General features: G+C 73.2%; 49 protein-coding genes, 1 rRNA gene and 2 pseudogenes (1 of these 52 only partly in view). 37 read left to right on the forward strand and 15 right to left on the reverse strand.

Annotated elements, in window-relative coordinates; translation table 11 throughout:
* The 3 genes and pseudogenes from rrf to AB0F82_RS31735 all read left to right on the forward strand — a co-directional run.
* A 5S ribosomal RNA gene (gene rrf / locus AB0F82_RS31725) occupies positions 1-91 on the forward strand; the annotation flags it as partial.
* A 222-nt stretch (positions 92-313) separates the two neighbouring features.
* Positions 314-1,564: pseudogene (locus AB0F82_RS38770) on the forward strand (hypothetical protein); the annotation flags it as partial.
* A 96-nt stretch (positions 1,565-1,660) separates the two neighbouring features.
* Positions 1,661-2,497 (forward strand): hypothetical protein, encoded by an 837-nt coding sequence (locus AB0F82_RS31735; RefSeq protein ID WP_362633796.1) that lies wholly within the window; start codon positions 1,661-1,663, stop codon positions 2,495-2,497.
* A 115-nt stretch (positions 2,498-2,612) separates the two neighbouring features.
* Here the strand turns inward: AB0F82_RS31735 and AB0F82_RS31740 are convergent, their stop codons facing one another.
* Complete coding sequence (locus tag AB0F82_RS31740) at positions 2,613-3,884, reverse strand: DUF1015 domain-containing protein (protein WP_356815062.1); 1,272 nt, start codon at positions 3,882-3,884, stop codon at positions 2,613-2,615.
* 87 nt (positions 3,885-3,971) lie between these two features.
* Between AB0F82_RS31740 and AB0F82_RS31745 the strand changes: the two genes are divergently transcribed.
* The 4 genes from AB0F82_RS31745 (at position 3,972) to AB0F82_RS31760 (ending at position 8,065) form a co-directional block, all read left to right on the forward strand.
* A complete protein-coding gene (locus AB0F82_RS31745; protein ID WP_362633700.1) occupies positions 3,972-5,063 on the forward strand; it encodes an HAD-IIA family hydrolase in 1,092 nt (363 codons plus the stop codon).
* A gap of 73 nt (positions 5,064-5,136) precedes the next feature.
* Complete coding sequence (locus AB0F82_RS31750; protein WP_356815064.1) at positions 5,137-6,195, forward strand: FecCD family ABC transporter permease; 1,059 nt, start codon at positions 5,137-5,139, stop codon at positions 6,193-6,195.
* The gene (locus AB0F82_RS31755) at positions 6,192-7,238 is read left to right on the forward strand and encodes a FecCD family ABC transporter permease (RefSeq protein ID WP_362633703.1); all 1,047 of its coding nucleotides are present in this window, start codon (positions 6,192-6,194) and stop codon (positions 7,236-7,238) included. The genes AB0F82_RS31750 and AB0F82_RS31755 overlap by 4 nt, the downstream gene beginning before the upstream one ends.
* Positions 7,235-8,065 carry an ABC transporter ATP-binding protein gene (locus AB0F82_RS31760; RefSeq protein WP_362633706.1) on the forward strand — a complete coding sequence of 277 codons (831 nt, stop codon included), beginning with the start codon at positions 7,235-7,237 and terminating at the stop codon, positions 8,063-8,065. The genes AB0F82_RS31755 and AB0F82_RS31760 overlap by 4 nt, the downstream gene beginning before the upstream one ends.
* Before the next feature lie 26 nt (positions 8,066-8,091).
* Here the strand turns inward: AB0F82_RS31760 and AB0F82_RS31765 are convergent, their stop codons facing one another.
* Positions 8,092-8,439: an SCP2 sterol-binding domain-containing protein gene (locus AB0F82_RS31765; RefSeq protein ID WP_356815067.1), complete on the reverse strand. Its 348-nt coding sequence runs from the start codon at positions 8,437-8,439 to the stop codon at positions 8,092-8,094.
* Between the two features lie 65 nt (positions 8,440-8,504).
* Here AB0F82_RS31765 and AB0F82_RS31770 point away from each other — a divergent pair, with 65 nt between their 5' ends.
* The 5 genes from AB0F82_RS31770 to AB0F82_RS31790 all read left to right on the forward strand — a co-directional run bounded on the left by AB0F82_RS31770 (position 8,505) and on the right by AB0F82_RS31790 (position 13,832).
* Positions 8,505-8,810 carry a hypothetical protein gene (locus tag AB0F82_RS31770; protein ID WP_362633709.1) on the forward strand — a complete coding sequence of 102 codons (306 nt, stop codon included), beginning with the start codon at positions 8,505-8,507 and terminating at the stop codon, positions 8,808-8,810.
* Between the two features lie 7 nt (positions 8,811-8,817).
* Positions 8,818-9,633 carry a TlyA family RNA methyltransferase gene (locus AB0F82_RS31775; protein WP_356815069.1) on the forward strand — a complete coding sequence of 272 codons (816 nt, stop codon included), beginning with the start codon at positions 8,818-8,820 and terminating at the stop codon, positions 9,631-9,633.
* Positions 9,630-10,538, forward strand: a complete 909-nt coding sequence (locus AB0F82_RS31780) for an NAD kinase (RefSeq protein WP_356815070.1) — start codon at positions 9,630-9,632, stop codon at positions 10,536-10,538. Before AB0F82_RS31775 ends, AB0F82_RS31780 begins: the two co-directional genes overlap by 4 nt.
* Positions 10,539-10,739: 201 nt before the next feature.
* Positions 10,740-12,464, forward strand: a complete 1,725-nt coding sequence (gene recN / locus AB0F82_RS31785) for a DNA repair protein RecN (RefSeq protein ID WP_356815077.1) — start codon at positions 10,740-10,742, stop codon at positions 12,462-12,464.
* A gap of 252 nt (positions 12,465-12,716) precedes the next feature.
* Positions 12,717-13,832 carry a glycosyltransferase family 4 protein gene (locus AB0F82_RS31790; RefSeq protein ID WP_362633713.1) on the forward strand — a complete coding sequence of 372 codons (1,116 nt, stop codon included), beginning with the start codon at positions 12,717-12,719 and terminating at the stop codon, positions 13,830-13,832.
* A gap of 396 nt (positions 13,833-14,228) precedes the next feature.
* Here AB0F82_RS31790 and AB0F82_RS31795 read toward each other — a convergent pair whose 3' ends face one another.
* The 3 genes from AB0F82_RS31795 to AB0F82_RS31805 form a co-directional block, all read right to left on the reverse strand.
* Entirely contained in the window at positions 14,229-15,848 is a 1,620-nt protein-coding gene (locus AB0F82_RS31795) for a PucR family transcriptional regulator (protein WP_362633715.1), read from the reverse strand.
* A gap of 22 nt (positions 15,849-15,870) precedes the next feature.
* Entirely contained in the window at positions 15,871-17,253 is a 1,383-nt protein-coding gene (locus tag AB0F82_RS31800) for an FAD-binding oxidoreductase (protein WP_356815073.1), read from the reverse strand.
* 159 nt (positions 17,254-17,412) lie between these two features.
* A complete protein-coding gene (locus AB0F82_RS31805) occupies positions 17,413-19,242 on the reverse strand; it encodes a glycoside hydrolase family 15 protein (RefSeq protein WP_356815078.1) in 1,830 nt (609 codons plus the stop codon).
* Between the two features lie 444 nt (positions 19,243-19,686).
* On the opposite strand from AB0F82_RS31805, the gene AB0F82_RS31810 reads away from it, so the two are divergent.
* The 14 genes from AB0F82_RS31810 to AB0F82_RS31875 all read left to right on the forward strand — a co-directional run bounded on the left by AB0F82_RS31810 (position 19,687) and on the right by AB0F82_RS31875 (position 35,583).
* Positions 19,687-21,339 (forward strand): CTP synthase, encoded by a 1,653-nt coding sequence (locus tag AB0F82_RS31810; protein WP_356815074.1) that lies wholly within the window; start codon positions 19,687-19,689, stop codon positions 21,337-21,339.
* Between the two features lie 76 nt (positions 21,340-21,415).
* Entirely contained in the window at positions 21,416-22,057 is a 642-nt protein-coding gene (locus AB0F82_RS31815) for an NUDIX hydrolase (RefSeq protein ID WP_362633720.1), read from the forward strand.
* A 441-nt stretch (positions 22,058-22,498) separates the two neighbouring features.
* Positions 22,499-24,475: a tetratricopeptide repeat protein gene (locus tag AB0F82_RS31820; RefSeq protein WP_436842210.1), complete on the forward strand. Its 1,977-nt coding sequence runs from the start codon at positions 22,499-22,501 to the stop codon at positions 24,473-24,475.
* 153 nt (positions 24,476-24,628) lie between these two features.
* On the forward strand, positions 24,629-25,744 hold the full coding sequence (gene ald, locus AB0F82_RS31825) for an alanine dehydrogenase (RefSeq protein WP_266598142.1): 1,116 nt from the start codon (positions 24,629-24,631) through the stop codon (positions 25,742-25,744).
* Between the two features lie 449 nt (positions 25,745-26,193).
* The gene (locus AB0F82_RS31830; RefSeq protein ID WP_225884681.1) at positions 26,194-27,231 is read left to right on the forward strand and encodes a ParA family protein; all 1,038 of its coding nucleotides are present in this window, start codon (positions 26,194-26,196) and stop codon (positions 27,229-27,231) included.
* Entirely contained in the window at positions 27,228-27,755 is a 528-nt protein-coding gene (locus AB0F82_RS31835) for a hypothetical protein (protein ID WP_362633724.1), read from the forward strand. Before AB0F82_RS31830 ends, AB0F82_RS31835 begins: the two co-directional genes overlap by 4 nt.
* A 468-nt stretch (positions 27,756-28,223) precedes the next feature.
* Entirely contained in the window at positions 28,224-29,258 is a 1,035-nt protein-coding gene (locus tag AB0F82_RS31840) for a segregation and condensation protein A (RefSeq protein WP_362633727.1), read from the forward strand.
* On the forward strand, positions 29,255-29,887 hold the full coding sequence (gene scpB / locus AB0F82_RS31845; RefSeq protein WP_356814160.1) for an SMC-Scp complex subunit ScpB: 633 nt from the start codon (positions 29,255-29,257) through the stop codon (positions 29,885-29,887). Before AB0F82_RS31840 ends, scpB begins: the two co-directional genes overlap by 4 nt.
* A complete protein-coding gene (locus AB0F82_RS31850) occupies positions 29,887-31,254 on the forward strand; it encodes a pseudouridine synthase (RefSeq protein WP_362633731.1) in 1,368 nt (455 codons plus the stop codon). Before scpB ends, AB0F82_RS31850 begins: the two co-directional genes overlap by 1 nt.
* Positions 31,255-31,383: 129 nt before the next feature.
* Positions 31,384-31,995 carry a nicotinamide riboside transporter PnuC gene (gene pnuC, locus AB0F82_RS31855; protein ID WP_362633733.1) on the forward strand — a complete coding sequence of 204 codons (612 nt, stop codon included), beginning with the start codon at positions 31,384-31,386 and terminating at the stop codon, positions 31,993-31,995.
* Positions 31,992-33,071 carry an AAA family ATPase gene (locus AB0F82_RS31860; RefSeq protein ID WP_362633736.1) on the forward strand — a complete coding sequence of 360 codons (1,080 nt, stop codon included), beginning with the start codon at positions 31,992-31,994 and terminating at the stop codon, positions 33,069-33,071. The genes pnuC and AB0F82_RS31860 overlap by 4 nt, the downstream gene beginning before the upstream one ends.
* Positions 33,068-33,808: an NUDIX hydrolase gene (locus AB0F82_RS31865; protein WP_362633739.1), complete on the forward strand. Its 741-nt coding sequence runs from the start codon at positions 33,068-33,070 to the stop codon at positions 33,806-33,808. Before AB0F82_RS31860 ends, AB0F82_RS31865 begins: the two co-directional genes overlap by 4 nt.
* Positions 33,805-34,815, forward strand: a complete 1,011-nt coding sequence (locus AB0F82_RS31870; protein WP_362633742.1) for an ADP-ribosylglycohydrolase family protein — start codon at positions 33,805-33,807, stop codon at positions 34,813-34,815. Before AB0F82_RS31865 ends, AB0F82_RS31870 begins: the two co-directional genes overlap by 4 nt.
* A 3-nt stretch (positions 34,816-34,818) precedes the next feature.
* Positions 34,819-35,583 (forward strand): nucleotidyltransferase domain-containing protein, encoded by a 765-nt coding sequence (locus tag AB0F82_RS31875; protein WP_362633744.1) that lies wholly within the window; start codon positions 34,819-34,821, stop codon positions 35,581-35,583.
* Here AB0F82_RS31875 and AB0F82_RS31880 read toward each other — a convergent pair.
* The 3 genes from AB0F82_RS31880 to AB0F82_RS31890 form a co-directional block, all read right to left on the reverse strand.
* On the reverse strand, positions 35,572-36,252 hold the full coding sequence (locus tag AB0F82_RS31880; RefSeq protein WP_362633746.1) for a nucleotidyltransferase domain-containing protein: 681 nt from the start codon (positions 36,250-36,252) through the stop codon (positions 35,572-35,574). The genes AB0F82_RS31875 and AB0F82_RS31880 overlap by 12 nt on opposite strands.
* 88 nt (positions 36,253-36,340) lie before the next feature.
* Entirely contained in the window at positions 36,341-36,823 is a 483-nt protein-coding gene (locus AB0F82_RS31885; RefSeq protein WP_356814170.1) for a Rieske (2Fe-2S) protein, read from the reverse strand.
* An 82-nt stretch (positions 36,824-36,905) separates the two neighbouring features.
* The gene (locus AB0F82_RS31890) at positions 36,906-37,247 is read right to left on the reverse strand and encodes a DUF952 domain-containing protein (RefSeq protein WP_362633750.1); all 342 of its coding nucleotides are present in this window, start codon (positions 37,245-37,247) and stop codon (positions 36,906-36,908) included.
* 184 nt (positions 37,248-37,431) lie between these two features.
* Between AB0F82_RS31890 and AB0F82_RS31895 the strand changes: the two genes are divergently transcribed.
* From AB0F82_RS31895 to der, 4 genes are all read left to right on the forward strand, one after another.
* Positions 37,432-38,520 (forward strand): prephenate dehydrogenase, encoded by a 1,089-nt coding sequence (locus AB0F82_RS31895; protein WP_356814173.1) that lies wholly within the window; start codon positions 37,432-37,434, stop codon positions 38,518-38,520.
* A 186-nt stretch (positions 38,521-38,706) separates the two neighbouring features.
* Entirely contained in the window at positions 38,707-39,414 is a 708-nt protein-coding gene (gene cmk / locus AB0F82_RS31900) for a (d)CMP kinase (protein ID WP_362633754.1), read from the forward strand.
* Complete coding sequence (locus AB0F82_RS31905; RefSeq protein ID WP_390080177.1) at positions 39,369-40,058, forward strand: lysophospholipid acyltransferase family protein; 690 nt, start codon at positions 39,369-39,371, stop codon at positions 40,056-40,058. The genes cmk and AB0F82_RS31905 overlap by 46 nt, the downstream gene beginning before the upstream one ends.
* A 76-nt stretch (positions 40,059-40,134) precedes the next feature.
* A complete protein-coding gene (gene der, locus AB0F82_RS31910) occupies positions 40,135-41,598 on the forward strand; it encodes a ribosome biogenesis GTPase Der (RefSeq protein ID WP_362633756.1) in 1,464 nt (487 codons plus the stop codon).
* A 13-nt stretch (positions 41,599-41,611) separates the two neighbouring features.
* On the opposite strand, the gene AB0F82_RS31915 is transcribed toward der, so the two are convergent.
* The gene (locus tag AB0F82_RS31915; RefSeq protein WP_362633759.1) at positions 41,612-42,019 is read right to left on the reverse strand and encodes a hypothetical protein; all 408 of its coding nucleotides are present in this window, start codon (positions 42,017-42,019) and stop codon (positions 41,612-41,614) included.
* A gap of 208 nt (positions 42,020-42,227) precedes the next feature.
* Complete coding sequence (locus AB0F82_RS31920; RefSeq protein ID WP_362633762.1) at positions 42,228-43,040, reverse strand: hypothetical protein; 813 nt, start codon at positions 43,038-43,040, stop codon at positions 42,228-42,230.
* Positions 43,041-43,334: 294 nt separating this feature from the next.
* Between AB0F82_RS31920 and AB0F82_RS38775 the strand changes: the two are divergent.
* Both AB0F82_RS38775 and AB0F82_RS31930 read left to right on the forward strand, forming a co-directional pair.
* Positions 43,335-43,919, forward strand: a pseudogene (locus tag AB0F82_RS38775) (transglycosylase family protein); the annotation flags it as partial.
* Between the two features lie 453 nt (positions 43,920-44,372).
* Positions 44,373-45,353 (forward strand): helix-turn-helix transcriptional regulator, encoded by a 981-nt coding sequence (locus AB0F82_RS31930; RefSeq protein ID WP_362633767.1) that lies wholly within the window; start codon positions 44,373-44,375, stop codon positions 45,351-45,353.
* 282 nt (positions 45,354-45,635) lie between these two features.
* Here the strand turns inward: AB0F82_RS31930 and AB0F82_RS31935 are convergent, their stop codons facing one another.
* Both AB0F82_RS31935 and AB0F82_RS31940 read right to left on the reverse strand, forming a co-directional pair.
* Entirely contained in the window at positions 45,636-46,703 is a 1,068-nt protein-coding gene (locus AB0F82_RS31935) for a phosphatase PAP2 family protein (RefSeq protein ID WP_362633770.1), read from the reverse strand.
* A gap of 238 nt (positions 46,704-46,941) precedes the next feature.
* Entirely contained in the window at positions 46,942-48,057 is a 1,116-nt protein-coding gene (locus tag AB0F82_RS31940) for a glycosyltransferase family 39 protein (RefSeq protein WP_436842211.1), read from the reverse strand.
* Between the two features lie 281 nt (positions 48,058-48,338).
* Here AB0F82_RS31940 and AB0F82_RS31945 point away from each other — a divergent pair, with 281 nt between their 5' ends.
* Positions 48,339-50,027, forward strand: a complete 1,689-nt coding sequence (locus AB0F82_RS31945; RefSeq protein ID WP_362633774.1) for an MFS transporter — start codon at positions 48,339-48,341, stop codon at positions 50,025-50,027.
* Between the two features lie 265 nt (positions 50,028-50,292).
* A complete protein-coding gene (locus tag AB0F82_RS31950; RefSeq protein ID WP_362633777.1) occupies positions 50,293-51,462 on the forward strand; it encodes an acyl-CoA dehydrogenase family protein in 1,170 nt (389 codons plus the stop codon).
* 9 nt (positions 51,463-51,471) lie between these two features.
* Here AB0F82_RS31950 and AB0F82_RS31955 read toward each other — a convergent pair whose 3' ends face one another.
* Positions 51,472-51,921, reverse strand: coding sequence for a cell division protein SepF (locus AB0F82_RS31955; protein WP_356814188.1), 450 nt, complete (start codon positions 51,919-51,921; stop codon positions 51,472-51,474).
* 286 nt (positions 51,922-52,207) lie between these two features.
* Here AB0F82_RS31955 and AB0F82_RS31960 point away from each other — a divergent pair, with 286 nt between their 5' ends.
* The 3 genes from AB0F82_RS31960 (at position 52,208) to AB0F82_RS31970 (ending at position 56,011) form a co-directional block, all read left to right on the forward strand.
* Positions 52,208-53,599 carry a DUF5685 family protein gene (locus AB0F82_RS31960; RefSeq protein WP_362633781.1) on the forward strand — a complete coding sequence of 464 codons (1,392 nt, stop codon included), beginning with the start codon at positions 52,208-52,210 and terminating at the stop codon, positions 53,597-53,599.
* Between the two features lie 949 nt (positions 53,600-54,548).
* Positions 54,549-55,433: a S1 family peptidase gene (locus tag AB0F82_RS31965; protein ID WP_356814190.1), complete on the forward strand. Its 885-nt coding sequence runs from the start codon at positions 54,549-54,551 to the stop codon at positions 55,431-55,433.
* 98 nt (positions 55,434-55,531) lie between these two features.
* Positions 55,532-56,011, forward strand: a complete 480-nt coding sequence (locus AB0F82_RS31970; RefSeq protein ID WP_362633784.1) for a hypothetical protein — start codon at positions 55,532-55,534, stop codon at positions 56,009-56,011.
* A gap of 45 nt (positions 56,012-56,056) precedes the next feature.
* Here the strand turns inward: AB0F82_RS31970 and AB0F82_RS31975 are convergent, their stop codons facing one another.
* Entirely contained in the window at positions 56,057-56,953 is an 897-nt protein-coding gene (locus AB0F82_RS31975) for a DUF4231 domain-containing protein (protein WP_356814192.1), read from the reverse strand.
* Positions 56,954-57,028: 75 nt separating this feature from the next.
* Positions 57,029-57,189, reverse strand: the 3' portion of a protein-coding gene (fxsT, locus tag AB0F82_RS31980) for an FxSxx-COOH system tetratricopeptide repeat protein (RefSeq protein WP_362633788.1). The gene runs 3,838 nt beyond the window's last position; only the last 161 of its 3,999 coding nucleotides appear in the window; the start codon falls outside the window, past its right edge; its stop codon occupies positions 57,029-57,031.

Here is a 57,189-nt window from a genome sequence, read left to right on the forward strand (position 1 = left end):
GCCCGGTTACATTCCGAACCCGGAAGCTAAGCCTTTCAGCGCCGATGGTACTGCAGGGGGGACCCTGTGGGAGAGTAGGACGCCGCCGAACAATCTTTCAAAGGACCCTTGGTCCAGCGTTCAACGCTGGACCAAGGGTCCTTTTTGTTTTTCACCTCTTTACGCCGAAGCGCGGCCATGGGTTGGTTGCGCGAGAATGACTAGCGGTACCCCGAAGACAGGAGTCACACCCATGTCCAACTCTCCCGACGATCGTCCGGAGCGCGAGCCTCGGCGCAACGACGGCGGTGACAGGGGCGGCTACCGCGGGGGCCGTGACGACCGTGGCGGCGACCGTCCCCCGTTCCGTCGCGACGATCGTGGCGGCAGGCCGGCCGGCGGTAGCAGTAGCGGTAGTGGCGGCGGTGGCTACCGTCGCGACGACCGTGGTGGGCGTCCCTCCGGCGCTGGTGGTGGCGGCGGTTTCCGCCGTGACGACCGTCGTGACGACCGTGGTGGCGACCGTCCGTCGTACCCGCGTCGTGACGACCGCGGCGGTGACCGTCCCTCCTACCCGCGTCGTGACGACCGTGGCGGTGACCGACCGTCCTACCCGCGTCGTGACGACCGTGGCGGCGACCGTCCCAGCTTCCCGCGTCGTGACGACCGGGGTGAGCGTCCTTCGTACCCGCGTCGCGATGACGAGCGCGGTGGGTTCCGTGGCGGCCGCGACGACCGTGGCGGTGACCGTCCGTCCTACCCGCGTCGTGACGACCGTGGCGGCGACCGTCCCAGCTTCCCGCGTCGTGACGACCGGGGTGAGCGTCCCTCGTACCCGCGTCGCGATGACGAGCGCGGTGGGTTCCGTGGCGGCCGCGACGACCGTGGCGGCGACCGTCCGTCCTACCCCCGTCGTGACGACCGTGGCGGCGACCGTCCCTCCTACCCCCGTCGCGACGACCGGGGCGACCGTCCCTCCTACCCGCGTCGTGACGACCGGGGTGAGCGTCCCTCGTACCCGCGTCGCGATGACGAGCGCGGTGGGTTCCGTGGCGGCCGCGACGACCGTGGCGGCGACCGTCCGTCCTACCCCCGTCGTGACGACCGTGGCGGCGACCGTCCCTCCTACCCCCGTCGCGACGACCGGGGCGAGCGTCCTTCGTACCCGCGTCGCGATGACGAGCGCGGTGGGTTCCGTGGCGGCCGCGACGACCGCGGCGGTGACCGTCCCTCCTACCCCCGTCGCGACGACCGTGGTGGTGACCGTCCCGCCTTCCGCCGTGACGACCGCGGCGGTGACCGTCCGTCCTACCCGCGTCGTGACGACCGTGGCGGCGACCGTCCCAGCTTCCCGCGTCGCGACGACCGCGGCGAGCGTCCCTCGTACCCCCGTCGCGATGACGAGCGCGGTGGGTTCCGTGGCGGCCGTGACGACCGCGGCGGCGACCGTCCGTCCTACCCGCGTCGTGACGACCGTGGCGGCGACCGTCCCTCGTACCCCCGTCGCGACGACCGGGGTGGCGACCGAGGAGGCTTCCGTGGCGGCCGCGACGATCGCGGTGGCTACCGTGGTCGGGATGACCGTGGCGGCGACCGCGGTTACCGTTCGGACCGCGACCGTGACCCGGTCAAGCGGCTGCCGATCGACGAGGACGTCACCGGCCTGGAGATCGACGCCGACGTGCGTCAGGAGCTGCTGAGCCTGCCCAAGGGCCTGGCCGAAGAGGTCTCCAAGAACCTCGTCATGGTCGCCCGGCTGATCGACGAGGACCCCGAGCAGGCGTACGCGTACTCGCGCATCGCCCTGCGTCTGGCCTCCCGCGTGGCCGCCGTCCGTGAGGCCGCCGGCTTCGCCGCCTACGCCACGCAGAAGTACAGCGAGGCCCTCGCCGAGTTCCGTGCCGCCAAGCGCATGACCGGCTCGGTCGAACTGTGGCCCGTCATGGCCGATTGCGAGCGCGGCCTCGGCCGCCCCGAGCGTGCGCTGGCCATGGCCGGTGAGCCCGAGGTGCAGAAGCTCGACAAGGCCGGCCAGGTCGAGATGCGACTGGTCGCGGCCGGTGCCCGACGGGACCAGGGGCAGCTCGAAGCCGCCATCGTGACCCTGCAGAGCCCCGAGCTGGCGTCCAACGCCGTCCAGCCGTGGACCGCGCGCCTGCGGTACGCCTACGCCGACGCCCTGCTGGCGGCCGGTCGTGAGGACGAGGCCCGCGAGTGGTTCGGCAAGGCCCTCGAAGCGGACAAGGACGGGGCCACCGACGCCTCGGACCGTCTCGCCGAGCTCGACGGCGTCGAGTTCGTCGACGCCGCGATCGACGCGGCCGACGACGAGGACCAGGACGGGACCGAGAACCTCGTCGACGACGAGGACGACGAGGACGACGACGAGGACGCGGCGGAGATCGCCGCGGCCGAGCGCGCCACCGACGTCGCCGAGTACTACGACGAGGACGACGAGGAGTACGAGCCGCTGGAGCAGTCCGCGGCCGACTCCGATGTCCGGGGCGACAAGGCCTGAGCCACGTCGCAGTGACGTCGGACTGAAGAAGTCGGACTGAAGAAGAAGGGCGGTACCCCGGTCGGGGTACCGCCCTTCTTCGTGTCCGGGGTCGGGGCCAGTGGGCCCGGAGGGTTCAGCCCAGTCCGCGCAGGACCAGGCCGGTGGCCGGCTTCGGTCCGAAGGACGTGGACTTCCGCGGCATGGTGACCCCCTGGCGGGCGAGGTCGCGTACGACCTCCTCGCGCACGGGGTGCAGCAGGACGGCGGTCCCCCCGTGGCGTTCGGCCATCTCCACGGTGGACGCTGCGTCGTGGATGTACGTGATCTGGTCCGGGGCGTCCGGGACGCGCCAGAGCGCGTCGAGCAGCGTCGCGTGCAGCACGGTGGCGTCCAGCCGGCGCCAGGCCTCGGGGCGGTCGTGGCGGACCGTGCGGTCGAGGAGGGCCAGGTCGGGATCGGTGACCAGGTGGAAGGTGCCGTCGCCGGCGAGGAGGAAGGCGTTGCCGCGTTCCGCCGCGTCCGAGAGGGCGTCCAGGGCCAGCGGAAGGGGCCCGTCGACGGGGCGGACCCGGAAGTGACCGGCGACGGCCGCCAGCGCGTCGGCGACCGGGAGGCGGCGCAGCATCCGGTGGATGGCGCGGACCTGGAGCGGGTAGCGGGCGGTGTCCACGAGGAGCACCAGGCCGAAGTCCCACGCGGTGGGTGAGCCGTGCTCCTCCTGCAGACGCAGGTACGTCGCCCAGCGGTGGTGGCCGTCGGCGATGAGGGCCTGGCGGTGGCTGAGGTCCGCCGTGACGGTGGCGAGTTCGGCCGGGTCGGTGATGGCCCAGAGCCGGTGCTGGAAGCCGTCCTCGGTGGTGGTCGACAGCAGGGGGGCGCGCTGGGCGGTCCGCTCGACGACCGCCGCCGCACCCGCGCCGGGGTCGTCGCCGCGGTAGGTGAGGAGGAGGGGTTCGAGGTTGGCGGAGGTGGCCCGCATCAGGCCCGCCCGGTCGGTCACCACGTCCGGCATGACGTCCTCGTGGGGGAGGACGATGCCCGCGTCGGCGGTGGACAGGGCCAGGGCGCCGATGACGCCGCGCTGGAGCAGGCCCGCCCTGCGCTGCTCGTACACGTACAGCGCGGGCTCCGGGTCGGCGGACAGGATGCCCTCGGCGAGCCAGTCCCGCAGGGTGCGTGCGGCCTGTTCGTTGCGCGCGGCCGGGGTGCCGGCCTGGGGGAGGATCAGGCGGACGATGTTGTGCGGGTCGGCGGATTCGAGGTGGTCGACTCCGTCGGGACGCACGACCACGTCGTACGGCGGCGAGGTGACGGCGGCCAGGCTGCCGACACGCTCGGGGACGTAGCGCAGGCCATGGAACGGGATCAGGCGCAGTCCGTGCTCCGCGGTGCCAGAAATGGTCATTGGTGCATGGTAAGTCGCGTCTCGCCATGCGGGATGATCGGGGCAGTAGGGAATCGGACAAGATCGATCACAGAGGGAGCGGCCAGAATGACCCGGCAGATCAGGACCAGTCCCGCGGCGTGTGACCAGAGTCTGCACCAGGCGTACGACACCGCTCTCCTGGACCTGGACGGGGTGGTGTACGCGGGCGGGCGGGCCATCGGCCACGCCGTGGAGTCCCTCGCGGCGGCCCGTGCCGACGGCATGCACCTCGCGTACGTCACGAACAACGCGCTGCGGACCCCCGAGGCCGTCGCCGAGCATCTGGGCGAACTGGGCATCCCGACGGAGGCGGCCGAGGTGATCACCTCGGCGCAGGCGGTGGCCCGGCTGATCGCGGAGCAGGTGGAGCCGGGGTCCAAGGTGCTGGTGATCGGCGGGGAGGGGCTGCGGGTCGCGCTGCGCGAACGCGGGCTCGTGCCGGTCGAGTCCGCCGACGAGGAGGGCCTCGCGGCCGTCGTGCAGGGCTACGGCGGGCCGGACCTGGCATGGGGCCGGTTCGCGGAGGCCGCGTACGCGATCAACCGGGGCGTGCCGTGGTACGCGTCGAACACCGACCTGACGATCCCCGGGGCGCGGGGCATCGCGCCGGGCAACGGGGCCGCGGTGGAGGTCGTACGGATCGCCACGGGCGCGGACCCGCAGGTGGCGGGCAAGCCGCTGCCGCCGATGCACCGGGAGACGGTGCTGCGGACCGGGGCGAAGCGGCCGCTGGTCGTCGGGGACCGGCTGGACACCGACATCGAGGGCGCCTTCAACGGGGAGGTGGACTCGCTGCTGGTGCTGACCGGGGTGACCGACGCGGAGCAGCTGCTGCGTGCCGAGCCCCGGCACCGGCCGACCTACGTGGACCGGGACCTGCGCGGGCTGCTGTCCGGGCAGCCGGAGGTGGTGCCGGCCGCGGAGGGGTTCCGCTGCGGCGGGTGGACGGCGGTCGCGTTGAACAACGGTGTGCTCGAACTGAGCGAGGACGGCGAGGGCGGCGAGGGCGGCGAGGGGGCCGCGGGGGGCACCGGGGGCGGGTCGGACCGGGACCCGATGGACGGTCTGCGGGCGCTGTGCGCGGCGGCCTGGACGGCGGCCGCGGAGGGTGCGTGCACGCTGGATCCGGCGAAGGCGCTGGCCAGGCTGGGTCTTTAGGGCCGCCTGCGCCGGATGCCCCCGGGGACCTCCGGGGTCCGTCGGGGGCGCAGGCTAGGCTAACCTAACCTGCGTGTTGGTTGAGAGTCCTCCTGAATCCGGACCGAGCGCGGCGCCACCGCCCGACGCCGTCGCCCGCCCACGCCATGCCGCGCGTGCCGCCGGCCTGGCCGGCGCCCTCGTGGTGCTCGCCCTGATCGCGGTGGTGAGCATCGCCGTGGGCGCCAAGCAGATGCCCCTGGACGAGGTCTGGCACGGCCTCTTCCACTACTCGGGGACCACCTCGGACGTGGTCGTGCGGGACCTCCGGGTCCCGCGCACCCTCCTCGGGCTGATGGTCGGGCTCGGACTCGGCCTGTCCGGGGCGGTGATGCAGGCGCTGGCCCGCAACCCGCTGGCCGAGCCCGGCATCCTCGGTGTCAACGCCGGCGCCGCGGCGGCCGTGGTCTCCGCGATCAGCTTCTTCGGCGCGAGCTCGCTGAGCGAGTTCGTGTGGTGGGCCTTCCTCGGTGCCGCCGTCGTCTCGGTCGTCGTGTACGTGCTCGGCGGCAGCCGCAGCGCCACGCCGGTGCGCCTCGCGCTCGCCGGTACGGCGGCCAGCGCGGCCCTCGTCGGCTACATCAACGCAGTGCAGCTGATGGACAGCAAGGCGCTGGACAAGCTGCGCTTCTGGACGGTGGGCTCGCTGGCCTCGGCCAACATGGACACCGTCCGGCAGGTCGCCCCGTTCCTGCTGGTCGGCGCGGTGCTAGCGCTGACGCTCGGCCGGCCGCTCAACGCGATGGCCATGGGCGACGACACGGCCCGGGCGCTGGGCGCGAACCTGACGCGGACCCGGGTCGGCGCGATGCTCGCCATCACCCTGCTCTGCGGTGCGGCGACCGCCGCCTGCGGGCCCATCGTCTTCATCGGCCTGATGATCCCGCACCTCGTGCGCGTGTTCACGGGACCGGACATGCGCTGGGTGCTCGCGTATTCGGCCGTCCTGTCGCCCGTCCTGCTGCTCGGCGCGGACGTAGTCGGCAGGGTCGTCACCCGGCCGGCCGAGCTGCAGGTCGGCATCGTCACCGCGCTCATCGGCGGGCCCGTGTTCATCTACCTCGTCCGGCGCAAGAGGATGGCCCAGCTGTGACCGTGACCGCCAAAGCCCGTCCCGTGCGGCTGCCGGGCGGGGTGTCGCTGCGGATCGAGCGGCGCGCCCTGGCCGTGGGCGTCCTGCTCGTCCTCGCCGCCTTCGCCATGGCCGTCCTGCTCATCGGTACCGGTGACTTCGACATCGCGCCGTGGGACGTCGTACAGACCCTGCTCGGCAACGGCACCCCCGCCAACGACTTCATCGTCAACGACCTGCGGCTGCCCCGGGTGCTGGTCGCCCTGCTGGTCGGCGCCGCCCTCGGGATGGCCGGAGCCGTCTTCCAGTCGGTGACCCGCAACCCGCTCGGCTCGCCCGACCTGCTCGGCTTCTCGTACGGGTCCGCGGTCGGCGCCCTCGTCGTCATCATCCTGCTGAACGGCTCGGCGACCGAGGTCGCCGTCGGCGCGCTGCTCGGCGGCCTGCTGGCCGGCACCGCCGTCTACCTGCTGGCGTACAAGCGGGGCATCCACGGCTACCGGCTGGTCCTGGTGGGCATCGGCGCCTCCGCGATGCTGGTGGCCGTCATCCAGTACCTGATCACCAAGGCCCAGCTGGTGGAGGCCTCACGGGCGATGGTCTGGCTGACCGGCTCGCTGGCCGGCCGGGACTGGGCACAGGTGTGGCCGCTGATGGTGACCTGCGCGGTGCTCTTCCCGCTGGTGCTGGGGCAGAGCCGGGCCCTGCGGATGATCGAGATGGGCGACGACGCCGCGTACGCGGTGGGGGTACCGGTGGAGCGCACCCGGCTGCTGCTGATGCTGGCCGCCATCCTGCTCACCACGGCGGCGAGCGCCGCGGCCGGGCCGATCAGCTTCGTCGCGCTGGCCGCGCCGCAGCTGGCGCGGCGGCTGACCCGCTCGCCCGGCGCCAACCTGCTGTCCGGCGCCCTCATGGGCTCGGTGGTGCTGCTGCTCTCGGACTGGGCCTCGCAGCGGGCCTTCGGCGCGGACCAGCTGCCGGTGGGCGTGGTGACCGGGCTGGTCGGCGGTGTCTATCTGCTCTGGCTGCTCGTCACCGAGCGCAAGGCAGGACGTATATGAACCTCAGGAGTGCGCAAGTGCAGCGGTTGACCGCGGAGAACGTGACCCTCGGCTACGACCAGCGGGTCATCGCCGAGAACCTGTCGGTGGAGATCCCCGACAACTCCTTCACGGTGATCGTCGGCCCCAACGCCTGCGGCAAGTCCACGCTGCTGCGGGCCCTGTCGCGGATGCTGAAGCCGTCCGGGGGACGGGTGCTGCTGGACGGGCAGGCCATCGGGTCCATGCCCGCGAAGAAGGTCGCCAAGACGCTGGGCCTGCTCCCGCAGTCCTCGATCGCGCCCGACGGCATCACGGTGGCCGACCTCGTCTCGCGCGGCCGGTACCCGCACCAGGGGCTGCTGCGGCAGTGGTCGGCCGAGGACGAGCGGATCGTCAAGGAGTCGATGGCCTCGACCGGGGTCGCCGAGCTCGCCGACCGGGCCGTGGACGAGCTGTCGGGCGGGCAGCGGCAGCGCGTGTGGATCGCGATGGCCCTGGCCCAGCAGACGCCGCTGCTGCTGCTCGACGAGCCGACGACGTACCTGGACATCCAGCACCAGATCGACGTGCTGGACCTGTGCGCCGAACTGCACGAGACCCGGGACCGCACGCTCGTCGCCGTGCTGCACGACCTCAATCACGCCGCCCGCTACGCCACGCACCTGATCGCCATGCGGGGCGGGAAGGTCATCGCCGAGGGGGCGCCGCAGGAGGTGGTCACCGCGGAGCTCGTGGAGAAGGTGTTCGGGCTGCGCTGCCAGATCATCGACGACCCGGAGACGGGGACGCCGCTCGTGATCCCTGCGGCGCGCAAGGCCCGTACGGCCGCCGTGCCCGCCGGCTAGCCCGGCGGGCACGGCACGGGCGGGCGTCAGAGCAGGCTCTTCAGCCTCAGCAGGTCGCGGATGCCGGCCTCCAGCCTGACCCGGCCGGAGGCCCAGGCCTTCGCGAACTTCAGCTCGCCCGCGACCAGCGCGAGCAGGTCGTCGCCGGTCATCGCGAGGCGGATCTCGGCCTTCTGGGCCGGCGGGCCCGGAGCGACCGCGTCCACCCGGATCCGGCCTCCTTCGAGGCGGCCCGTGAACGTCTGGTCCAGGTCCGTGATGTGGCAGCTGAGGGAGCGGTCGAACGCGGCCGCGCCGCGCACACCGTCCTCGGCCCGCGCGAGGTTGTCGGAGAGTCGGTCGAGTGCTGCACGGCACTCCTGGATCGTAGCCATCGTGATCACGACCGTACCGCAGAGCCGCGCGTCGCCGCGGGGGCGCTTCGGGGTAGCGTCGTGGCATGAGCGACGAAGCAGCCGAGACCCGTGCGGAGGCCCGGAACGAGCCCGCGTCCGAGGCCGGGGCCGACGCCGGGGTCCGGGCCGACGCCGCCGACGGGCCCGCGGGGCCCGCGCCGCTGGGCGTCGTACGCACCCCCACGGGCCACGCCGGGGTGGACGCGCACCTGGAGCGGCTGGAGGACGCGGACCGCCTCGGGGCGGACGGACACGTCGAGGTGTACGAGGATGTCCACCGGGGGCTGCGTGAGGCGCTGACGGCGCTGGACGCACCGCCCGTCCCCGGACCGTACGAAAACAGGAGCTGAACCGAACGTGGCAGGAGTGGCACGCCGCCGCCTGGACGCCGAACTGGTACGCCGCAGCATGGCCCGCTCGCGCGAGCACGCCGCGCAGCTGATCGCCGCGGGCCGGGTGACCGTGGGCGGCGCGACCGCGACCAAGGCCGCCACCCAGGTCGAGACCAGCGCGGCCCTCGTGGTCCTCAAGGACGACGCCGACCCCGACTACGTCTCCCGCGGCGGACACAAGCTCGCGGGCGCCCTCGCGGCCTTCCAGCCGCAGGGGCTGCGGGTCGAGGGCCGCCGGGCGCTGGACGCGGGAGCGTCCACCGGCGGCTTCACCGACGTGCTGCTGCGCGCGGGCGCGGCCCACGTCATGGCGGTCGACGTCGGCTACGGGCAGCTCGCCTGGTCGCTGCAGAGCGATGACCGGGTCACCGTGAAGGACCGCACGAACGTGCGCGAGCTGACGGTCGAGCAGATCGACGGCGTCCCGGTGGACATCGTCGTCGGCGACCTCTCCTTCATCTCCATCGGCCTGGTGCTGCCCGCCCTGGTGCGGTGCACGGCGCCGGACGCCGACCTGGTGCTGATGGTCAAGCCGCAGTTCGAGGTGGGCAAGGACCGGCTGGGCAGCGGCGGCGTCGTGCGCAGCCCGGAGCTGCGGGCGGAGGCCGTGCGCGAGGTCGCGGCCCACGCCGCGGCCCTGGGACTGGGGGTCCTCGGAGTGACCGCCAGTCCGCTGCCGGGGCCGTCCGGGAACGTCGAGTACTTTCTGTGGCTGAGGGCGGGGGCACCGGCGCTCGACCCGGCGGATGTTGACCGTGCAGTGGCGGAGGGGCCGCAGTGAAAGATTCTTCGGGGGAACGGACCGTATTCCTGCTCGCGCACACCGGGCGGCCGGCGGCCATCCGCAGCGCCGAGCTGGTCGTCAAGGGGCTGCTGCGCTGCGGGCTGGGCGTACGGGTCTTCGACCACGAGGCGGTGGACCTGCCGCTGCCGCCGGAGGTGGAGCTCGTCACCGAGTCCACGCCGGGGGTGCTCGACGGGTGCGAGCTGCTGGTGGTGCTGGGCGGTGACGGGACCCTGCTGCGGGGCGCCGAGTTCGCGCGCGCCTCGGGCGTGCCGATGCTCGGCGTCAACCTGGGCCGGGTCGGCTTCCTCGCCGAGGCCGAGCGGGACGACCTGGACAAGGTCGTGGACCGGGTCGTGACGCGCTCGTACGAGGTCGAGGAGCGGATGACCCTCGATGTGATCGTGCGCACGAACGGCGACGTCGTCCACCGGGACTGGGCGCTGAACGAGGCCGCGGTCCAGAAGGTGTCCCCGGAGCGGATGCTGGAGGTGGTCCTGGAGATCGACGGGCGCCCCGTGACCGGCTTCGGCTGTGACGGCATCGTCTGCGCGACTCCGACGGGCTCGACGGCCTACGCCTTCTCCGCGGGCGGGCCGGTGGTCTGGCCGGAGGTGGAGGCGCTGCTGATGGTGCCGATCAGCGCGCACGCGCTGTTCGCGAAGCCGCTGGTGACCTCGCCGAACTCGGTGCTGGCGGTGGAGGTGCAGAACGGCACCCCGCACGGCGTCCTGTGGTGCGACGGCCGGCGCATGCTGGAGCTGCCCGCCGGGGCCCGCGTGGAGGTCCGGCGGGGTGCTGTGCCCGTGCGGCTCGCCCGGCTGCACCACGCGTCCTTCACGGACCGGCTCGTCGCGAAGTTCGCCCTGCCGGTGTCGGGCTGGCGCGGCGCGCCCCACTGACGGACGTACCTCACCGGAGAACGCGGCAGGCGGCGGGCGTCCACGGGACCTCGCCGCCCGCAAGGCCGCCTGCGATCAACGGTGTTGTCGTTCCGGGCCCGCCGCCAGAGCATTAATAGCACACGCGTTCGGAGAACTCGGGACGGGTGACGTCACATGGCACCGCGGAAACCTCGGTATCGTCGTCCCGTGCTTGAGGAGATGCGGATACGGTCGCTCGGGGTCATCGACGACGCGGTGGTCGAGCTGTCGCCCGGTTTCACCGCGGTGACCGGCGAGACCGGCGCGGGCAAGACGATGGTCGTCACCAGCCTCGGGCTGCTGCTCGGCGGTCGCGCCGACCCGGCCCTGGTGCGGATCGGGGCCAAGGCGGCGGTGGTCGAGGGCCGCATCGTCATGCGCCCGGACGCCCCCGCCGCGGTACGCGCCGAGGAGGCCGGCGCCGAGCTCGACGACGGCGCCCTGCTGATCAGCCGGACCGTGTCCGCCGAGGGGCGTTCGCGCGCCCACGTCGGCGGCCGCTCCGTGCCCGTCGGCCTGCTCGGCGAACTGGCCGACGACCTGGTCGCCGTCCACGGACAGACCGACCAGCAGGGCCTGCTGCGGCCGGCCCGGCAGCGGCAGGCGCTCGACCGGTACGCCGGGGACGCCGTCGCCGTGCCGCTGGAGAAGTACGTCTCGGCCTACCGCAGGCTGCGCGCGGTCGCCGTGGAACTCGACGAGATCACCACCCGGGCCCGGGAGCGGGCCCAGGAGGCGGATCTGCTCCGCTTCGGGCTGGACGAGATCGCGGCCGTGGAGCCGGTGGCCGGCGAGGACGCCGAGCTGGCGGCCGAGGCGGAGCGGCTCGGTCATGCCGAAGCGCTGGCCTCGGCGGCCCAGGCGGCGCACGCCGCGCTCGCGGGCAACCCCGAGGACCCCGAGGCGATCGACGCGAACATGCTCGTCGCCGGAGCCCACCGGGCACTGGAATCCGTACGCTCGCACGACCCGGCTCTCGGGGCGCTCGCCGAGCGGATCGGGGAGCTCGGCATCCTGCTGTCCGACGTCGCCGGGGAACTGGCGGGCTACGCCGACGACCTCGACGCCGATCCGCTGCGGCTGGCCGCGGTGGAGGAGCGCCGGGCCGCCCTCACGCAGCTGACCCGCAAGTACGGCTCCGGGGGCACCGTGGACGCCGTGCTGGAGTGGGCCGAACAGGGCGCGGCCCGGCTGCTGGAACTGGACGGCGACGACGAGCGGATCACCGAGCTGACCGCCGAGCGCGACGGACTGCGCTCCGAACTGTCGCTGCTGGCGCAGGCGCTGACCGACGCCCGGGTCGAGGCGGCGACGCGCTTCGCCTCCGCGGTGACGCAGGAGCTGGCGTCGCTGGCGATGCCGCACGCCCGGGTGACGATCGACATCCGCCAGGCGGAGGACCCCGAAGGAGTGGACGTGGACGGCCGCCCGGTCGCCTACGGACCCTCCGGCGCCGACGAGGTCGAACTGCTGCTGGCACCCCATCCTGGGGCCCAGCCGCGGCCGATCGCCAAGGGCGCCTCCGGCGGTGAGCTCTCCCGGGTGATGCTCGCGGTGGAGGTCGTCTTCGCCGGCACCGACCCGGTGCCCACCTACCTCTTCGACGAGGTCGACGCGGGAGTCGGCGGCAAGGCGGCGGTCGAGATCGGCCGGCGCCTGGCGAAGCTCGCCAAGTCGGCGCAGGTCGTCGTCGTCACCCACCTGCCGCAGGTCGCGGCCTTCGCCGACCGGCAGCTGCTGGTGGAGAAGACCAACGACGGCTCGGTCACCCGCAGCGGTGTCACCGTCCTGGAGGGCGAGGACCGCATCCGCGAACTCTCGCGCATGCTCGCGGGGCACGAGGACTCCGTCTCCGCGCGGGCGCACGCCGAGGAACTGCTGGCGGCGGCGCGCGCCGACGCGTGAACCCGCACACCACTCGGAGGGCCCGGAACGCATGACGTTCGGGGCCCTCCGCTTGTCCGCGAACGACTGATTCGGACCCGAAACGCACCGATCGGCGCGTCACTCTCCGGATTCCACTTAAGCCGTGTGGGTGAGGCTGGGGGGTGTCCGGCCGTATCCCGCACAGGATCCGCACCCATATGGTCCCGGAACGCGCGTACGGACTGGCATCCTTGGCGACATCTCTGACTCCTCCCCCTGGAGCTTCGGCCCGTGAGCAGCTCCCCGGTCTCCACCCCCGTCGCGGCCCAGCCCTACGGGCGCCAGCCGCTGCGCACCGTCCAAGTGCTCGGCGACGGTGCGGGCGCGGGCAGTTGCGCGCACGTCCGATCGCTCGCCACCGGGCTCGCCGCGCGCGGGGTGCGGGTCACGGTGTGCGCGCCCGTGCGGGCGGAGGGGGAGTACGACTTCACCGGCGCCGGGGCGGAGTTCGCGCCCGACGCGGTGAGCGTGCTGCGGGCGGCGTGCGCCGGGGCGGACGTCGTACACGCGCACGGGGTGCGGGCCGGGCTGCGGGCCGCGCTGGCCATACGCGGCCGCCGGGTGCCGCTGGTGGTGAGCTGGCACGGCGACGGCCCGACGGCGCCCGGCACGCTGGGGCGGCTGAGCCGGATACTGGAACGGCGCGTGGCGCGGGCCGCCGCCGTGGTGCTCGGAGCCTCCTCGGACCTCGTGGACCTCGCGCGGCAGCGGGGTGCCCGGGACGCGCGGCTGGCCCCCGTGGCGGTCCCCGCCGCCCCGGAAGGGGCGTCGGACGCAGGCAAGCTGAGGGCGGAACTCGGGGTCGTGGAACGGCCGTTGCTCATCGCGGTCGGCAGCCTGGCGGCGCACCGCGGGTACTCGGTCCTGCTCGACGCCGCGCGGGAGTGGCGGGCCCTGGAACCCGCACCGCTGCTGGTGATCGCGGGGGAGGGGCCGCTGCGGGCCGAACTGGCCCGGCGGATCGAGGCGGAGGGGCTCCCGGTCCGGCTGCTCGGGCGCCGGCGGGACGCGGAGCAGCTGCTGGCAGCGGCGGACCTGGCGGTGCTGCCGAGCCGCTGGGAGGCGCGGGCCCTGCTGGCGCAGCAGGCACTGCGGGCGGGCGTGCCGCTGGTCGCCACGGCGGTGGGCGGTGTGCCGGAGCTGGTGGGGGAGGGCGCGGTGCTCGTCCCGCCGGGGGAGGCGCACGCCCTCGCCTCGGCCGTGGCCGGCCTCCTGGCCGATCCGGCCCGCCGGGCCGACCTGGCCGCCGCCGGGCGCATACAGGCCGCGACGTGGCCGTCGGAGGACGACACGGTGGCGCAGGTCCTTTCCGTCTACGACGAACTGACGGAACGCCGCCGCCGCTAGCCCTTCGCCTGCGGCGCCGCCCGGCGCCACGGCCGCAGCCTGCCCGTCGGCGCCCTGCGCGCAGGCGGGGCCGGGCGTTTCAGCCTCGCCGGCGTCTGAGGCGCGGGTGCGGGCAGAGCCCGGGGAACGGTGGAAGGGCGGGTAGGGGACCAGCCCCGCAGGGCCCCGCCAGGACCGTGGCCGGGCGCGGCGCCGCTGCGGGGCTCCGCCCCGGGCCCCGCGCCTCAAACGCCGGCGGGGCTGAAGTGGCGGGGCCTGCCCCCGGGCCCGCCTGACGCGTCGGCGGGAGTGGCGGGGCCGTCGCCGGGCGAGGGGGGATGCGGTCGGCGGAGCGTGTCCGGCGCAGCGGGCCGGAGCCCGCGAGGCGCCCCTGCGCCGAGTGGTGCGAGGGACGCGTCAAGAAGGGGTGGCGTGGCGGCGGGCGCGGAGGGCGAGGCTGAGGGAGAGGACCGTCTCCGGGTCGTCCAGGTCCGTGCCCAGCAGCTCCGAGATGCGTGCCAGCCGGTTGTAGAGGGTCTGCCGGTTCAGGTGCAGCTCACGGGCCGTCTCCGCCTTGCGGCCCGCATGGGCCAGGTACGTCTCCAGCGTCGGCAGCAGCGGCGGCCGCGAAGTCCCGTCGTGCGCCCGCAGTGGACCGATCGCCCGGTCGACGAAGGCGGCCAGGTCGGGGTGTTCGCGGAGCCGCCACAGCAGCAGGTCGATGTCGAGGCGGCGGGCGTCGTACCAGGGGCGGGCCGGCAGGCCGTGGGCCGCCGTCGCCGTCTCCGCCGCGTGCCGAAGACCCGCCGAGGCGGCCGCCCAGCCGCCCGCGACGCCGACGACGACGGCCGGCGGAGCGGTGGCCCGGTCCAGGCCGGCGCGTTCGACCCCGGCCCGCAGCGCCGCCGCGACCCGGTCGGCGACCGCCGTGCGCTCCGACTCCGCCCGCAGCGACACCAGCAGCGGCACCCGGCCCTCGACCGGGCGGACGCCCAGCAGCACCGGGACCCCGACGGACGACAGCTCCTCCAGGACCGCCCGGGCCAGGACGGCCCAGTTGCCGGACGGGCCGAGGTCCGACAGCCGCATGACCACCGGCAGCAGCGGGCCGGCGCCCGGCTTGAAGCCCAGCACCCGGGCCTGCGCCGGCGCGTCCTCCGCCGAGATGCGGCCTTCCGCGAGGTCCGTGAGGAAGTCGCCGCGGCCGCGCGCCGCCAGTTCCTCCTCCTGCCGCGCCTGCATGAGGACCACGGCCAGTACCCCGGCCGTACGCTCCGCCGCCATCCGGTGCACCGGGAGCAGCGGGCCCGAGACCCCGACCAGGACCACGCGGGCCCGCACCGAGCCCGTGCCGTGGCCGCCGCCCGGTACGTCGATCACCACCGTGTTCGCGGACGGTTCGGCCTCGCGCTGGCCGCGCAGCCCCTCCCACACCTGGAGCGGGTCCGCGCCCGGGTCCCCGGCCGAGCTGGCGGCCGCGTACAGCAACTGCCCGTCCGGGGTCTCCAGGAAGACCGGGTTCCCCGTGAAGTCGGCCAGGATGCGCAGCACCTGCGGGATGCCCCCGCCGCCCAACAGGGCCTCCGTACAGCGCCGGTGCACCTCCTCGGCCCGCTGGAGCAGGGCGTAGTGGCCGTTGACGATCTCGGTGTGGACCTCTTCGGTGACCGCGACGAAGGGGACCTCCCGGTGGAGCTGGACAAGGGGCAGTCCTGCCGCGCGCGCCGTCTCCACGAGCGTCGCGGGCAGCCGGGTGAAGCGCGGTCCCAGCTCGACGACCAGCGCGGCGATGCCCCGGTCCGCGAGGCGGCGTACGAAGGCCCGCTGCTCGGCGGGGCGGGTGCCGAGGCCGAGCCCCGTGGTCAGCAGCAGCTCGCCGCCCTTGAGCAGGGAGGCGATGTTCGGCACCTCGCCCGCGTGCACCCAGCGGACGGTGCGGCCCAGGCGGTCGGCGCACGCCACGACTTCCGGCAGGCCGCTGCGCAGCCCCGGCAGCTCCAGCGCCCGCTGAACCGTGATCCCGCCCTGGTTGTCCATGTCGCGGGACGCTATCAGGGGGTCAGGCCGGGCGGATGTTGTGGTTGAAGCGGAAGACGTTGTCCGGGTCGTACTGCCGCTTCAGGGCGCCCAGCCGCTGCATGTTCTCGCTGCCCAGACCCGAGACCACCCGGTCCGTGCCCTCGTTCCCGGTGAAGTTCAGGTACACCGCTCCGGTGCTCCAGGGCTCGGAGTCGGACCGGACGTCCTTGACCCACTGCCGGCACCTCTCGTCGTCGGCCGGGTCCTCCCACACCCCGAACGGGTGCACCGCCCAGGGCGCGCCGCGGTACGGCACCGGATAGTCGTCGGGGCCGGAGGCGATGGCGCCGCCCTGCGGGAAGACCAGGTGCTGGGTGCCGGTCGGGACCGGCATCGAGTCGGCACGGGCGCAGAAGACGTCGACGAACTCGTCGGGCAGGCCGGTGAGGTACTCCGCCGACCAGTAGTTCCGCATGCCCGGCGGGTCGTCGATCATGCACTGGAGGTCGGCGTACGGGATGGCGGTGACGATCTCGGACTCGTGGGGGATCGCCAGCAGCGGCTGCGCCAGCTTGCGCATCTCGTCCTCCGGGCCCGCGTACGTCAGCAGCACTCCGGCCAAGAGCCGGCCCACCAGGTGCGGCGGCACGAACTCCTCGGGCGGCCCGGTGATGTAGAGCGCGGCGCCGGAAGCCTCCGGCGGTGCGGCCTCGATCAGGTCCCGGTAGGCGCGGACCACCTCGGGCCCGCGTTCGGGCAGGTACAGCACGAACGCGATCGACATGTGCGGCAGTTCGTGCAGACGCAGCGTCAGTGAGGTGGCGACACCGAAGTTCCCGCCGCCGCCGTGCAGCCCCCAGAACAGCTCGGGGTGGTCCTCCGAGGTGGCGTGCACCAGCTCGCCCTCGGCGGTGACCAGGTCCACGCCCAGCAGGTTGTCGACGGCCAGGCCGAACCTGCGGTCCAGCCAGCCGGTGCCGCCGCCCAGGACGAAGCCGCCGACCCCGGTGGTGGAAGCCCGGCCGCCGGTGGTCGCGAGACCGTACGGCTGGCAGGCGCGGTCCAGGTGGCTCATCGTGGCGCCGCCCTCGACGTGCGCGGCCCCGGCCGCCGGGTGGACCGTCACCTCGTGCATCCGCCGCAGGTCCACCACGACGCCCCCGTCATTGAGGGCCATCCCGGCGACGCTGTGACCGCCGCCGCGCACGGCGATGTGCAGGTCCAGCTCCCTCGCGAAGCGCACGGCGGTGACCACGTCCTCCGCGCTCTCGCACTGGGCGATCACGGCGGGCCTGCGGTCGATCATCGCGTTGAAGACGGTCCGGGCCTCGTCGTAGCCCGGATCCTCCGGGGCGAACACCTCACCGGACAGATCCTCGCGGAGCGCGGTCAGGGCCGCGCCCGCCTTCGAGAGGGGAGCCATGGCTGCCCCCTTCCAACGGACGGAGGGCATAAGACCCTTCCAGCCTAGGCCCGGAGGATCACCGGGGCGCGGCGAGCGCCGCGCCCCGACCCGGGCGCGGTGAGCGCCGTGCCCCCACCCGCCCCGACCCGCCCGGAAGTCCCGGAGGCAGGAGCGGCCTCAGCCGCCGTACGCCCCGCTCGCGGTCAGCCGCAGCGCCGTGTCGATCAGCGGAACGTGGCTGAACGCCTGCGGGAAGTTCCCCACCTGCCGCTGGAGCCGCGGATCCCACTCCTCCGCCAGCAGGCCCAGGTCGTTGCGCAGTGCCAGCAGCCGCTCGAACAGCCGCCGCGCCTCGTCCACCCGGCCGATCATCGCCAGGTCGTCCGCCATCCAGAACGAGCAGGCGAGGAAGGCTCCCTCGTCGCCCTCCAGGCCGTCGACACCGGCCTCCTCGCCCGCCGTCGGGTAGCGCAGGATAAAACCGTCGGGGGTGGACAGCTCCCGCTGGATCGCCTCGATCGTGCCGATGACCCGCTTGTCGTCCGGAGGAAGGAAGCCCATCTGCGGGATCAGCAGCAGGGAGGCGTCCAGCTCCTTCGACCCGTACGACTGGGTGAAGGTGTTGCGCTCCTTGTCGTAGCCCTTCTCGCACACGTCCTGGTGGATCTCGTCGCGCAGTTCCCGCCAGCGCTCCAGCGGGCCGTCCGCGTCCCCGCTCTCGATCAGCTTGATCGTGCGGTCCACGGCCACCCAGGCCATCACCTTGGAGTGCACGAAGTGCCGGCGCGGGCCCCGCACCTCCCAGATGCCCTCGTCCGGCTCGGACCAGTGCGTCTCCAGGTAGCGGATCAGCTTGAGCTGGAGCAGGGAGGCGTAGTCGCTGCGGGCCAGACCGGTCATGTGGCCCAGGTGCAGGGCCTCGGTGACCTCGCCGTACACGTCGAGCTGGAGCTGGCCGGCGGCGCCGTTGCCGACACGCACCGGGCGGGAGCCCTCGTAGCCGGGCAGCCAGTCCAGCTCGGTCTCGCCGAGCTCACGTTCGCCCGCGATCCCGTACATGATCTGCAGGTTCTCCGGGTCGCCGGCCACCGCGCGCAGCAGCCACTCGCGCCACGCGCGGGCCTCCTCGCGGTAGCCGGTGCGCAGCAGCGAGGAGAGGGTGATGGCCGCGTCGCGCAGCCAGGTGTAGCGGTAGTCCCAGTTGCGGACCCCGCCGATCTCCTCCGGGAGGGACGTGGTCGGCGCGGCGACGATCCCGCCCGTGGGGCCGTACGTGAGGGCCTTGAGCGTGATCAGGGAGCGGACCACGGCCTCCCGGTAGGGCCCGTGGTACGTGCACTGCTCGACCCACTCGCGCCAGAACTCGGTGGCCGACTCCAGGGCCGCCTCGGCGTCGGGAGCCTCGGGCGCGCCGCGGTGCGAGGGCTGCCAGCTGATGCTGAAGGCGATCCGGTCGCCCGGCCCGACGGTGAAGTCGGAGTACGTCGTCAGGTCCTTGCCGTACGTCTGCGCGTCGGTGTCCAGCCAGACCGAGTCCGGGCCGGCGACGGCGACGGTACGCCCGTCGACCTTGTGCACCCACGGCACCACACGCCCGTAGCTGAAGCGCATGCGCAGGCTGGAGCGCATGGGGACGCGCCCGCTGACGCCCTCCACGATGCGGATCAGCTGCGGCGCGTGGTGCTCGCGCGGCGGCATGAAGTCGATGACGCGGACGTTGCCCCGCGGGGTGTCCCACTCGGACTCCAGCACCAGCGAGTCGCCGCGGTAGCGGCGGCGGGTGGCGGGCGGCGCCTCGGAGCCGGCCGGGAACGCCGGCCCGATCCGCCAGAAGCCGTGATCCTCGGTGCCGAGGATGCTCGCGAACACGGCATGGGAGTCGAAGCGGGGCAGGCACAGCCAGTCCACCGCCCCGTCCCGGCAGACCAGTGCCGCGGTCTGCATGTCCCCGATCAGTGCGTAATCCTCGATGCGCCCGGACACGTGCATCTCCAGTCGAACGGCCACGTCCGCCCCGAAGGGCGCTTGCATTGCGTTTGGGCGGTCTCCTGTGTGCAGGGACCTCCGCGTGAGCCCATGATTCCGTATATCGGCTCGATTAGGCCGTCTGACGGACTGCCCGGCGGTGATGTGTGCAATATCCGAGCAGGATATGACGGCACCCTAGTGATCTTTTCCAGGCCGCGGGGAATGACGTTGGGCCGAACGGGTGAGCATCGGGTTCCGCGCCCCGGCGCACATCGGCGCTCTGCTACGAGCCGTGGACGGCGCGTGGCCGGAGGCGGACCGGCCCGGGCGCTGATAGGCTGGTACCCCGTGGACCGGTGGTCTGCCTGTGCGAATCAGGAACCCCGAAACCGCAGCTTCGGCGCCCCCTGAGACCCTTCCGGATCGACGGTGGCCGGCGCCGGACGCACCTCACCTCGCGACCACGGGAGCCCCCTCTTGGCGATGCCGCCCAAATCCATGACGACCAAGCACATCTTCGTCACCGGGGGTGTCGCTTCCTCCCTCGGCAAGGGCCTGACGGCCTCCAGCCTGGGTGCGCTCCTGAAGGCGCGCGGTCTGCGGGTCACGATGCAGAAGCTCGACCCGTACCTGAACGTCGACCCGGGCACGATGAACCCGTTCCAGCACGGCGAGGTGTTCGTCACCAACGACGGCGCCGAGACCGACCTGGACATCGGCCACTACGAGCGCTTCCTCGACGTCGACCTCGACGGCTCGGCCAACGTCACCACCGGCCAGGTCTACAACACGGTCATCGCCAAGGAGCGGCGCGGCGAGTACCTCGGTGACACCGTGCAGGTCATCCCGCACATCACCAACGAGATCAAGCACCGCATCCGCCGCATGGCGACCGAGGACGTCGACGTCGTCATCACCGAGGTCGGCGGCACCGTCGGCGACATCGAGTCGCTGCCGTTCCTGGAGACCGTCCGCCAGGTCCGCCACGAGGTCGGCCGCGACAACGTCTTCGTCGTGCACATCTCGCTGCTGCCCTACATCGGCCCCTCCGGCGAGCTGAAGACCAAGCCGACCCAGCACTCCGTCGCGGCCCTGCGCAACATCGGCATCCAGCCCGACGCCATCGTGCTGCGCGCCGACCGCGACGTCCCCGTCTCGATCAAGCGCAAGATCTCGCTGATGTGCGACGTGGACGAGGCGGCCGTGGTCGCGGCCATCGACGCCAAGTCGATCTACGACATCCCCAAGGTCCTGCACACCGAGGGCCTGGACGCGTACGTCGTGCGCAAGCTCGACCTGCCCTTCCGCGACGTCGACTGGACCGTCTGGGAGGACCTCCTGGACCGGGTCCACAACCCCGACCACGAGGTCAAGGTCGCGCTCGTCGGCAAGTACATCGACCTGCCCGACGCCTACCTGTCGGTGACCGAGGCGCTGCGCGCCGGCGGCTTCGCCAACAAGGCCCGCGTCCAGATCAAGTGGGTCACCTCCGACGACTGCAAGACCCCGGCCGACGCCGCGGCCCAGCTGTCCGACGTGGACGCGATCTGCGTGCCCGGCGGCTTCGGCGACCGCGGTGTGAACGGCAAGGTCGGCGCGATCACCTACGCCCGTGAGAACAAGATCCCGCTGCTCGGCCTCTGCCTGGGCCTGCAGTGCGTGGTCATCGAGGCCGCGCGCAACCTCGCGGGCATCGAGGACGCCAACTCCACCGAGTTCGACGCCTCCACCACGCACCCGGTCATCTCGACCATGGAGGAGCAGCTGGCCTTCGTCGAGGGCGCGGGCGACCTGGGTGGCACCATGCGCCTGGGCATGTACCCGGCGAAGCTCGCCGAGGGTTCCATCGTGCGCGAGGTCTACGGCGACCAGGCGTACGTCGACGAGCGCCACCGCCACCGCTACGAGGTCAACAACGCCTACCGCGGCGAGCTGGAGAAGAAGGCGGGCATCGTCTTCTCCGGCACCTCCCCGGACAACAAGCTCGTCGAGTACGTCGAGTACCCGCGCGAGGTCCACCCCTACCTGGTGGCCACGCAGGCCCACCCGGAGCTGCGCTCGCGCCCGACGCGCCCGCACCCGCTGTTCGCGGGTCTGGTCAAGGCGGCCGTGGAACGGCAGCAGTCCGCGAAGTGAGCGCCTGACCGCATAACGTAGACAGCCGGGGCACGCATCGTGCCCCGGCTGTCGCGTTCTCGGGAAGGTATCGGCCATGGCCATCGGCAACGACATCGTGGACACACCGGAGTCGTGGGAGGTCATCGCCTCACGCACCCCGTTCGAGGGCGCGAAGACGTCCGTCAAATCGGACCAGGTCCGGATGCCCGACCGCTCGGTGGTGCGCCGGGACTACCAGGTGCACCCCGGCTCGGTGTGCGTGCTGGCCCTCGACGAGCAGCAGCGCGTGCTGGTCCTGCGGCAGTTCCGGCACCCGGTGCGGCACCGGCTGTGGGAGCTGCCGGCCGGGCTGCTGGACGTGGCGGGGGAGAACCCGCTGCACGCGGCGCAGCGGGAGCTCTACGAGGAGGCGCACGTCAAGGCGGAGGACTGGCGTGTCCTCGCCGACTTCTTCACCTCCCCGGGCGGGTCGGACGAGGCGGTACGGGTCTTCCTCGCCCGTGACCTCTCGGAGGCGGAGGGGGAGCGGTACGCGGTCTCCGACGAGGAGGCGGACATGGAGATCGCCCGTGTTCCCCTCGGCGACCTGGTCCGTGGGATCCTCGCGGGCGAGCTCGGCAATCCGGGGCTGGTGACGGGCGTCCTCGCCCTGACCGCCGCCCTGGCCTCCGAGGGCGGCATCGAAGCCCTCCGCCCGGCCCTGGCCCCGTGGCCGGCCCGCCCGTACGAGGCGTAGCCCACAGGACGCGCCAACGGCGGTGCTGGATCTTCCAGCCCTGCCGGTGTCTGAGGCGCGGGTCGGGGTCGGGGCCCGGGTCTTCCCGTCCCGCCGGTGTCTGAGGCGCGGGGTCTGGGCGCGCCCGGGTCTTCCAGCCCCGCCGGCGAATGCGGCGCGGGGTCCGGGGCAGAGCCCCGGGGAACGGTTTGAAGCGCTGGTGGGGGACGGCCCCGTGCAGCGGCCAGCCTCCGCTCGCGCCGCGGACGGCGGGTGATCCTGTCCACCGGACAGGCGAGGACAACCCCGCCTGCGGCACGGCAGGAGGAGCCTCGCCATCGGTACAGGGAAAAGCCGACCATCCGCTGATCCGATCGGGGGATTTACCCGCCGCGCTCCACACGGGCCGTCGCTCTGCGTGAACTACGCTCGCCATCCGAAGGCAGGGAGAGGAGCGGATCCGTGACGGATTTCGTCGGGCGGCGGCGTGAGCTCAAGGAGCTGCGCGAGGACATCGCGCGGACCGGGCTCGACACCCTCTCCGGCCGCAAGGCCAAGGCCCCCCGGGCACGGGTGCTGCTCGTCGCCGGACGCCCGGGATCCGGCCGCACCGCCCTCGCCGAGGCGTTCGTGCGGGAGGTCGCCGACCAGTACCCCGACGGCGTGCTGCGGACCCGGCTCACCGCCCCCGGCGGGCAGACCGTGGCGACCGAGCGGGCCCTGCGCGGCCTGCTGGGGGCGCTGGGACGGCCCACCCCGCCCGGCGCCGACGAGGACGAACTCAGCTCCGCCCTGCGCACCGCGCTCCAGGGCCGGCGGGCGATCATCCTGATCGACGACGCCGCCGATCCGCACCAGGTCGACGCCCTGCTCCCGGACACCCCCGACTGCCTCGTCGTGGTCACCGCCGAGGGCCCGCTCACCGGCATCCCCGACGTGCGCCCCTGCACCCTCGGCGGACTGGACACCGCCTCCGCCGTCGGGATGCTCGCCCGCCGCATCGGCGACACCCGCGTCGCCACCGACCCGCGGGCCGCAGAGACCCTGGCCGAGGCCTGCGGGGGCCAGCCCGCGGCCCTCGAACTCGTCGGGGGCTGGCTCGCCGCCCGTCCCAAGGCCGCCGTCGCCGACGTGGCCAAACAGCTCCACGACACGCCTTCCGGCGCCGGCGGGCCGCTCGGCCGCGCCTTCCGGCTCGTCTACGACTGCCTGCCGCAGCCCGCCCAGCGGACGCTGCGCCTGCTCCCGCTGGCCCCCGCCGGCCTCGTCGACTCGCACACCGCCTCCGCGCTGGCCGGCTGCTCCGTGGCCGCCGCCCAGTCCACGCTCGACGACTTCGCCGGGCTGGGACTGGTCCGGCACGCCCCCGACGGCCTGTTCCTGCTGCCCGGCTGCCTCGCGCCGATGCTCCAGGCCCTGCTGAAGAGCACGGAGCGCCCCGCCGAGGTACAGCTGGCCCGCGCCCGGATGCTGGAGCGGACCGTACGGCTGCTGCACTCCTGCCGGGCCATGGCGGCCGCCGAGGGCGACGATCTCGACACCGACCTCCAGGAGCTGATGGACGGCCTCCCGCGCGCCCTGCGGTTCCCCGACCGGCGGGCGGCCGCCGTCTGGCTGGACACCCGGCTGCCGGCCCTCACCGCGGCCGCCTCCCTGGCGGTGGCCGACGGCGAGCTGGACACCCTCGCCCGCCGGCTCGTCGCGGCCCTCGTACGGGCCCTCGCGGACCACCGGGGCACCACCGAGGCCGCCCCCGAGCTCTACGGGCTGCACCGCCTGGTCCTCGACGTGGCCGAGCGCCGCGACCTGCACCGGGAGCAGGCCGCCGCGCTGCTGAACCTGGCCGACCTGGACGCCGAGACCGGCCGCACCCAGGAGGCCCTGGAGCGCTACCGGGCCGCCCTGGACGCCGGAAGGGCCGCGAGCGACCCGTACGCGACGGGCCGCGCGATGGAATCCGTAGGCGGTGCCTACCAGGAGCTGGCGGACTGGCACCGGGCCGCCGACTGGTTCGGCCGGGCACTCGCCCAGGCCCTCTCGCGGGGGGAGCGCGCGGACGAGGCCCGGCTGTACGGACGGCTCGGCAATGTCCACACGTACGCGGGCCGGTACGGGGACGCGCTGCGCAGCTGGCGGGCCGCCGCCGCGGGCTACCGGAAACTGGCCGATGTCCCGGGGCAGGCAAAGGCGTTGAGCGAGATGGCCCGGATCCAGGAGTACGCCGGCCGGCCCGAGGAATCCCTGCACACCTGCCGCGAGGCGGTGGAGCTGGCGCGCAGGGCCGGCGACCAGCGGCTTCAGGCCGCGCTGCAGGTCCGGCTGGCCGACACGCTGGACCGTCTCGGGGACCCCGCGGCCGCGCGACTGCACCGCTCCGCGGCAGACAGATTGCTGGGAGACGACCCCGCAGCCTGCGAAATCCGCAGTGGATCCGACTAAGATTATTCGTTTGCAAGGCTAGACAGCGACTCATCCTTCATTAAACTGGGTTCACCACGTCATCTCGTGGTGCATCCCGTTGCGCACTCTTGTGGGCGGGTATGTATGGAAGTGCCCCGTTATTTCCCCCTGAGTCAAGGACCGTGATCGACGATGAAGGTCGGCATCCCCCGCGAGGTCAAGAACAACGAGTTCCGGGTCGCCATCACGCCCGCCGGCGTGCATGAGCTGGTCCGAGGCGGCCACCAGGTCTTCATCGAGCAGAACGCCGGCGTCGGCTCCTCGATCACGGACGCCGAGTACGTCTCGGCCGGCGCCGAGATCCTCGGCACCGCCGACGAGGTCTGGGCCACCGCCGACCTGCTGCTCAAGGTCAAGGAGCCGATCGCGGAGGAGTACCACCGCCTCCGCAAGGACCAGACCCTCTTCACGTACCTGCACCTGGCGGCCTCCCGCGAGTGCACGGACGCCCTGCTGGAGTCCGGCACCACCGCCATCGCCTACGAGACGGTCGAGCTCGCCAACCGCGCGCTTCCGCTGCTCGCCCCGATGTCCGAGGTCGCGGGCCGCCTGGCCCCGCAGGTCGGCGCCTACCACCTGATGCGATCGGCCGGCGGCCGCGGCGTCCTCCCGGGCGGTGTCCCCGGCACCCACGCCGGCGAGTGCGTCGTCATCGGCGGCGGCGTCTCCGGCTGGAACGCCGCGCAGATCGCCATCGGCATGGGCTTCCACGTGACCCTGCTCGACCGCGACATCAACAAGCTCCGCGAGGCCGACAAGATCTTCGGTACGAAGATCAAGACGATCGTCTCCAACGCCTACGAGCTGGAGAAGGCCGTCGTCGAGGCCGACCTCGTCATCGGCGCCGTCCTGATCCCGGGTGCGAAGGCCCCGAAGCTGGTCACCAACGAGCTCGTCGCCAAGATGAAGCCCGGAAGTGTACTTGTCGACATTGCGATCGACCAGGGCGGCTGCTTCGAGGACTCCCGTCCGACCACCCACGCCGAGCCGACCTTCCAGGTCCACAACTCGGTCTTCTACTGCGTCGCCAACATGCCGGGCGCGGTGCCGAACACCTCCACCTACGCGCTGACCAACGCCACGCTGCCCTACATCGTGCAGCTCGCCAACCTCGGCTGGGTCGAGGCGCTGCGTCGTGACCCCGCGCTCGCGCTGGGCCTCAACACCCATGACGGCCAGGTCGTTTACGGTCCGGTCGCCGAGGCCCACGGCCTCGAGACCCTCGAGCTCAGCACGCTGCTCGGCTGACACGTCAACGACTGACGTCAATCTCACGTATCCGGCCGGACCTTGCCCGCAAGGTCCGGCCGGACGCGTTTGCGAAGGGCCCCGAGATCCCCCTCAACTCGCCTCGAAGGTAACCCTTTAACCCTTTCGCGCACCCGCGAAACTTCGCAGCGACAGCTCGCACGCCCTTGACAGAGTGGTGTTCGGTTGCCGACACATCGTGCCGGGTCCGGCGGATTGTGTTGCCGCTGAGTGGTGACACGCCATAGAGTCGCCAACCGTCGGCATGGTGCCACGCTGACCTATCGATAAGTGTCCTGGTCACGTCCGAGGAGGTAAGACGACTTGTGAATGAGTCGACATTTACTCCTGGGGGTGGTGGAGCAGGAGTCCCTGAGCGGGGCCAGAGTCCTGCCGGGCTCGAAGCTGTCGGCTCCGTCGCAGTACGCACCTTCGCAAACCACCAGCACATGACGACGCCCCAAAAGAGCATGGACGGCCTAGACGTGAACTCCAGGGCCGGCGACCTGAGCGGCGATACGCCCACGGGATTCGCCGACTACGACAATGTGCCCGAGGGGCACTTCTACGACCCCGACGCGGAGTACGAACCGGACCCCGAGTACGCGGCCACCCTCGCCCCCGACGCTGCCCGCCAGCGCCGTGAGCGGATCGGCCCGACCGGACGCCCGCTCCCGTACTTCCCGATCCCGGGTCCGCTGACGGACCACGGTCCGGCGAAGATCATCGCGATGTGCAACCAGAAGGGCGGCGTGGGCAAGACCACGTCGACCATCAACCTGGGTGCCGCGCTCGCCGAATACGGGCGCCGCGTGCTGCTCGTCGACTTCGACCCGCAGGGCGCGCTGTCCGTGGGTCTCGGCGTGAACCCGATGGAACTCGACCTGACGGTCTACAACCTGCTCATGGAGCGGGGCATGTCGGCCGACGAGGTGCTGCTCAAGACGGCGGTCCCCAACATGGACCTGCTGCCGAGCAACATCGACCTGTCCGCTGCGGAAGTGCAGTTGGTCAGCGAGGTCGCGCGCGAGTCCACCCTGCAGCGGGCCCTGAAGCCCCTGATGGCGGACTACGACTACATCGTGATCGACTGTCAACCCTCGCTCGGTCTGCTGACCGTGAACGCCCTGACGGCGGCTCACAAGGTCATCGTCCCGCTGGAGTGCGAGTTCTTCGCCCTGCGCGGTGTGGCGCTGCTGACCGAGACCATCGAGAAGGTGCAGGAGCGGCTCAACCCCGAGCTGGAGCTCGACGGCATCCTCGCCACCATGTACGACTCCCGCACCGTGCACAGCCGCGAGGTGCTGGCGCGCGTCGTCGAGGCCTTCGACGACCACGTCTACCACACGGTCATCGGCCGGACGGTGCGCTTCCCGGAGACCACGGTCGCCGGCGAGCCGATCACGACGTACGCCTCCAACTCCGTCGGCGCCGCCGCCTACCGCCAGCTCGCCAGGGAGGTGCTCGCCCGGTGTCACGCCGAGTGAGTCTGCCCGGAGCCGACGAACTGTTCCGTACGACCGGTGGGATGGCGCTCCAGTCGTCCTCGCCGCGCCGCGGGGCCGAGGAGGCGCCCGCCGCGGAACACTCGGCCGCTCCGGCCGGGGACACGGCGGGAGAGGGTCGCAGCCGGGAGGCTGGGGCCGGTACGGATGCGGGCGGCCCCGTGGTGGGGCAGCCGCGGCGAGCGCAGGAAGGTTCTGTCAGCCCGGTCGGGCCGACCGCCGGGGCTTCTTCCGCCCCGGCCGGGGCGACCCGGCGGGGCAAGGGCCAGGGCCGCGGCGCGAACCGGCGGCCCAGTGGCCGCGAACGGCACGACGAGAAGATCACGGTCTACGTCTCCGCCGAGGAGCTGATGGACCTGGAGCACGCGCGGCTGGTGCTGCGCGGCGAACACGGCCTGGCCGTCGACCGCGGCCGCATCGTCCGCGAGGCGGTCGCGGTCGTCCTGGCCGACCTGGAGTCGCGGGGCGACGCCAGCATCCTGGTCCGCCGCCTCCGCGGCCGCTGACCCCCGGCCTGCCGGCCTCCGCCTGCGGCGCCGCTCGGCCGGACCGGGCCGCGCGGGGTGGGTGGCAGTGGCGCTGCCGCGCCCGACCCTTGCCGAACCAGCCGGGAGGCCGCCGACCCCCCGTCGGCGGCCTCTCCGCCGTGTGGCGGCCCGCAGGACCGCAAGGGCCCCCGGGGGCTGCTTCCGCCCTCGGCGAGGGCCGTCGGCCCGCCGGGGCGGGAGACCGTTCGGCCAGGGCACCAGGGCTGTCCCGTCGTCCCCGGCGGGCGCGCGACGCCGGCTGCGGCGCCTCGCCGCGTTGCCGGAACGCCCACACATCCCCCTACAACGCCCACATGTGCGCCCTGTGAGGACACCCTCCGCCTGCGCTGCACCGCAGCCGAGGCCGCGTGCTGGTCCACCAGGGATGACGGGACAGCCCTTAGGGTGGTCGACCTGCCGTTTCTTCCGTACCCCACTTGGACCGCCATGCCATCCGATCACGACGCCGCCCGTCCGGCCCGCCGGAGCCTGGGGCGCGGGCCGGGCGCGGCCGCCGAGGCTCCGGCCCCCGGTCCGGACGCGGTGTCCGACCCGCCGGCGGCCGAGGCCCCCGTCGCGGAGCCGGCGGGGCCTGCCGGCGCAGCCGCGGGGCCCCCGGACGCGGCGCAGTCGCCAGAGGGGCCCCAGGAGCCCGCGGAGGGCGTTGCGGCAGGCACCGCCGGAGGCGACGGCCGGTTCACGCTGCGGCTCGCCAACTTCGAGGGGCCGTTCGACCTGCTGCTGCAGCTGATCTCACGGCACAAGCTCGACGTCACCGAGGTCGCGCTGTCCAAGGTCACCGACGAGTTCATGGCGTACATCCGGGCCATGGGTCCCGACTGGGACCTCGACCAGACCACCGAGTTCCTCGTCGTAGCCGCCACCCTGCTCGACCTGAAGGCCGCCCGGCTGCTGCCCGTCGCCGAGGTCGAGGACGAGGCCGACCTCGCCCTCCTGGAGGCCCGGGACCTGCTCTTCGCGCGCCTGCTCCAGTACCGGGCGTACAAGCAGATCGCGGACATCTTCGAGCGCCGCGCGGAGAGCGAGGCCCGGCGCTACCCCCGGACGGTGGGGCTGGAGCCGCACCACGCGGAGCTGCTGCCCGACGTCGTCATCAGCATCGGCGCCGAAGGGTTCGCCCGGCTCGCCGTGAAGGCCATGCAGCCCAAGGCCAAGCCCCAGGTGTACGTGGACCACATCCACGCGCCCCTGGTCAGCGTGCGCGAGCAGGCCGGGCTGGTGGTGCGGATGCTGAAGGCGCGCGGGGAGGCCACCTTCCAGGAGCTCACCGAGGACGCCGAGGACACCCTCACCGTCGTGGCGCGCTTCCTGGCCCTTCTGGAGCTCTACCGGGAGAAGGCGGTCGTCCTCGACCAGGAGGAGGCCCTGCGGACCCTCACGGTGCGCTGGAGCGGCGGGGAGGGCGACGGCATGCCGACCGTGACCGACGAGTTCGACCAGATCGTGGAGGCGAAGGATTGAGCAGCGACGGCAGCGCGGTGGCCGCGCTGGAACTGAAGCCGGCCCTGGAGGCCGTCCTGATGGTGGTGGACGAGCCCGCGACCGAGGCGCACCTGGCCAGGGTGCTGGAGCGCACCCCGCGCGAGGTCGCGGACGCGCTGCGGGAGCTCGCCGACGAGTACACGGCCGCCCGCAGGGGCTTCGAGCTGCGGCTCGTCGCGGGCGGGTGGCGGTTCTACACCCGGGCCGAGTACGCCCCGGCCGTCGAGGGCTTCGTCCTGGACGGCCAGCAGGCCCGGCTGACCCAGGCGGCGCTGGAGACGCTGGCGGTCGTCGCGTACCGCCAGCCGGTGAGCCGCTCGCGGGTCTCCGCCGTGCGCGGAGTCAACTGCGACGGGGTCATGCGGACCCTCCTCCAACGCGGTCTGGTGGAGGAGGCGGGGACGGAACCCGAAACAGGTGCGATCCTATACAGGACGACGAACTACTTTCTGGAGCGGATGGGCCTGCGCGGCCTGGACGAGCTCCCGGAGCTCGCGCCCTTCCTCCCCGAGGCGGACGCGATCGAAGCCGAGACGCAAGAAGGTGTGCCGTCGTTCGATCCGGACGCACCGGACACCGATGAAGACGACAAGACGACGGAACTTTGATGCGAAGCAGCGGCAACGGCAACGGTGGCAACAGGAACAGCGGCGGCGGTGGCGGCGGCGGGCGCGGTAACTCGCGCGGCGGCTCCTCCAGCGGCGGCGGTGGCTACCGCGGGAGCGGCTCCGGCGGTGGCAGCCGCGGCGGCAGCTCCGGCGGGTCCCGTGGCGGCTCCTCCTCCGGCGGTGGCGCCCGCGGCGGCTACCAGGGCGGCGGCTCCTCCTCCGGCGGTGGCGCCCGCGGCGGCTACCAGGGCGGCGGCTCCTCCTCCGGCGGTGGCGCCCGCGGCGGCTACCAGGGCGGCAGCTCCGACTCGCGCGACCGCGACCAGCCGGCCCCCCGCATCCGCAACCCCCGCCCGGAGGAGCGCCGCTACGACGTGGGCCCCGAGGGCGAGCGCAGTGGACGCAGCGGCCCCAAGGCGGGCGGCGGCGGTGCCCGCGGCGCAGCGGCGCGCGGCGGCGCCAAGGGCGGTCCCCGGACCTCCAGGACCCCCGGCATCGGCGGCGCGGGCGGCCCGCGCAGCGGCCCGGGCAGCCGCAGCGGCCAGTCCCGCCCGCGCGAGCTGGACGCGCGCATCGAGGAGCGCGTGCGCGACCGTTACGCCGACAAGCCCGTGATCCGGACCCCGAAGACCTTCCCGGGCGCCGAGCAGGAGGGCGAGCGTCTGCAGAAGGTCCTCGCCCGCGCCGGCATGGGCTCGCGCCGCGCCTGCGAGGAGCTCATCGAGCAGGCCCGCGTCGAGGTCAACGGCGAGATCGTCACCGAGCAGGGCAAGCGCGTCCAGCCGCAGGACGAGATCAAGGTGGACGGCCTGACCGTCGCCACCCAGTCGTACCTGTTCTTCGCGCTGAACAAGCCGGCCGGTGTCGTGTCCACCATGGAGGACCCCGACGGCCGCCAGTGCCTGGGCGACTACGTCACCAACCGCGAGACGCGCCTGTTCCACGTCGGCCGGCTGGACACCGAGACCGAGGGCATCATCCTGCTCACCAACCACGGTGAGCTGGCCCACCGCCTCACGCACCCGAAGTACGGCGTGAAGAAGACCTACGTCGCCGCCATCACCGGCTCGCTGCCGCGTGACATCGGCAAGCGGCTCAAGGACGGCATCGAGCTCGAAGACGGCTGGGCGCGCGCGGACAACTTCCGCGTCCTGGACCAGGTCGGCAAGAACTACATGGTCGAGGTGACCCTCCACGAGGGCCGCAAGCACATCGTCCGCCGCATGCTGTCCGAGGCAGGCTTCCCCGTCGACAAGCTCGTGCGGACCTCCTTCGGTCCCATCGAGCTGGGCGACCAGAAGTCCGGCTGGCTGCGCCGCCTGACCAACACCGAGGTCGGCATGCTGATGCGCGAGGTCGGTCTGTAGGACCGCCCGGCCGGACCCCGCTCCACCAGAAGAGCCCGCAGTGCCCACGGCACTGCGGGCTTTTCCCTTGCCCCGACCCCGCACCCCTGTTTATAGTCACAGTGACTATTAAAGGAAGGGGGGCTCGGCATGAACTGGACCTTGAGCTGGACCGAGGTGCTCGGTTTCGCCACGGGCGCCCTGTGCGTCTGGCTGGTGGCCCGTCAGCACATCGCCAACTGGCCGATCGGCATCGCCAACAACGTCTTCTTCATCGTGCTCTTCGCCCAGGCCGGCCTGTACGCCGATGCCGGGCTCCAGATCGTCTTCATCGCCCTGGCCGCGTACGGCTGGTGGTCCTGGACCCACGGGGGTGGACCAGGAACCGCCGAAGCCCTGCAGGTGCGCCGCACCACGCGCACCGAGTGGGCCTGGCTGGCCGCGGCCGGGGCGGTGGCGACGCTCGGCCTGACCCTGCTCCTCGCCCGGGCCACCGACTCCACCGTCCCCTTCTGGGACGCGGCCACGACCGTGCTCTCCCTCGCGGCGACCTACGGCCAGTGCCGCAAGCTCGTCGAGTCCTGGTGGCTGTGGATCGCCGCGGACCTCGTCTACGTGCCCCTGTACGTCCACAAGGGGCTCCACCTCACCGCCCTGCTCTACGTCGGCTTCCTCGCGCTGTGCGTCGTGGGCCTGCTCGGCTGGCGGCGGACGCTCCCGGAGCGCACCGCCCCCACGGCGGCCGTGGAGGCGACGGCATGAGGCGCTTCGGCCACGGCCTGGTGCTCGGCAAGTTCTACCCGCCGCACGCCGGCCACCACCACCTGGTGCGCACCGCCCAGGACCGCTGCGAGCGGCTGACCGTCCTGGTCTGCGCGGCCTCCGTGGAGTCGGTGCCGCTCGCCGACCGCGTCGCCTGGATGCGGGAGGCCCACCCGGACGCGGACGTCGTCGGAGCCGTCGACGACATCCCCGTCGACCTGCACGACCCGGCGGTCTGGGAGGCCCACATGGTGATCTTCCGGGCCGCGGTCGGCCGGCCCGTCAACGCCGTCTTCACCTCGGAGGAGTACGGGACCGAACTCGCCCGCAGGTTCGGCGCCGAGGAGGTCTGCGTGGACCCCGCGCGGACCCTCTTCCCGGTGTCCGGGACGGCCGTCCGGGCCGACCCCGCCGCCTGCTGGGACTTCTTGGGACCCGCCGTACGGGCCCGCCTCGCACGCCGCGTCGTCGTACTCGGCGCCGAGTCCACCGGGACGACCACACTGTCCCGGGACCTGGCCGCGCGACTGCGGGCACGCGGCGGGGTCTGGGCGGCGACCGGCTGGGTCGAGGAGTACGGACGCCGCTACAGCGAGGAGAAGCTCGCCGCGGCCAGGGCCGCCGACCCGGGCGCCACCTGGACGGACGTCTCCTTCACCTCGGAGGAGTTCCCGCTGATCGCCCGCCGGCAGGACGAGGCGGAGGAGCGGGCGGCCCGCCAGGGCTCCCCGGTGCTGATCTGCGACACCGACTCCTTCGCCACCGGCATCTGGCACGAGCGGTACATGGGCGGCCGCAACGCCGAGGTCGAGCGGATCGCCGCCCTCACGCACCGGGACCTCTACCTGCTGACCGAGGACGCCGACGTGCCCTTCGAGGACGACGGACTGCGCGACGGCCCCCACCTCAGACCCTGGATGACCCGGCGGTTCCGCGAGGAGCTGGAGGCGACCGGACGGCGCTTCCTGTCCCTGCGCGGGGACCGGCGGGAACGGCTGGCCACGGCCGTCGCGGCCGTGGACGCACTGCTCGCCGAAGGCTGGCGGTTCGCCGACCCGCTCCCGGAGAACCGATGAGCGGCGCACCGGAGCCGGGCTACGACCCGTACGCCTTCGAGCCGTTCGCGGTGACCGTCGACCTCGCCGTGTTCACCGTGCGCGGCGGCGCCCTGCACGTACTGCTGATCCGGCGCGGCCAGGAGCCGTACGCGGGCGCGTGGGCGCTGCCCGGCGGGTTCGTCCTGCCCCGGGAGTCCGCCGAGACGGCCGCCCGGCGCGAACTGGCCGAGGAGACCGGCCTGCCGCGGCAGGTCGTGGCCGACCTGCACCTGGAGCAGCTGCGCACCTACAGCGAGCCGGACCGCGATCCGCGAATGCGGGTCGTCTCGGTGGCCTTCACCGCCCTCGTCCCGGACCTGCCGGAGCCGGCGGCGGAAGGGGGCGGGGACGCCGCACAGGCCCGCTGGCTGCCCCTGGGACAGGCCCCGGAGCTGGCCTTCGACCACGCGGTGATCCTCGCCGACGCCCGGATACGGATCCGCTCGAAGCTGGAGTACACCTGCCTGGCCACCGCCTTCTGCCCGCCCGAGTTCACGCTCGGAGAGCTCCTGGCCGTCTACGAGACCGTCTGGGACACCGTCCTCGACCGCCCCAACTTCCGCCGCAAGGTCCTGACGACGCCCGGGTTCGTCGAGGCCGTACCGGGCGCCGCCCGGCTCACCGGGGGCCGCGGCAAACCGGCCGCCCTCTACCGGGCCGGCCCGGCGACCGCCCTCCACCCACCTCTGCTCCGACCGGAAGGAACCACCCGATGACGAAGCGAGCCGCGACCGGCGCACTGGTCGGCCTGGCCCTCGGCGACGCCCTTGGCTTCCCGACCGAGTTCAACGACGTGCCCTCGATCCTCGCCAAGACCGGTCCGTGGCGCGAGATGCGCCTCCCCGCGCCGGCGATCGTCACGGACGACACCCAGATGACGCTCGCCCTGGCGCGCGGCATACGGACCGCGGCCGACCGCGGCCGGGTGGGCCCGCTGCGCCTCACCCGCCCGGTCCGGGAGGAGTTCGTCGACTGGTACCACTCCCCGGAGAACAACCGCGCGCCCGGCAACACCTGCCTGCGGGCCTGCCACCTGCTGAACGACCCGCAGCGCGACTGGCGCGACGCCAGCCAGACCGGCTCCAAGGGCTGCGGGGCCAACATGCGGGTGGCCCCCGTCGGGCTGGTGCCCGGCTGGACCGACGAGGAGCGGGCCGGCGCGGCCCAGCTCCAGTCGGCCCTCACCCACGGCCACCCCACGGCGCTCGCCGCGTCCGACCTGACCGCGCGGGCGGTGCACCTGCTGGCCACCGGCACCGAGGTCACCGGCCTCGTCGGGCGGCTGCGCTCGTACGCCCTGGAGAACCGCACCCGCTACCACGAGCGCTGGCTCGGCGACCTCTGGATGCGCACCGCCAGTGATGCCACGCCGGAGTCCTTCATTGCGCGCGGCTGGGACGAGTGCCTGGAGGTACTGGACCGGCTCGCGGCCGCCCTGCGCTCCCCCTCCCCGGAGACCGACCCCTGCCTGACCACCGGCGACGGCTGGATCGCCGAGGAGGCCCTCGCCACCGCCCTGCAGTGCTTCCTCCTCTTCCCCGAGGACCCGCTGACGGCGCTGCGCCGCGCCGCCTGCACGAAGGGCGACTCCGACTCCATCGCCTGCCTCGCCGGCGCCTTCGCCGGAGCCCACCTCGGAGCCGACGTCTGGCCGCGCGAATGGGAGGGCCGTATCGAGTACCGGGACGAGCTGCTGGCCTTCGGCACCCTCTGGGATGCTTGATCCGTGCTGGACGCCCTGAGTATCGACCTGACCCCCGTCGTGGCCGAGCAGCCCGACCCCCTGCTCTTCGCCACCGTCTCGGGAGCCCATTTGTACGGCTTCCCGTCGCGGGACTCCGACATCGACCTGCGAGGGGCGCACCTGTTGCCGGTGGAGGATCTCCTGGGCCTGCGCGAGCCCGAGGAGACCCGCACCCGCATGTGGGACCGCGACGACGTGGAGATGGACCTCGTCACGCACGACCTGCGCAAGTTCGTCCGCCTGATGCTCAACCGCAACGGCTACGTACTGGAGCAGCTGCTCTCCCCGCTCGTCGTCCACACGACGCCCGCGCACGAGGAACTGGTCGCCCTGGCGCCGGGGGTCCTGACCTCCCACCACGCCCACCACTACCGGGGGTTCGCCAACACCCAGTGGCGGCTCTTCGAGAAGGCCGCCGAACTCAAGCCGCTCCTCTACGCCTTCCGGGCGCTGCTCACCGGCATCCACCTGATGCGGTCGGCCGAGGTGCAGGCGCACCTGCCGACCCTGCTGGCCGAGGTGCCGCAGGCGCCGCCGTACCTGGCCGCCCTGATCGAGGCCAAGACGGCCGCCGAGCACGGGGGCTACCAGGGCCCGCCGATCGCCGCGGTCCGGGAGGACTTCGAGGCGCTGCACGTGGTGCTGAACACCGCGCAGGCGGCCACCGCGCTGCCCGAGCACGGGTCGGCGTACGACGCACTGGACGCGTTCGTCGTCCGGCGGCGGACGGGGGGCCTACGCGGCTGACGCGCGCCGGGCGCGGACGAGGAAGTCCTCCACCCGGGCCCGGTCCGGGTCCTCGGGCAGGGGAGTGCCGGCCAGGGCCCTGTCCGTCTCCTCCTGCAGGCCCGTCATCCAGGCGTCGACCTCGTCCCAGGTGAGCTCCCCGCGGCGCACCGCGAGGAGGCGGTCGCGGTAGGGGCCCGCGTCGATGCTCAAAGCGCCGGTGCGCAGCAGGTCGCGGCAGGACAGCAGCAGGCGCAGCAGGTGCATGGCGTGCTTCCAGCGCGGCGCACCGTGGACGCGGACGTCCGCGAGGAGTTTGCCGTGCTGGGAGGCCGCGTACCGGCTGAAGCTGGTGTGGGCACGGCGGGAGAGGAAGGCGGCGCGCAGCGAGAGCAGCTCCGCACCGACCGGACCGACGTGCTCCACCAGGGGTGAGTGCAGGCACTCCAGGATGTTCGGGTTGGCGCGCAGGGCCAGTTCGCAGAAGCGCTCAAGCTCCCAGGAGAACTCCTCCTCCCGAGGCCCCTCCACGTGCGCGGGGGGCTTGTCGAACCCCCAGAACAGCGGTGTCGGGGCGAGGTAGACACCACGCCGGTCGGTGTCGCTGGTCTCCGTGGCCAGCCCGAAGGCCCTGGAGCCCATCACGCACCGGTAGACCGTGTGGTCCCGTACCAGCGTCAGATCGTCCATCCCGGGAGCCTACGCCAGGACGCGACCGCCCTGCCGGGCCGTTTCCGCAGGCCGGCAGGGCTGTGAGCGCCTCGCTGTCGGAGTGTCGCTACGCGAGCGTGATGTTGCCGTCCGCGGCGACCGTGATCTTCTTCTCGGCCAGGCCCTTGGTGGCCGGTCCCTTGACCACCGCGCCGTCCGTGTCCTTGAACTCGCTGCCGTGGCAGGGGCAGTCGATGGTGCCGTCCGCCACCTTGTTCACCAGGCAGCCCTGGTGGGGGCAGACCGCCGTGAAGCAGCGGAAGGAGCCCTTCGTGGGCTGGGTGACGACGAGCTTCTCCTCCTTGAGGACCTTGCCGCCGCCCACGGGCACGTCCGCCGCCTTGGCGATGGCCTTTCCGCCGCCCGCGCCGCCGGCCGAGGGAGTGGCCTCCGGGGAGGAGCCCGGCGGCGGCGTGGCGGCGTTCGGCTCGCCCGACGAGGTCTTCTCGCCGTCGCCGCCACTGCCGCAGGCGGTGAGCGCACCGCCGGCCAGGGCGGCCGCACCGGCCACCAGTACCTTGCGCCGGACGGTTTGCGTGGGGTCGCTCATCAGTCTCTCCTCGCTCTGTGGCCGGATCGGCGTGCAGCATCCTGGCCTGCGACGGGCCTCAGGTGAAGCCCGCCGCGCCGTTTCACGAGCCCGGCTGCCACGGTGCCAGTGAGGCAGGTGCGCCGGGTGTGCGTACGACCTCCCACACGCGGCTCACGGCGTCCCGGTTCAGCGGTCCGAAAACATGTGGGAATCGGCCACCCGAATGACCCTCCCGGCGGACCTCCGCGGTCAGCGCGTCCTCGTCGAGCTCGACCGCGAAGAGGGTCCCCGGCTGCGCGCGGTAGTGCGTGTCGGCGATGCCGAGCGCCGTCGTACGGTCCGCCGAGCAGTGCACGAAGCCCTCGGAGTCCAGCGAGGGCGGGGCGTACGGCAGCTCGGGCGCGGCGGTCCAGTCGGCGAGCGGGACGATGTGGAAGATCATGCCGATCGTTCTACCGCAAGGGGAGCTGACGCCGCCGGGCAGGCGGGTCCCGCCGGGCAGGACCCGGGCTCCGCGGGGGCGAGGTTCCGGCCGTCGTCCCACTGGGCGGGCAGCCGGGCCCTCGCGGCGTACCGTCTGGCTACCCTGAGTCAGAACCTGTCGTCACGCACCCGTGGAGCGCCCCGTGAGAACCGCCGTCGTCATCGGAACCGGACTGATCGGCACCTCCGCGGCGCTCGCCCTGACAGCCCGCGGGATCACCGTGCACCTCGCCGACCACGACCCCGACCGGGCCCGCACGGCCGCCGCCCTCGGGGCCGGCACCGACGAGCCCCCGCAGGGACAGGTCGACCTCGCGATCGTCGCCGTACCGCCGGCGCACGTCGCCGCGACCCTGGCCGACCTGATGGGACGCGGCGCGGCGCGCGCCTACGTCGACGTCGCCAGCGTCAAGGGCGGGCCGCGGCGGGAACTGGCCGCGCTCGGCGTCGACGCCACCGCCTACATCGGCACGCACCCGATGGCGGGCAAGGAGCAGTCGGGGCCGCTCGCCGCGACGGCGGACCTCTTCGAGGGACGTCCCTGGGTGCTCACCCCGACCCGGGACACCGACCACGAGGTGCTCAACCTCGCGCTGGAACTCGTCGCCCTGTCCCGGGCCGTGCCGGTGGTGATGGACGCGGACGCCCACGACCGGGCCGTGGCGCTGGTCTCGCACACCCCGCAGCTCGTCTCCAGCATGGTCGCCGCCCGCCTGGAGGAGGCCGACGAGACGGCCGTCCGGCTGTGCGGCCAGGGCATCCGTGACGTGACCCGGATCGCGGCCTCCGACCCGCGGATGTGGGTGGAGATCCTCTCGGCCAACCCGGGACCGGTCGCCGACGTCCTCGCCGGCATCGCCGCGGACCTGGAGGAGACCGTGGACGCGCTGCGCAGCCTGCAGTCCGCCGACGTCGAGAAGCGGCGCGGCGGAGCCGCCGGCATCGAGGACGTGCTGCGCCGCGGGAACGCCGGCCGGGTGCGGGTCCCGGGCAAGCACGGGGCGGCGCCCACGGTCTACGAGACGGTGGCCGTGCTCATCAGCGACCAGCCGGGCGAGCTGGCACGGATCTTCGCCGACGCGGGCCGCGCCGGGGTCAACATCGAGGACGTGCGGATCGAGCACGCCACGGGCCAGCAGGCCGGTCTGGTACAGCTCATGGTGGAGCCGAGGTCCGTGGCCGGGCTCACCGCCGAGCTGCGCGAACGCGGCTGGGCGCTGCGCAGCCAGTAGCCGGAAGGCGCGGGCGGGGCCGGGGCGCCGGGGGTGTCATGCCGGCCAGGCCGGATCAGGGAGCGGGGTCCGGTGCGGCGGAGCCCCGCCTGATCGGCAATACACCTCCCTGGGGCCCGGTAACCTTGCAGAGGGGCGCTTTGCCGCGCCCGGACACGTACGCGCAACCAGGAAGGTGCCCGCACCGTGGAAACCGCCGCTCCGTCCGCCGTGATCGTCGCCATCGACGGTCCCTCCGGCACGGGCAAGTCCAGCACCTCCAAGGCCGTGGCCGCCAAGCTCGGGCTCCGCTACCTGGACACCGGTGCCCAGTACCGGGCCATCACCTGGTGGATGATCACCAACGGGGTCGACACCGACGACGCGCAGGCCGTGGCGGTCGCCGCCGGCAAGCCCTCCATCGTGTCCGGCACCGACCCGGCCGCGCCCACCATCACCGTCGACGGCCTCGACGCCGCCGGCCCCATCCGGACCCAGGAGGTCACCTCCAGGGTCAGCGCCGTCAGCGCGGTCCCCGAGGTGCGCACGCTCATCACCGAGCTGCAGCGCTCCATCGCCGCCGAGGCGGCCCGGGACGCGGAAGGGATCGTCGTCGAAGGCCGGGACATCGGCACCACCGTCCTGCCCGACGCCGACCTCAAGGTCTTCCTGACGGCCTCCGCCGAGGCGCGCGCCGCCCGGCGCAGCGGAGAGCTCCGCGGCAAGGAGGCCGCCGACCTCGCGGCCACCAAGGAGGCGCTGATCAAGCGCGACGCCGCCGACTCCGGCCGCAAGACCTCTCCGCTGGCCAAGGCCGACGACGCCGTCGAGGTGGACACCACCGAGCTCACGCTCGACCAGGTGATCGAGTGCGTCGTGACGCTCGTCGAAGAGAAGCGGGCGGTCCGCACGTGAGTCGAACGCCCTCCCTCAAGGGTGCGGCGGTCGGCAGGCGCATCGGCATCGGCCTCATGTACGGGCTGTGGAAGCCGCGCGTACTGGGCGCCTGGAAGGTGCCCGCCTCGGGTCCCGTCATCCTCGCCGTGAACCACACGCACAACATAGACGGCCCCATGGTGATGGGCACCGCGCCCCGACCCCTGCACTTCCTGATCAAGAAGGAAGCGTACGTGGGCCCGCTCGGCCCGTTCCTGGACGGCATCGGGCAGGTCAAGGTCGACCGCTCCGGCGCCGACCGGGCGGCGATAGGCCGCGCCCTCGCCGTGCTCGACCAGGGCGGGGCCCTGGGGATATTTCCCGAGGGCCGCAGGGGCGAGGGCGACTTCGCCTCGCTGCGCGCGGGACTCGCGTACTTCTCGGTCCGCAGCGGCGCACCCATCGTGCCCGTCGCGGTCCTGGGCAGCGCCGAGGACCGCGGCAGGCTGATCCCGGGGCTGCCGCCCTTCAAGAGCCGGGTCGACGTCGTCTTCGGCTCGGCCTTCGACGCCGGGGACGGCAGTGGCCGCCGTACCCGTACCGCGCTGGACCGGGCCACCGTACGCATTCAGGACCGGCTGACCGCCCACCTGGCCGACGCCAAGCGCCTGACCGGGCGCTGAGCGAGACTTGAACCCAGTAGTGGAACCGCGCTGCGCGGGCACCACCGATCACCACGAACGACGAGGAACGGACTTCATGAACGACCAGCACGACCACGGAGCACTTGGCGATGCCGAGTACGCGGAGTTCATGGAGCTCGCCGCGGAAGAGGGCTTCGACCTCGAAGACGTCGAAGGCGCCATCGAGGAGGCGGGCCACGGCCCGCTGCCCGTCCTCGCCGTCGTGGGCCGGCCCAACGTCGGCAAGTCGACGTTGGTGAACCGCATCATCGGCCGCCGCGAGGCGGTCGTCGAGGACAAGCCCGGCGTCACCCGCGACCGCGTCACCTACGAGGCCGAGTGGGCCGGCCGACGCTTCAAGGTCGTCGACACCGGCGGCTGGGAGCAGGACGTCCTCGGCATCGACGCGGCCGTCGCCGCCCAGGCCGAGTACGCCATCGAGACCGCCGACGCGGTCGTCTTCGTCGTCGACGCCAAGGTCGGCGCCACCGACAGCGACGAGGCCGTCGTCAGGCTGCTGCGCAAGGCCAAGAAGCCCGTCGTCCTGTGCGCCAACAAGGTCGACGGCCAGAGCGGCGAGTCCGACGCGGCGTCCCTGTGGTCGCTGGGCCTCGGCATGCCGCACCCCGTCTCCTCGCTGCACGGCCGCGGCACCGGCGACATGCTCGACGCCGTCCTCGACGTCCTGCCGGAGGCCCCGGAGCAGACCTTCGGCGGCGTCGCGCCCGGCGGCCCGCGCCGCATCGCACTGATCGGCCGCCCGAACGTCGGCAAGTCCTCGCTGCTGAACAAGGTCGCGAAGGAGAACCGGGTCGTCGTCAACGAGCTGGCCGGCACCACCCGCGACCCGGTCGACGAGCTCATCGAGCTCGGCGGCATCACCTGGAAGTTCGTCGACACCGCCGGCATCCGCAAGAAGGTCCACCTCCAGCAGGGCGCCGACTACTACGCCTCGCTGCGCACCGCCGCGGCCGTCGAGAAGGCGGAGGTGGCGGTCATCCTGATCGACACCACCGAGACCATCAGCGTCCAGGACCAGCGCATCATCACCATGGCCGTCGAGGCCGGCCGCGCGATCGTGATCGCCTACAACAAGTGGGACGAGCTCGACGAGGAGCGCCGCTACTACCTCGAGCGCGAGATCGAGACCGAGATGCAGCAGGTCTCCTGGGCGCCGCGGGTGAACGTCTCGGCGCTCACCGGCCGCCACATGGAGAAGCTGGTCCCGGCGATCGAGACCGCGCTGGCGGGCTGGGAGACGCGCGTCCCCACCGGCCGGCTGAACGCCTTCCTCGGCGAGGTCGTCGCCGCCCACCCGCACCCGATCCGCGGCGGCAAGCAGCCCCGCATCCTGTTCGGTACCCAGGCGGGGAGCAAGCCGCCGCGGTTCGTCCTCTTCGCCTCCGGCTTCCTGGAGCACGGTTACCGGCGCTTCATCGAGCGCCGCCTGCGCGAGGAGTTCGGCTTCGAGGGCACCCCGATCCACATCTCGGTGCGGGTGCGCGAGAAGCGCGGCGCCCAGTACAAGAAGAAGAAGTAGCGGTGGTCCGGGGTCAGTAGCCCCGGCGCGGAGCGGGCGGCAGGGCCGCCGGGACGTGCGTCATCCCGGTCTGGTGCTGCCGCCCGTCGGCGTATCCGGGGTTGCCCGCGTACGAGTAGGCCGGCTGCGTCTGGGGCTGCGCCTGCGACGGGGACGGCGTCTGGGACGGGGGCTGCGGGCCGTAGGAGGAGGGCTGCCAGCTGTCCGTCCGCTGCCACGCGGAGCCGCTCCAGCCGCCGCTGCCGTACGTGCCGACCGTGTAGCCGCCGCCGTACGAGAAGGCCGTGAACCCGAGGTCCTCCTCGCCCGTACGGTCGCCCGGCAGGGCCCGGAAGGCGCGCAGGTACTCCGAGTACAGCGTGTCGTAGATCGGGGTGTGCGAGACGGCCGGAGAGCTGTCCCGGTCCCGTACGGGACGCATGGCGGGGACGGTGCTCGGATGGGACGGGGCGCGGGAGGAGTCGTATGGATGCACGTATCAGCCAACGAAACCGGCGCTCTGCGGATGCGGGGTGACGGGGGAGGAAACACAGATCGCCGGGGGTGTGGGGGACGGACCGCACACCCCCGGCGCACGCCGCCCGGCCCTCCTTCGCGGGGGCCGGGCAGCCGTTCGGTACCGGCTTCGGTCAGGCGCCGGGCGTCCCCGCCAGGGGCATCGCGGCGGCCACGAGCTTGCCCGCGGCGGCGGCCTTGTCCAGCGCGTCGCGCAGCAGGTCCTCGCGCGGCTGCTGGCCGATGGAGCCGACCGGGGCGGCGTAGATGAGCACGCGCTGGGTCTTCTGGACGGCGGCCCGCCAGCCGTCGGTGACCGACAGCGCCTGGTGCGCCTGCCACCAGGCGACCTGGCCGCCGCCCTCGGTGCCGGGCTGGAGCACGGCGTGCAGCTGCCCGGCCGCGAGCAGGACCGACCAGCCGCCGAGGAGGGTGGGGAGTTCGGCCGTGTCGGTCACCGGGATGAAGCCCTGCTCGATCAGGAGCGGCAGGAAGTCGTCGCCGGGGCCGTCGCTGCCCGGGCGGGCGATGGGCGCGGTCGGCTCGACGACGAGGGCGGGGTGCAGCTCGCCGCCGATCAGCACGAGGCCGCTGGTGATGCCGAGGACGGCCTGTCCGCCGGGCACGTTCTGCGGTGCGCCCGCGCCCGCGTCCTGCCCGGAGGCCGGGCTGTCACCGGTGATGCTGCGGACCGCGCCCTGGAGCTGCTCCTCGGAGACGGAGACGACCTGCGAGGGGATGCAGGTGGCGTGGGCGAAGGCGAGGACGGCGGTCTCTTCGCCGACGAACAGCACTGTGCTGGTGCGGTCGTTCTCGGGGTCGCCCGGGGTACGGCAGGAGGTGCAGTCGTAACTGCGCGGCGCGTCGTCGCCGACGAGCAGCCTGTCGGCTTCTTCGTCGCCGATCTCGGCACGTACCTCATCACTGACGTCGAGCATGCGCGGCACGGGGTGCTCCTCGGCATAGGTGCGGGTCCGGGAGGCTCCCGGCTCGCCGGGCACAACGCGGGAGCGGCGGCCGGGGTCACGCCATTTGAGGGAACGGATTCGAACCGGGCGCCCGGAAGGGTGAACCGTGCGACCACAGCTTCGGTTTTGTGCCAACTGTTTTCTGGTTGTGCGCAGTTGGTGGCTGGGTGTGGCCGTTTCGGGGGAGCGGGAAGTCGGCCGACCGGGTGGGGTGCGGTGCCCCGCCGCGTGGCGGGGCCCGGAGCAGTGTGGGGCGCTGCGTAGCGTGACCCGATGCCCAACCTCCGGACCGTCCGGGCCGCCCGCGCCGTCGTCGCGGCCGTCGTGCTGGCGCTCGTAGCACCCCGGGGCGCGGCGGAGGCGGCACCGCCACCGCCCGCGCCGGGTCCGGCCGGGGCCGCGCACCCCGGGTCGCCGGGCGTGATCGGAAGCGGGCCCGGGGACTGCGGACCGGGCGGGGAATGGCCCTGGGACTGCGTGGCCCACTGCGAGAGCGGCGGGCGGTGGGCGGTCAACACCGGCAACGGCTTCTACGGCGGGCTGCAGTTCTGGCAGCCGACGTGGGAGGAGTACGGCGGCCTGGCCTTCGCGCCGCGGGCCGACCTGGCGGACCGCGTGCAGCAGATCAGGGTGGCGCAGGAGGTCCTCGGCACGCAGGGGTGGAACGCGTGGCCGGTCTGCTCGAAGCGGTACGGGCTCGCCGGGCGGATGCACACCGTACGGGCCGGGGACACGCTGGCCACGATCGCCCGCGAGCGCCGGGTGAAGGGCGGGTGGCAGGCGCTGTACGAGGCCAACCGGGAGACGATCGGGCCGAAGCCGGCGGCGATCGCCGTGGGCGCGCTGCTGGTCATCCCGGAGCCGAGTCTCGTGCCGGTGGCGAAGCCGAGTCCAGTGCCCGGGGTGGTGCCGAGTCCCGTGCCCGGGGTGGTGCCGGGTCCCGTGCCGGGGGTGGTGCCGAGTCCCGTGCCGGTGGCGAAGCCGAGTCCCGTGCCCGGGGCGGTGCCGGGGGTGAAGCCGAGTCCAGTGCCCGGGGCCGTGCCAAGTCCTGCGCCTGCGGCGAAGCCGAACCCCGTGGCTGCGGCGAAGCCGGTGCCCGCGGCGAAGCCCAGGACCGCGGCCGTGCCGGAGCCTGGGCCCGCGGCAATGCCGGCTCCCGTGTCCGCGGCGGAGCCGAAGCCCTGGCCGAAGCAGGCGTTCGAGCCGGGGACGACGGGCGCCGGCGGTTTCCGTTCGACGGAGCAGGAGCCCTCCGCGGTGCCTTCGCCGGTACCCCGCTGAACGCCGCACGCCCGCTGGCAGACTCGGGGGATGCTCGAGACCTCCGCACGGCTGCTGCGCCTGCTCTCCCTGCTCCAGGCCCAACGCGAATGGACCGGTGCCGATCTCGCCGACCGCCTCGGCGTCACCGCCCGGACGGTCCGACGCGACGTGGACCGGCTGCGGGAGCTGGGGTATCCGGTGAACGCCAGCCCCGGGACCGGTGGCGGCTACCAGCTGGGAGCAGGGGCCGAGCTGCCGCCGCTGCTGCTGGACGACGACGAGGCCGTGGCCGTCGCAGTCGGGCTGCGGACCGCCGCGGGCAACGGGGTCGAGGGGATCGGGGAGGCCTCCGTACGGGCCCTCACGAAGCTGGAGCAGGTCCTGCCGTCCCGCCTGCGCCGGAGGGTGTCCGCCCTCAACGAGTTCACCGTGCCGATGCTGCGCGGGGCCGAGCGGTCCACCGTGGACGCCTCGGTGCTGACCGAACTGGCCTCGGTCTGCCGGGACGCCGAGCGGCTCCGCTTCGGGTACCGCGACCACGGCGGCGGCGTCAGCCGCCGCACCGTCGAACCGCACCGGCTCGTCTGCACGGAGCGGCGCTGGTACCTGGTCGCCTGGGACCTCGACCGCGAGGCGTGGCGGACCTTCCGCGCGGACCGGATCGAGCCCAGACCGCCCCACGGGCCGCGGTTCACCCCGCGCCCGCCCCCCGCCGAGGACCTCGCCGCGTACGTCTCCGAAGGCGTGTCCCGGCGGGTCTACGCCGCCCGCGCGGTGGTGCGGCTGAAGATCTCCGAGCAGGAGGCGGCGCAGATCATCGGGCCGAGCGACGGTGTCCTGGAACCGGTCGACGCGGATACCTGCCTGCTGCGCACCGGCGCCGTGAACCTGGACGTTCTGGTGATTCACATCATGCTGCTCGGTTGTGAGTTCGAAGTGGTCGAGCCGCCCGGGCTCACGGATCGGATGAGGTCCCTGAGAGATCTGCTGGGGCGGGCCGTGGGTCCGCCAGAAGTGAAGGAAATGTAGCGGACCTGAGGGGGATTCAGCTGGTCCGGTCCAAGGGGTGCGTGGAATTGCGTTGCGGCAATTCTGTGCTTCTCGACGGAAATTCGAATACGTCCGGACGCCGGGCGTGTCGCGCTCCGGAAAGCAATTGGCGACTGTAGATATTCTGTGACACAAGCGTGACCCGGGACGGACGAACGTCCGGGCGCGCCGCTGACGAACGCCGAAGGCGGGCCGGGTCGATGACCCGGCCCGCCTTCGCGGTGCGGGGGTGGGTGGTGCGTACCGCCCCCGCCGTGGCCGTCAGCCGCCGGCGACCGGACGGGCGGCGGCGCCCCGCGTGCCGGCCCGCTCGGTGTGCGGAGGGCGGCGGCTGCCGACCGGGGTGACCGGGGTCCGCTCGGAGCGGATCAGGTGCGGCCGGTTGGCCGGGTGCACGGCCGGGCGGTGCGCCGGGGAGTGTCCCGTGGCGGCGCCGGCCGCCGCGGCCGCGGCGGGCACCGCGGCCGGTTCCTCGGCGGTCGGCGTGACGGGCTTCAGCTGCCACTTGCCGCCCGCGGAGAGCAGTGGGGTGAGCGCGGAGACGACCGGGGCGGGCATCCGCCCGGTCTCGGCCCGGCGGCGCAGCATCTCGCGCAGGTCGAAGACGTAGGCCTCGGCCCGTGCGATGAGCGGCTCGAACCAGGGGAGGGCCAGCAGGATCAGCAGACCCGCGGACCAGCCCAGCAGGACATCGCTGACCCAGTGCGTGCCGAGGTACACGGTGGTGGCGCCGACGCTCAGCGAGACGACCGCGGACACCACGGACAGCACCCGCCGAGTGACCACGGTGGACGCCAGGTAGGCGAGGATCCCCCAGGTCACGACGGCGTTGGCGGTGTGGCCGGAAGGGAATATATCGCCGCCCGCGAAGAGTTCGGCCGAGCCGATCTCTGTGGCGTAGTGCGGGCCGAGCCGGCCCAGGCCCAGCTTCACCGACCCGACGGTGACGTTGAGCAGCAGCAGCGCCACACCGAGGGTGATCAGCGGGCGGAGGGTGTGCTGCCGCCAGGAGCGCCAGCCGAGCCACGCGGCGACCATGACCGCGGTGGGCCCGCGTTGGCCGAGCACGACCAGATAGTCGAGGAAGGCGTGCAGCTGCGGCCACTGCTCGTAGGGCCGGAAGAACATGATCTGCCAGTCGAGGCGGACCAGCCAGGACGTGGTCAGCACGGCCACCACGATGGCGAGGTAGAACGCGAGGGTCGAGCCCAGGAGTACGACGCGGTGCCGGCTCATCTGCGGGGTCTGCAGATGAGCCGGTCGCTCTGGTTCCCGGTCCAGCCGGGCGAAGACCCGCTCCAGACGGGTCAGGATTTGGTCGGTACGCACTCAATCGACGTTACCGCGCGGCGATGGTCAGGCCGGGCGAATCGCGGGCTTTGTGATGACCATGTGATGTGGAGTTGGTCTCACGCGGGGCATAATTCCCGGTATTCCGGCAGGGGTTGGGTCCTTCTCGATCCGGTGTCCGGTAATTGTTTCGGCCGCTTATTGGGGCTTTATTGCCGCAGGTCGATTCCCTTGCCCGTGGAGGACCGGGGAAGATCCGGTCCGGTCCGCGGGGAGCCTACGGAGGGCCCGAGCCGTTCAGCCAGAACGCCCCGTACACCGCCGAGGCCAGGGCGGCAGCCCCCAGCACCAGGACCGCCCGCCGGGTCCGCCACCGGGCGAGCGCCACCGCCGGCACCAGCATCAGCGGGAACGCCGGCAGCAACAGCCGCGGCTTCGAACCGAAGTACCCGGACGCGCACAGCGCGAGCGCCACGACGATCCCGCAGTACACGAGCAGCGGCGCCGGCTGACGCTGCCGCACGCACGCCCCGTACAGCCACAGCACCAGGACGACCCCGGCGATCAGCCCCAGCCCGGCCGGCCAGGCGGACGAGGCCAGCTTCGCCCCGACGAACCGGGCGAAGGCCCAGCCGCCGTCGAAGCCGTTGCCCCAGCCGGCCTGCACCTCCAGGTACCCGAGCAGCCCGCCCCCGGTGCGCGCACCCACCCACAGCACGTACGCGGCCGCGCCCGCCGGAGCCAGCAGCACCCCCACCGCCATGCGAACCGACCGCTCCCCGCGCCGCCGGGCCAGTACGGCGGCCACCCACACCGCCGCGACGACCGCCGCGCCGACCGGGCGGGTCAGTCCGGCCCCGGCGGCGAGCAGGCCCGCCGTCAGCCACCGGCCGCGCAGGGCCCCGTACAGCGCCCAGGCGGCCAGCGCCGTGAACAGCGACTCGCTGTAGGCCATGGACTGCACGATCCCGACGGGCAGCGCAGCCCAGACGGCGACGGCGAACACCCCGGTCCGGCGGCCGTGGAGCAGGTCGGCCACCGCGAAGATCCCCCACGCCGCCGCGAGCCCGGCGAGCACCGACACCACCAGGCCCGCCGAGCCGTACGAGAGCCCGGTCACCGCGGACACCACCCGCTCCAGCCACGGCAGCAGCGGGAAGAACGCCAGGTTCGAGTGAACGTCCCCGTCGGGCAGGACGATCTCGTAGCCGTACCCCTCTGCGGCGATGCGCGCGTACCAGAGCGAGTCCCAGCGGGCCGACAGCAGCGTGTGCGGGCTGCTGCCCGCCACCGCGCCCCACACGGCGAGCACGGTCAGCCCGAGCAGCCGGACCGCCGCGTAGACGGCCAGCGCGGGCGCGGCCCGGCGAAATCCAAGATCTTCCACGGGCATGATTATCGGTGGCGTCCGACCGGGGCCGGCGCCGAGACAACGGAACGTGAGCGGGCGCGCACGCGGGGGAGGACTCCCGGACGGGGAGTGGCACACGCCACACGGAGGGCGCCGCCGGGATGAGAGCTTGGCCACGTGACGGGCACACGAACTCGCGTACGCTGACCGTTCACTCGCGTGTCGATGCCGGACCCCGTTGGATGCCGCACAGCGCACCACCCCTCGCGGCTCCACCAGACGCTGGTCCACCGAGCGCGAGGGATCACCTGGGAGGTACATGCATGGCGGGGACGAACGCGGCCACAGCCGGGACCCCTTCGCCCTGGCAGCGGCTGGGTGCGGTCTCCGGCGGCGCCAACCGCTGGGTCGTCCTGGCAGTTCTCTGCGTCAGCCTGGTCCTCGTCGCGCTCGACGCGACGATCCTGCACGTGGCGGTCCCGTCCGTCACCGAGGACCTGCGGCCCGGCCCGATCGAGCTCCTCTGGATCGTCGACGCCTACCCGCTGGTCTGCGCCTCGCTGCTGATCCTCTTCGGCACCCTCGGGGACCGGGTCGGCCGCCGCCGCATCCTCCTCCTCGGCTACGGGCTCTTCGGCGCGGCCTCCGCGACAGCGGCCCTCGCCGACAACGCCGAGGTCCTCATCGCAGCGCGCGCCCTGCTCGGCATCGGCGGCGCGATGATCATGCCTGCCACCCTGTCGATCCTGCGCCAGGTCTTCCCCGACCGGCGCGAGCGGGCCCTCGCCATCGGCATCTGGACCGCCGTCGCCGCGATCGGCGCGGCCAGCGGTCCGGTCCTCGGCGGCTTCCTCATCGAGCACTTCTGGTGGGGCTCGGTCTTCCTCATCAACATCCCGCTCATGGCGCTGATCCTGCCGCTCGGACGCTGGCTGCTGCCGGAGTCGCGCGGCTCCGCGGACGGGCCCTGGGACGTGCTCGGCGCGCTGATGGCCGCCGCCGGCGTGCTCGGCTCGGTCCTCGGGATCAAACGGCTCGGTGCCGAACGGCACCTCCTCGACGCCGAGGCGCTGGTCCCGATGCTGCTCGGCGCCGCGCTCCTCGTGCTGTTCGTACGGCGCCAGAAGCGGCGCGAGCACCCGCTGATCGACATGCGGATGTTCTCGCGGGCCGCCTTCTCCACCTCGGTCGCCTGCATCGTGCTCGCCATGCTCGCGCTGGTGGGGTTGGAGCTGATCGCCGTCCAGTACCTGCAGCTGGTGCTGCACCTCAGCCCCCTGGAGACCGGCCTGCGGCTGCTGCCGCTGACCTTCGCCGCCATGGCCGCGGGCGCCACCGGCTCCCACACCCTGGCCCGGGTCGGCCCGCGCACCATGGTGTCGCTGGGCTTCGTGCTGACGGCCTTCGCCGTGCTGCTGCTGACGCAGATGGGCCAGCAGGACCGGCCGGTGCTGCTGACCATCGGCTTCGTCCTGCTCGGCTTCGGACTGCAGACCACGCTGTTCGCCGCGTACGAGTCGATGCTGAGCGAGGCCCCGGCCGAGACCGCGGGCGGGGCGGCCTCGATCGGCGAGACCTCCTACCAGCTGGGCGCGGGCATCGGCATCGCGCTGCTCGGCAGTGTGATGAACGCGGCGTACCGGCCGGGACTGGCGTCCGTGCCGGGGGTTTCGGCGGCGGACTCGGCGGGCGCGGCGAACTCCCTGGGTGAGGCCTACCAGATCGCGGCCGGCCTCGGCGGCCCGGCCGGGGCCTCGCTGTACGCGGCGGCGCGGCACGCCTTCGTGCACGGGCTGCACGTCACGCTGCTGGTAAGCGCGGGGCTGCTGTTCGCGGGGGCGGCGATGGCGCTGAAGCTGCCGCGGGCGATGGACTGCGGGGTGCCGTCGCCGTCCGGCGGTGATCCGGATCCCGCGGTTGCCCCTCCGCCGCAGGCGACGGCGGCGCGGGTCGCCGTGCCGGCGCAGTCGAAGGGCGAGCCCTGTCCGGCTCCGGTGGAGCACGCGGGCTGACCGCCTGATGCGCCGGGTGCGGCGCCACTGCCGGGGCTCCGCCCGGACCCCGCTCCTCAAACGCCGGTGGGGGCTGAATTCGCCGGGCGCCGCCGGATTGTGCGGCGGAGCCAGGGAAGTGGGGCTGGATTTTGTACCGGTGGGGTCGCTAGCGTCAGCGATATCGCGCAAAACTTGCGCTGCTAGGTTCTGTCGGCCGGGCCGGCCGCGACGCGGCCCCCGGCACCCCGCGGCCCTCGGGCCGCCCAGGCCGCCGGGAGGCCCCGTGTCCTTCGTACCCACCGATCCGCTCGGGCTCGACGAGCTCCTCGGGCCCGAGGACCTCGCCGTCCGGGACACCGTCCGCGGCTGGGCCGCGGACCGGGTGCTGCCGAACATCGCCCAGTGGTACGAGAGCGGCGAGCTTCCCGCGATCCGCGAGCTGGCGCGGGAGCTCGGTGCCATCGGGGCGCTCGGGATGTCCCTGGAGGGCTACGGCTGCGCCGGTGCCAGCGCCGTTCAGTACGGCCTGGCCTGCCTGGAGCTGGAGGCCGCCGACTCCGGGATCCGCTCCCTCGTGTCGGTGCAGGGCTCGCTCGCCATGTACGCGATCTGGAAGTACGGCTCCGAGGAGCAGAAGCAGCGCTGGCTGCCCGGCATGGCCGCGGGCGAGCTGATCGGCTGCTTCGGGCTGACCGAGCCCGATGTGGGATCGGACCCGGCGGCGATGCGGACCCACGCCAAGCGCGACGGCACGGACTGGGTGCTGAACGGCCGCAAGATGTGGATCACCAACGGCTCCGTCGCGGCGGTGGCCGTGGTGTGGGCGCAGACCGACGACGGGATCCGCGGCTTCGCGGTGCCCACCGACGCGCCCGGCTTCTCCGCGCCGGAGATCAAGCACAAGTGGTCGCTGCGGGCCAGCGTCACCAGCGAGCTGGTCATGGACGACGTACGGCTGCCCGCCGACGCGGTGCTGCCGCTCGTCACCGGGCTCAAGGGGCCGCTCGGCTGTCTCAGCCACGCGCGGTACGGGATCATCTGGGGATCCATGGGCGCGGCGCGGGCCAGTTTCGAGGCCGCGCTCGGCTACGCCAGGACGCGGGAGCAGTTCGGCAAGCCGATCGGCGGCTTCCAGCTCACCCAGGCCAAGCTGGCGGACATGGCACTCGAACTGCACAAGGGCATCCTGCTCGCCCACCACCTGGGCCGGCGGATGGACGCGGGCACCCTGCGGCCGGAGCAGATCAGTTTCGGCAAGCTCAACAACGTCCGCGAGGCCATCGAGATCTGCCGCACCGCGCGGACCGTCCTCGGCGCCAACGGGATCTCTCTCGAATACCCCGTCATGCGGCACGCCACCAACCTCGAATCGGTGCTCACCTACGAGGGCACCGTCGAGATGCACCAGTTGGTGCTGGGCAAGGCGCTCACCGGGCTGGACGCCTTCCGGTGAGAGCCCTGCTCAGCTCTGGTTGAAGAAGTCGCGCGAGCGGCCGCCGGGCTCGCCGCTCACGATCTGGGTGTCGGCCGGGGTCAGCAGGAAGACCCTGGTCGCCACCCGCTCGATCGAACCGCGCAGCCCGAAGGTCAGTCCGGCCGCGAAGTCGACGACGCGCTTCGCGTCGGTCGGATCCATCGACGACAGGTTCACGATCACCGGGACACCGTCGCGGAACAGCTCGCCGATGCCGCGCGCGTCGCGGAATCCGTCCGGGGTGACCGTCGCGATCCGGCGGCCGTGATCGACGGCCGATTCGGAAGCCACCTTGACGCGGGGGTCGGTCACCCACTGGTCACCGGGGCCCGCGACGGAACCGTGGGCGGCCTCCGCGTAGTCGTCGTCGTAGTAGCGCTCGTCGTCGCTGTCCTCCACGAGACCCAGCCAGGCACTCGCCTTGCGCACCGAACCCATGGACTGCCTCCTTTCACCGCGGTCAGTCTGTCTTTCTCTCCGCTGCCCCTATGCTCGTCCATGATGCTGACAACGCGCCAAGTGGATAGTCGCCGCGCAGGGATTTCGTGACGGTACTGGTGCAGAACATCCGTTGCACGGTCAAGGATCCTGGCCGCTCCCGCTGCTGACTGAGTGAAAATACGACCGCCGCCGCCGTACGGGTGGGCGGCGGGGACGTACGGGTGAAAGACGCGGGTCGATACGATGCCCGGCAGGCACGCGTACGACACACGGGGGAAGCAGCTTGTTCGGCATAGTCAGACCTTGCACGCACCGGCTCGGGGAGCGGTTCAAGGCCGAGTGGATGGCCCATCTGTGCGGGCTGTGCCTGGCACTTCGGGGGGACCACGGGCAGTTCGCCCGGATCGTCACGAACTATGACGGGCTGCTCGTCTCCGTTCTGACGGAGGCTCAGTCCGGTCCCGCACCCGGCTCCCGGCGCACCGCCGGCCCCTGCCCGTTGCGCGGGATGCGCACCGCCGCCGTCGCCAAGGGCGAGGGGGCGAGGCTCGCGGCCGCCGTCTCCCTCGTCCTGGCCTCAGCGAAGGTCCGCGACCACGTGGCGGACCGGGACGGCCTGTTGGCCCGCGCCCCGATCGCCCTCGCCGCGCGCAAGGTGGCTCGCGGCTGGGACCGGGCCGGTGCCCGCACCGGCGCCTCGCTCGGCTTCGACACCGCGGTGCTCGTCGACGCGGTGGACCGGCAGGCCAGCATCGAGACGCTGGCCGGCATCGGCACCTCCGTGCTCGTCGTGACCGAGCCGACGGAGACCGCGACGGCCGCCGCCTTCGCGCATACCGCGCAGCTGGCCGGACGGCCGGGCAACGCCCCCGCGCTGGCCGAGGCGGGCCGCTACTTCGGGCGGCTCGCGCACCTGCTGGACGCGGTGGAGGACCAGGGCGCCGACGCGGAGGCGGGCGCCTGGAACCCGCTCACCGCCACCGGCACCTCGCGCGCCGAGGCCCGAAGGCTCTGCGACGACGCCCTGCACGGCATCCGGCTGGCCCTGGGCGAGGTCGAGTTCGCCGACGCGGGGCTCGCCCACCAGCTGCTCGTGCACGAACTGCGCACCTCGGTGGACCGGGCCTTCGGGACCATGAGCTGCGGCCACACGGCCACCGCCTCGGCCGGGCAGGGCCCGAACCCCTACGGCTCCGCCCCCTACGGCTCGAACCCGTACGAGGGGACCGGCGCCGCCGGCGGCAATCCCTACGGCGGCGCTCCGCACGGGGCGAACCCCTACGGCGCCGGCCCACACGGCGTGAACACCCCGCAGGCTCCCGGCGGCCCGGCCGGACCGCCGCCCATGGGGCCCGGCGGGTACGGCGGTGGCGGTGGCGGCTTCGGCGGCGCTGGCTTCGGTGGCGGCTCCGGTGGCGGCGGTCAGCACCCGCAGCGGCCGCGCCGGGGCCTGCTGGCCGGCTGCGCCGTGGCCATCGGGCTCTTCTGCACCTGCCAGATCTGCTGCACCGAGCACGAGGGCCCCTGGTCGCGCAAGAAGCGGGACCCGTGGTGCGACGCCTGCGACTGCTGCCCCCCGAACTCCTCGGCGACCGGCGGTTCCGGGGGCGGCTCCAGCGGCGGCGGTGGCGACGGAGGCTGCTGCGACTGCAACTGCGGCTGCTGCTGCGACTGAGTGCGCGTCAGTTCCGCGCGCCCGTACGGCGTATGCGGGGATTCCCGTACGGACGCGCGTGGAAGGGCTGAGCGGGATGAGCGATGACGCAGACGATCCGCACGCCGCCCGGCGGACACGGCGCGAGCACGGGGCCGCGACCGTGTCCGCCCCGTACGGCCCCCCGGCAGCGGGGCAGGGTCCCCCCACCGGGTGGCGGCTCCCGGACCGCCGCCTACCCGGAAGGTCGAATTCCGGCCGTTCCGGGCCCCAGCTCGTGTCCGCGAAGTCCCGCCTGCCCGGCCGAGTACCGCCCGCGCCGGGGCCCCGAACCGGGGACGGGCCGGGCCGTCAGGGCCGCCGCCTTCCCGCCCGTACGGTCCCGGTTCCCGGCCGTGACCGCCCGGGCCGCCGCCATCCGGCCCGAAGGGCGTCGGGCGGTAGGCACCGTCGGGCCGGTCACCGAGTGCGCCGCAGCCCACCCGGGCGCCCCGGTGCCCGTGCGCCCGGGGCGATCCCACGCTTGCGCGCACGACCGGGCCGGTCAGGTGGCGAACTCCGACGGGAACGCACGCCGCCCCGCCCCCGGTCGGAAGCCGACCCTTGCCTCCGCTGCCGCCGGGCGCGGCCGACGCCCCCTCCGCCGCCCGCAGGCCGGCATACCCGAGGCGCGGGGCGCGGTCACCGCGGGCCCCGACCGGGCTCCGCCGCGCCGTCCGACCGCACCCTCGCGGACCCCTTCCCCCGGCCTTTCCCGCTGCCCCGGAACACACCGCAGCCCACGGTGAGACGCGGCGCGCCGAGGCCGAAAGCCGCTCTTGCGGCCGGTATCCGACGACAGGACACTCCCGACAGCACTTGTCAGGGACACGGCCAAAGTTCATGCGCCCGCCGTGCCCCCGGCTGCGCCTCACGGGCTCCGGCACCCCCACGACCGCCGGGCCCCCGAACCTCTCCAGGAGGACGAGAAGTGAGGATCAAGCGCACCACCCGTAACAGGCTGCTCGCGGTGGCCACCGGCCTGGCCGCCGCCGCAGCGCTCGCCGCACCCACGGCGGCGAGCGCGGACCCGCAGGACGGCGGATTCAGCGCCGACCGGCTCGCCTCGGCCGGCGCCTCCGTCCTGCGCGCCGACGTCGCGGGCACCGCCTGGCACGCCGACCCCGCCACCGGGACCCTCGTGGTCTCCGCCGACTCCACCGTCTCCGCCGCCGCCATCGCGAGAATCAAGCGCGAGGCCGGAACCGACGCGGGGGCGCTGCGCATCGAGCGCATCCCGGGCAAGCTCACCAAGCTCGCCTCGGGCGGCGACGCCATCTACGCCAACAGCTGGCGCTGTTCGCTCGGCTTCAACGTCCGCAGCGGCGCCACCTACTACGCCCTGACCGCCGGACACTGCACCGACGGCGCGGGCACCTGGTGGACCAACTCCGCCCGTACGAACGTCCTCGGCTCCACGGCCGGGTCCAGCTTCCCCAACAACGACTACGGCCTCGTCAAGTACGCCAGCAACACGCCCACGCCCCCCGGGACCGTCGGCAGCCAGGACATCACCAGCGCCGTCAACGCGACGGTCAACATGTCCGTCACCCGGCGCGGCTCCACCACCGGCACCCACAGCGGCCGGGTCACCGGCCTCAACGCCACCGTCAACTACGGCGGCGGCGACGTCGTCTACGGCATGATCCGCACCAACGTGTGCGCCGAGCCCGGCGACAGCGGCGGGCCGCTCTACTCGGGCACCCGCGCCGTCGGCCTCACCTCCGGCGGCAGCGGCAACTGCTCGTCGGGCGGCACCACCTTCTTCCAGCCCGTGGTCGAGGCCCTCAACGCCTACGGGGTCAGCGTCTACTGACGAAGGTCCCGTGCGCCCCTGTCGGCACCCTGGACGTCCTCCCGCCTTCTGGGAGGATGTCCAGGGCGGCCGTGTCCCCGGGGGAAGCAGGTTCCTGCATGAAACGCATCGGCGTGACCGGGCACCGGGCCATCCCCGACTCGGTGCTCGGCCATGTGGAGAGCGGCCTGCGGGCCGTACTGGGCGGCCACGAAGGGCCGCTGGAGGCCCTCTCCAGCCTCGCCGACGGAGCGGACCAGCTGTTCGCCGCCGTCGCGCTCGAATGCGGCGCCGACCTCACCGTGGTGATCCCCAGCGAGGACTACGAAGACGCCTTCGAGGGCGCCGAGGCGCTCGACCGCTACCGGCGCCTCAGGCTCCGGGCCACCCAGGAGGTCCGGATGGACTTCGCCCGCTCCACGGACGAGGCCTACTACGCCGCCGGCACCTACATCGCCGACTCCTGCGACCGGCTCGTCGCCGTCTGGGACGGCCGGCCCGCCCGCGGGCACGGCGGCACCGCCGAGATCGTCGCCTACGCCCGCTCCCTGGGCAAGCCGGTCACCGTCCTGTGGTGCGAGGGCGTGTCCCGGGACTGACCCACGCCCCGCACCACCGACACCGACCCCGTCACCGCCACCGGCTCAACTGCTGTGCCGGACCAGCCAGTCCGTGTGCTGCGGCGAGACGTACCGCTCGGTCTCGTACACCGACGACGGCCACTGCGACTCGGTGATGGTCGTCTGCATCACCACCATCATCGCCGCCAGGTCCTGCTCGATCAGGGTGTGCGCCTCGATCAGCGGATGGTGGCGGCGCACCTCGTTCCAGGCGATGCCGGCCGCCGCCGCCGTGCTCAGCAGCCCCGTCAGGCCCGCCCCCGGACCCGAACCGAACGCCCTCAGCACGGCGAACATCAACGCCAGACAGGTCAGCAGGACGATCGTCCACGACCACAGGTGCGTCGCCCGCCGGGACACCTCCGTCCGCCGCCGGTACCAGTTGCGCTGCTCGATCAGCCGGTCCCGGACGTACGTCTCCCGCCGCACGTGGTAGTCCTTGCCGCGCAGCCGCTGCATCGCCCCGGTGATCTCCGCGCCCTCCGGCACGGCGCCGGCCGTCCGCGGATCGTCCCAGCCCATCTTCCGCAGCTCCGCCAGACCCGCTTCCAGCCGAGTCCGGTACGTCTCCCCGGGATCGGCCACGTCACTGCCGAACGGCGCGCCGTGCACCGCGTACCGCCAGGCCAGGGACTTGATGAACTCCGCGGCGCTGCGGTTGAGCTGCCACTGCGGGCGGGCCCGGCGCCGGGTCGCCCGCATGCCCACGCCCAGCACCCCCGCGTAACTGATCACGCTCAGCAGCCCGAAGAGGTGCAGCGAGCCGAGCTGGGGCCCCGGCGGCAGCGCCGCCGCCCCCGCGGCCACGACGAGCAGCAGCAGCTGCGTCCTCGTCGCCTGGGCCGACTCCCGCTGCCGGGAGATCGCCGTCCGGTCCGTGTGGTGGAAGAGGACCGGCAGGTCCTCGTTTCGAAAGGTCATGCTGTCGGTCACAACGCCCCCCTGATGTCGGGTGGCGGGCGGCGGGGGCCCAAGCCCCCGCCGTCCTCCGTCGGATCACACGGCGAGCGGCTCCAGGTCCCGGTGGATCCGCCGCTCGTCACGGGCGTACCGGGTGAGGCTGTGGTCCTCGCCGAGCAGCCGGGTCAGCTCGGACACCACCTCCCCGCGCAGCCGGGCCGCCTCCTCCTTGCGGCCCATCGAGTCCAGGCTGATCG

The organism is Streptomyces virginiae, from assembly GCF_040638905.1.
GTDB classification, from domain to species: domain Bacteria; phylum Actinomycetota; class Actinomycetes; order Streptomycetales; family Streptomycetaceae; genus Streptomyces; species Streptomyces virginiae_B.

Excerpts from the sequence above, each read along its gene's own strand:
- AB0F82_RS31740 (WP_356815062.1), bottom strand. The coding sequence starts at position 3,884 with ATGACCATTTCTGGCACCGCGGAGCACGGACTGCGCCTGATCCCGTTC.
- AB0F82_RS31745 (WP_362633700.1), top strand. The coding sequence starts at position 3,972 with ATGACCCGGCAGATCAGGACCAGTCCCGCGGCGTGTGACCAGAGTCTG.
- AB0F82_RS31760 (WP_362633706.1), top strand. The coding sequence starts at position 7,235 with ATGAACCTCAGGAGTGCGCAAGTGCAGCGGTTGACCGCGGAGAACGTG.
- AB0F82_RS31765 (WP_356815067.1), bottom strand. The coding sequence starts at position 8,439 with ATGGCTACGATCCAGGAGTGCCGTGCAGCACTCGACCGACTCTCCGAC.
- AB0F82_RS31770 (WP_362633709.1), top strand. The coding sequence starts at position 8,505 with ATGAGCGACGAAGCAGCCGAGACCCGTGCGGAGGCCCGGAACGAGCCC.
- recN (WP_356815077.1), top strand. The coding sequence starts at position 10,740 with ATGCGGATACGGTCGCTCGGGGTCATCGACGACGCGGTGGTCGAGCTG.
- AB0F82_RS31795 (WP_362633715.1), bottom strand. The coding sequence starts at position 15,848 with ATGGACAACCAGGGCGGGATCACGGTTCAGCGGGCGCTGGAGCTGCCG.
- AB0F82_RS31800 (WP_356815073.1), bottom strand. The coding sequence starts at position 17,253 with ATGGCTCCCCTCTCGAAGGCGGGCGCGGCCCTGACCGCGCTCCGCGAG.
- AB0F82_RS31810 (WP_356815074.1), top strand. The coding sequence starts at position 19,687 with ATGCCGCCCAAATCCATGACGACCAAGCACATCTTCGTCACCGGGGGT.
- AB0F82_RS31815 (WP_362633720.1), top strand. The coding sequence starts at position 21,416 with ATGGCCATCGGCAACGACATCGTGGACACACCGGAGTCGTGGGAGGTC.
- ald (WP_266598142.1), top strand. The coding sequence starts at position 24,629 with ATGAAGGTCGGCATCCCCCGCGAGGTCAAGAACAACGAGTTCCGGGTC.
- AB0F82_RS31830 (WP_225884681.1), top strand. The coding sequence starts at position 26,194 with ATGACGACGCCCCAAAAGAGCATGGACGGCCTAGACGTGAACTCCAGG.
- AB0F82_RS31840 (WP_362633727.1), top strand. The coding sequence starts at position 28,224 with ATGCCATCCGATCACGACGCCGCCCGTCCGGCCCGCCGGAGCCTGGGG.
- AB0F82_RS31850 (WP_362633731.1), top strand. The coding sequence starts at position 29,887 with ATGCGAAGCAGCGGCAACGGCAACGGTGGCAACAGGAACAGCGGCGGC.
- pnuC (WP_362633733.1), top strand. The coding sequence starts at position 31,384 with ATGAACTGGACCTTGAGCTGGACCGAGGTGCTCGGTTTCGCCACGGGC.
- AB0F82_RS31860 (WP_362633736.1), top strand. The coding sequence starts at position 31,992 with ATGAGGCGCTTCGGCCACGGCCTGGTGCTCGGCAAGTTCTACCCGCCG.
- AB0F82_RS31865 (WP_362633739.1), top strand. The coding sequence starts at position 33,068 with ATGAGCGGCGCACCGGAGCCGGGCTACGACCCGTACGCCTTCGAGCCG.
- AB0F82_RS31870 (WP_362633742.1), top strand. The coding sequence starts at position 33,805 with ATGACGAAGCGAGCCGCGACCGGCGCACTGGTCGGCCTGGCCCTCGGC.
- AB0F82_RS31880 (WP_362633746.1), bottom strand. The coding sequence starts at position 36,252 with ATGGACGATCTGACGCTGGTACGGGACCACACGGTCTACCGGTGCGTG.
- AB0F82_RS31885 (WP_356814170.1), bottom strand. The coding sequence starts at position 36,823 with ATGAGCGACCCCACGCAAACCGTCCGGCGCAAGGTACTGGTGGCCGGT.
- AB0F82_RS31890 (WP_362633750.1), bottom strand. The coding sequence starts at position 37,247 with ATGATCTTCCACATCGTCCCGCTCGCCGACTGGACCGCCGCGCCCGAG.
- der (WP_362633756.1), top strand. The coding sequence starts at position 40,135 with ATGAACGACCAGCACGACCACGGAGCACTTGGCGATGCCGAGTACGCG.
- AB0F82_RS31915 (WP_362633759.1), bottom strand. The coding sequence starts at position 42,019 with ATGCGTCCCGTACGGGACCGGGACAGCTCTCCGGCCGTCTCGCACACC.
- AB0F82_RS31930 (WP_362633767.1), top strand. The coding sequence starts at position 44,373 with ATGCTCGAGACCTCCGCACGGCTGCTGCGCCTGCTCTCCCTGCTCCAG.
- AB0F82_RS31940 (WP_436842211.1), bottom strand. The coding sequence starts at position 48,057 with ATGCCCGTGGAAGATCTTGGATTTCGCCGGGCCGCGCCCGCGCTGGCC.
- AB0F82_RS31945 (WP_362633774.1), top strand. The coding sequence starts at position 48,339 with ATGGCGGGGACGAACGCGGCCACAGCCGGGACCCCTTCGCCCTGGCAG.
- AB0F82_RS31955 (WP_356814188.1), bottom strand. The coding sequence starts at position 51,921 with ATGGGTTCGGTGCGCAAGGCGAGTGCCTGGCTGGGTCTCGTGGAGGAC.
- AB0F82_RS31970 (WP_362633784.1), top strand. The coding sequence starts at position 55,532 with ATGAAACGCATCGGCGTGACCGGGCACCGGGCCATCCCCGACTCGGTG.
- AB0F82_RS31975 (WP_356814192.1), bottom strand. The coding sequence starts at position 56,953 with ATGACCTTTCGAAACGAGGACCTGCCGGTCCTCTTCCACCACACGGAC.